Origin of the sequence: Shimia sp. NS0008-38b, from assembly GCF_040370365.1 — a bacterium.
Lineage (GTDB): Bacteria > Pseudomonadota > Alphaproteobacteria > Rhodobacterales > Rhodobacteraceae > Shimia.
The window spans coordinates 455,583-511,374 of sequence record NZ_BAABWQ010000002.1 but is presented as its reverse complement, the minus strand read 5'-3'; the positions used below and the strand labels follow the sequence as shown (position 1 = coordinate 511,374).

At 54.0% G+C, this 55,792-nt stretch carries 58 protein-coding genes and 1 pseudogene (2 of these 59 only partly in view); 26 read left to right on the top strand and 33 right to left on the bottom strand.

The features are described from left to right. Positions 1–1,167: the 5' portion of a MalY/PatB family protein gene (locus ABWV47_RS08585; RefSeq protein WP_353310750.1), read on the bottom strand. The gene continues 6 nt to the left of window position 1, outside the view; the window shows 1,167 of its 1,173 coding nt (coding positions 1–1,167); its start codon is at positions 1,165–1,167; its stop codon lies off the left edge, out of view. Positions 1,168–1,290: 123 nt separating this feature from the next. Between ABWV47_RS08585 and def (ABWV47_RS08580) the strand changes: the two genes are divergently transcribed. From def (ABWV47_RS08580) to ABWV47_RS08560, 5 genes are read left to right on the top strand one after another with little or no spacing between them, the layout of a single operon-like run. Then, positions 1,291–1,803, top strand: coding sequence for a peptide deformylase (gene def / locus ABWV47_RS08580; RefSeq protein WP_353310748.1), 513 nt, complete (start codon positions 1,291–1,293; stop codon positions 1,801–1,803). Next, positions 1,800–2,288 carry a peptide deformylase gene (def, locus tag ABWV47_RS08575; protein ID WP_353310746.1) on the top strand — a complete coding sequence of 163 codons (489 nt, stop codon included), beginning with the start codon at positions 1,800–1,802 and terminating at the stop codon, positions 2,286–2,288. Before def (ABWV47_RS08580) ends, def (ABWV47_RS08575) begins: the two co-directional genes overlap by 4 nt. Further along, positions 2,285–2,779, top strand: a complete 495-nt coding sequence (gene def, locus ABWV47_RS08570; protein WP_353310744.1) for a peptide deformylase — start codon at positions 2,285–2,287, stop codon at positions 2,777–2,779. The genes def (ABWV47_RS08575) and def (ABWV47_RS08570) overlap by 4 nt, the downstream gene beginning before the upstream one ends. A gap of 27 nt (positions 2,780–2,806) precedes the next feature. After that, positions 2,807–3,712: a methionyl-tRNA formyltransferase gene (fmt, locus tag ABWV47_RS08565; RefSeq protein ID WP_353310742.1), complete on the top strand. Its 906-nt coding sequence runs from the start codon at positions 2,807–2,809 to the stop codon at positions 3,710–3,712. 9 nt (positions 3,713–3,721) lie between these two features. After that, positions 3,722–3,958: a hypothetical protein gene (locus ABWV47_RS08560; RefSeq protein ID WP_353310740.1), complete on the top strand. Its 237-nt coding sequence runs from the start codon at positions 3,722–3,724 to the stop codon at positions 3,956–3,958. Positions 3,959–3,961: 3 nt separating this feature from the next. Here ABWV47_RS08560 and rnhA read toward each other — a convergent pair whose 3' ends face one another. The 5 genes from rnhA to ispH all read right to left on the bottom strand — a co-directional run bounded on the left by rnhA (position 3,962) and on the right by ispH (position 7,162). Next, on the bottom strand, positions 3,962–4,417 hold the full coding sequence (gene rnhA / locus ABWV47_RS08555) for a ribonuclease HI (RefSeq protein WP_353310738.1): 456 nt from the start codon (positions 4,415–4,417) through the stop codon (positions 3,962–3,964). Continuing rightward, complete coding sequence (locus tag ABWV47_RS08550) at positions 4,410–5,015, bottom strand: methyltransferase domain-containing protein (protein WP_353310736.1); 606 nt, start codon at positions 5,013–5,015, stop codon at positions 4,410–4,412. The genes rnhA and ABWV47_RS08550 overlap by 8 nt, the downstream gene beginning before the upstream one ends. Further along, positions 5,012–5,626 carry a LysE family translocator gene (locus tag ABWV47_RS08545; RefSeq protein ID WP_353310734.1) on the bottom strand — a complete coding sequence of 205 codons (615 nt, stop codon included), beginning with the start codon at positions 5,624–5,626 and terminating at the stop codon, positions 5,012–5,014. Before ABWV47_RS08545 ends, ABWV47_RS08550 begins: the two co-directional genes overlap by 4 nt. A gap of 24 nt (positions 5,627–5,650) precedes the next feature. Continuing rightward, the gene (locus ABWV47_RS08540) at positions 5,651–6,109 is read right to left on the bottom strand and encodes a DUF3429 domain-containing protein (protein ID WP_353310732.1); all 459 of its coding nucleotides are present in this window, start codon (positions 6,107–6,109) and stop codon (positions 5,651–5,653) included. A 93-nt stretch (positions 6,110–6,202) separates the two neighbouring features. Then, positions 6,203–7,162 (bottom strand): 4-hydroxy-3-methylbut-2-enyl diphosphate reductase, encoded by a 960-nt coding sequence (gene ispH / locus ABWV47_RS08535; RefSeq protein WP_353310730.1) that lies wholly within the window; start codon positions 7,160–7,162, stop codon positions 6,203–6,205. 116 nt (positions 7,163–7,278) lie between these two features. Here ispH and ABWV47_RS08530 point away from each other — a divergent pair, with 116 nt between their 5' ends. Beyond that, positions 7,279–7,755: a c-type cytochrome gene (locus tag ABWV47_RS08530; protein ID WP_353310728.1), complete on the top strand. Its 477-nt coding sequence runs from the start codon at positions 7,279–7,281 to the stop codon at positions 7,753–7,755. 87 nt (positions 7,756–7,842) lie between these two features. Here the strand turns inward: ABWV47_RS08530 and ABWV47_RS08525 are convergent, their stop codons facing one another. Then, complete coding sequence (locus ABWV47_RS08525) at positions 7,843–8,418, bottom strand: LabA-like NYN domain-containing protein (RefSeq protein ID WP_353310726.1); 576 nt, start codon at positions 8,416–8,418, stop codon at positions 7,843–7,845. Between the two features lie 152 nt (positions 8,419–8,570). On the opposite strand from ABWV47_RS08525, the gene folK reads away from it, so the two are divergent. The 9 genes from folK to rnc all read left to right on the top strand — a co-directional run bounded on the left by folK (position 8,571) and on the right by rnc (position 15,888). Continuing rightward, positions 8,571–9,131 (top strand): 2-amino-4-hydroxy-6-hydroxymethyldihydropteridine diphosphokinase, encoded by a 561-nt coding sequence (gene folK, locus ABWV47_RS08520; RefSeq protein ID WP_353310724.1) that lies wholly within the window; start codon positions 8,571–8,573, stop codon positions 9,129–9,131. Positions 9,132–9,206: 75 nt separating this feature from the next. Then, positions 9,207–9,560 (top strand): DNA-directed RNA polymerase subunit omega, encoded by a 354-nt coding sequence (gene rpoZ / locus ABWV47_RS08515; protein WP_353310722.1) that lies wholly within the window; start codon positions 9,207–9,209, stop codon positions 9,558–9,560. Positions 9,561–9,585: 25 nt separating this feature from the next. After that, positions 9,586–11,721: a RelA/SpoT family protein gene (locus tag ABWV47_RS08510; RefSeq protein ID WP_353310720.1), complete on the top strand. Its 2,136-nt coding sequence runs from the start codon at positions 9,586–9,588 to the stop codon at positions 11,719–11,721. A gap of 19 nt (positions 11,722–11,740) precedes the next feature. Next, entirely contained in the window at positions 11,741–12,397 is a 657-nt protein-coding gene (locus ABWV47_RS08505) for a DUF2062 domain-containing protein (RefSeq protein ID WP_353310718.1), read from the top strand. A gap of 102 nt (positions 12,398–12,499) precedes the next feature. Next, complete coding sequence (locus ABWV47_RS08500; RefSeq protein WP_353312060.1) at positions 12,500–13,234, top strand: pyridoxine 5'-phosphate synthase; 735 nt, start codon at positions 12,500–12,502, stop codon at positions 13,232–13,234. Further along, a complete protein-coding gene (locus ABWV47_RS08495) occupies positions 13,231–13,869 on the top strand; it encodes a LysE family translocator (RefSeq protein ID WP_353310716.1) in 639 nt (212 codons plus the stop codon). The genes ABWV47_RS08500 and ABWV47_RS08495 overlap by 4 nt, the downstream gene beginning before the upstream one ends. Further along, positions 13,866–14,288: a holo-ACP synthase gene (gene acpS, locus ABWV47_RS08490; RefSeq protein ID WP_353310714.1), complete on the top strand. Its 423-nt coding sequence runs from the start codon at positions 13,866–13,868 to the stop codon at positions 14,286–14,288. The genes ABWV47_RS08495 and acpS overlap by 4 nt, the downstream gene beginning before the upstream one ends. Positions 14,289–14,359: 71 nt before the next feature. Further along, on the top strand, positions 14,360–15,199 hold the full coding sequence (gene lepB / locus ABWV47_RS08485) for a signal peptidase I (protein ID WP_353310712.1): 840 nt from the start codon (positions 14,360–14,362) through the stop codon (positions 15,197–15,199). A gap of 8 nt (positions 15,200–15,207) precedes the next feature. After that, positions 15,208–15,888 carry a ribonuclease III gene (gene rnc / locus ABWV47_RS08480; protein WP_353310710.1) on the top strand — a complete coding sequence of 227 codons (681 nt, stop codon included), beginning with the start codon at positions 15,208–15,210 and terminating at the stop codon, positions 15,886–15,888. Between the two features lie 13 nt (positions 15,889–15,901). Here the strand turns inward: rnc and ABWV47_RS08475 are convergent, their stop codons facing one another. Then, complete coding sequence (locus tag ABWV47_RS08475) at positions 15,902–16,258, bottom strand: thermonuclease family protein (RefSeq protein WP_353310708.1); 357 nt, start codon at positions 16,256–16,258, stop codon at positions 15,902–15,904. A gap of 411 nt (positions 16,259–16,669) precedes the next feature. Between ABWV47_RS08475 and era the strand changes: the two genes are divergently transcribed. Next, positions 16,670–17,578: a GTPase Era gene (era, locus tag ABWV47_RS08470; RefSeq protein WP_353310706.1), complete on the top strand. Its 909-nt coding sequence runs from the start codon at positions 16,670–16,672 to the stop codon at positions 17,576–17,578. Here the strand turns inward: era and ABWV47_RS08465 are convergent. After that, positions 17,559–17,729, bottom strand: coding sequence for a hypothetical protein (locus ABWV47_RS08465; protein ID WP_353310704.1), 171 nt, complete (start codon positions 17,727–17,729; stop codon positions 17,559–17,561). The two genes, era and ABWV47_RS08465, sit on opposite strands and share 20 nt — an antisense overlap. Positions 17,730–17,815: 86 nt before the next feature. Between ABWV47_RS08465 and ABWV47_RS08460 the strand changes: the two genes are divergently transcribed. Then, positions 17,816–18,145, top strand: a complete 330-nt coding sequence (locus tag ABWV47_RS08460) for a DUF1491 family protein (RefSeq protein WP_353310702.1) — start codon at positions 17,816–17,818, stop codon at positions 18,143–18,145. 60 nt (positions 18,146–18,205) lie between these two features. Beyond that, positions 18,206–18,937 carry a DNA repair protein RecO gene (gene recO, locus ABWV47_RS08455; RefSeq protein ID WP_353310700.1) on the top strand — a complete coding sequence of 244 codons (732 nt, stop codon included), beginning with the start codon at positions 18,206–18,208 and terminating at the stop codon, positions 18,935–18,937. On the opposite strand, the gene ABWV47_RS08450 is transcribed toward recO, so the two are convergent. Together ABWV47_RS08450 and ABWV47_RS08445 are read right to left on the bottom strand one after the other, a co-directional pair. Further along, entirely contained in the window at positions 18,912–19,316 is a 405-nt protein-coding gene (locus tag ABWV47_RS08450; RefSeq protein ID WP_353310698.1) for an META domain-containing protein, read from the bottom strand. The genes recO and ABWV47_RS08450 overlap by 26 nt on opposite strands. Further along, complete coding sequence (locus ABWV47_RS08445; protein ID WP_353310696.1) at positions 19,316–19,873, bottom strand: TetR/AcrR family transcriptional regulator; 558 nt, start codon at positions 19,871–19,873, stop codon at positions 19,316–19,318. Before ABWV47_RS08445 ends, ABWV47_RS08450 begins: the two co-directional genes overlap by 1 nt. A 100-nt stretch (positions 19,874–19,973) precedes the next feature. On the opposite strand from ABWV47_RS08445, the gene ABWV47_RS08440 reads away from it, so the two are divergent. Continuing rightward, positions 19,974–20,336, top strand: coding sequence for a hypothetical protein (locus ABWV47_RS08440; RefSeq protein ID WP_353310694.1), 363 nt, complete (start codon positions 19,974–19,976; stop codon positions 20,334–20,336). Positions 20,337–20,340: 4 nt separating this feature from the next. On the opposite strand, the gene ABWV47_RS08435 is transcribed toward ABWV47_RS08440, so the two are convergent. Together ABWV47_RS08435 and ABWV47_RS08430 are read right to left on the bottom strand one after the other, a co-directional pair. Next, positions 20,341–20,643, bottom strand: coding sequence for a hypothetical protein (locus tag ABWV47_RS08435; RefSeq protein WP_353310692.1), 303 nt, complete (start codon positions 20,641–20,643; stop codon positions 20,341–20,343). Positions 20,644–20,894: 251 nt separating this feature from the next. Beyond that, entirely contained in the window at positions 20,895–22,583 is a 1,689-nt protein-coding gene (locus ABWV47_RS08430; protein WP_353310690.1) for an acyl-CoA dehydrogenase family protein, read from the bottom strand. 142 nt (positions 22,584–22,725) lie between these two features. Here ABWV47_RS08430 and ABWV47_RS08425 point away from each other — a divergent pair, with 142 nt between their 5' ends. Both ABWV47_RS08425 and ABWV47_RS08420 read left to right on the top strand, forming a co-directional pair. Further along, positions 22,726–23,493, top strand: a complete 768-nt coding sequence (locus ABWV47_RS08425) for a sulfite exporter TauE/SafE family protein (RefSeq protein ID WP_353310688.1) — start codon at positions 22,726–22,728, stop codon at positions 23,491–23,493. Between the two features lie 68 nt (positions 23,494–23,561). Beyond that, positions 23,562–24,674, top strand: a complete 1,113-nt coding sequence (locus tag ABWV47_RS08420) for an AI-2E family transporter (protein ID WP_353310686.1) — start codon at positions 23,562–23,564, stop codon at positions 24,672–24,674. Here ABWV47_RS08420 and ABWV47_RS08415 read toward each other — a convergent pair. From ABWV47_RS08415 to ABWV47_RS08400, 4 genes are all read right to left on the bottom strand, one after another. Then, positions 24,671–25,174, bottom strand: coding sequence for a DUF2478 domain-containing protein (locus ABWV47_RS08415; RefSeq protein WP_353310684.1), 504 nt, complete (start codon positions 25,172–25,174; stop codon positions 24,671–24,673). The two genes, ABWV47_RS08420 and ABWV47_RS08415, sit on opposite strands and share 4 nt — an antisense overlap. Before the next feature lie 62 nt (positions 25,175–25,236). Further along, the gene (locus ABWV47_RS08410) at positions 25,237–25,689 is read right to left on the bottom strand and encodes a potassium channel family protein (RefSeq protein ID WP_353310682.1); all 453 of its coding nucleotides are present in this window, start codon (positions 25,687–25,689) and stop codon (positions 25,237–25,239) included. A gap of 65 nt (positions 25,690–25,754) precedes the next feature. Further along, positions 25,755–26,132 (bottom strand): hypothetical protein, encoded by a 378-nt coding sequence (locus ABWV47_RS08405; protein ID WP_353310680.1) that lies wholly within the window; start codon positions 26,130–26,132, stop codon positions 25,755–25,757. Positions 26,133–26,155: 23 nt separating this feature from the next. After that, complete coding sequence (locus ABWV47_RS08400; protein WP_353310678.1) at positions 26,156–26,926, bottom strand: DUF6478 family protein; 771 nt, start codon at positions 26,924–26,926, stop codon at positions 26,156–26,158. A 295-nt stretch (positions 26,927–27,221) separates the two neighbouring features. On the opposite strand from ABWV47_RS08400, the gene accD reads away from it, so the two are divergent. The 3 genes from accD to ABWV47_RS08385 all read left to right on the top strand — a co-directional run bounded on the left by accD (position 27,222) and on the right by ABWV47_RS08385 (position 31,865). Then, positions 27,222–28,154, top strand: coding sequence for an acetyl-CoA carboxylase, carboxyltransferase subunit beta (accD, locus tag ABWV47_RS08395; protein WP_353310676.1), 933 nt, complete (start codon positions 27,222–27,224; stop codon positions 28,152–28,154). A gap of 93 nt (positions 28,155–28,247) precedes the next feature. Further along, positions 28,248–29,528: a bifunctional folylpolyglutamate synthase/dihydrofolate synthase gene (locus ABWV47_RS08390; RefSeq protein ID WP_353310674.1), complete on the top strand. Its 1,281-nt coding sequence runs from the start codon at positions 28,248–28,250 to the stop codon at positions 29,526–29,528. 351 nt (positions 29,529–29,879) lie between these two features. Next, on the top strand, positions 29,880–31,865 hold the full coding sequence (locus ABWV47_RS08385; RefSeq protein ID WP_353310672.1) for a CocE/NonD family hydrolase: 1,986 nt from the start codon (positions 29,880–29,882) through the stop codon (positions 31,863–31,865). Between the two features lie 68 nt (positions 31,866–31,933). On the opposite strand, the gene ABWV47_RS08380 is transcribed toward ABWV47_RS08385, so the two are convergent. From ABWV47_RS08380 to ABWV47_RS08365, 4 genes are all read right to left on the bottom strand, one after another. Then, entirely contained in the window at positions 31,934–32,359 is a 426-nt protein-coding gene (locus ABWV47_RS08380) for a universal stress protein (RefSeq protein WP_353310670.1), read from the bottom strand. A 12-nt stretch (positions 32,360–32,371) separates the two neighbouring features. Further along, positions 32,372–35,005, bottom strand: coding sequence for a TRAP transporter permease (locus ABWV47_RS08375; RefSeq protein ID WP_353310668.1), 2,634 nt, complete (start codon positions 35,003–35,005; stop codon positions 32,372–32,374). Between the two features lie 81 nt (positions 35,006–35,086). Further along, positions 35,087–36,049, bottom strand: a complete 963-nt coding sequence (locus ABWV47_RS08370) for a TAXI family TRAP transporter solute-binding subunit (RefSeq protein ID WP_353310666.1) — start codon at positions 36,047–36,049, stop codon at positions 35,087–35,089. A 43-nt stretch (positions 36,050–36,092) separates the two neighbouring features. Then, complete coding sequence (locus ABWV47_RS08365) at positions 36,093–36,959, bottom strand: MurR/RpiR family transcriptional regulator (RefSeq protein ID WP_353310664.1); 867 nt, start codon at positions 36,957–36,959, stop codon at positions 36,093–36,095. 112 nt (positions 36,960–37,071) lie between these two features. On the opposite strand from ABWV47_RS08365, the gene ABWV47_RS08360 reads away from it, so the two are divergent. Then, on the top strand, positions 37,072–37,890 hold the full coding sequence (locus tag ABWV47_RS08360; protein WP_353310662.1) for a beta-keto acid cleavage family enzyme: 819 nt from the start codon (positions 37,072–37,074) through the stop codon (positions 37,888–37,890). A gap of 7 nt (positions 37,891–37,897) precedes the next feature. Then, on the top strand, positions 37,898–39,223 hold the full coding sequence (locus tag ABWV47_RS08355) for an aspartate aminotransferase family protein (RefSeq protein WP_353310660.1): 1,326 nt from the start codon (positions 37,898–37,900) through the stop codon (positions 39,221–39,223). Positions 39,224–39,231: 8 nt separating this feature from the next. On the opposite strand, the gene ABWV47_RS08350 is transcribed toward ABWV47_RS08355, so the two are convergent. From ABWV47_RS08350 to ABWV47_RS08295, 12 genes and pseudogenes are all read right to left on the bottom strand, one after another. After that, positions 39,232–40,068, bottom strand: coding sequence for an alkaline phosphatase family protein (locus ABWV47_RS08350; protein ID WP_353310658.1), 837 nt, complete (start codon positions 40,066–40,068; stop codon positions 39,232–39,234). Between the two features lie 127 nt (positions 40,069–40,195). Further along, on the bottom strand, positions 40,196–41,833 hold the full coding sequence (locus ABWV47_RS08345) for an ABC transporter ATP-binding protein (protein WP_353310656.1): 1,638 nt from the start codon (positions 41,831–41,833) through the stop codon (positions 40,196–40,198). Continuing rightward, positions 41,830–42,651, bottom strand: a complete 822-nt coding sequence (locus ABWV47_RS08340) for an ABC transporter permease (protein WP_353310654.1) — start codon at positions 42,649–42,651, stop codon at positions 41,830–41,832. Before ABWV47_RS08340 ends, ABWV47_RS08345 begins: the two co-directional genes overlap by 4 nt. 11 nt (positions 42,652–42,662) lie before the next feature. Beyond that, positions 42,663–43,622, bottom strand: coding sequence for an ABC transporter permease (locus tag ABWV47_RS08335; RefSeq protein ID WP_353310652.1), 960 nt, complete (start codon positions 43,620–43,622; stop codon positions 42,663–42,665). Position 43,623: 1 nt separating this feature from the next. After that, positions 43,624–45,207, bottom strand: coding sequence for an ABC transporter substrate-binding protein (locus tag ABWV47_RS08330; protein WP_353310650.1), 1,584 nt, complete (start codon positions 45,205–45,207; stop codon positions 43,624–43,626). 379 nt (positions 45,208–45,586) lie between these two features. After that, positions 45,587–48,211 (bottom strand): molybdopterin-dependent oxidoreductase, encoded by a 2,625-nt coding sequence (locus ABWV47_RS08325; protein WP_353310648.1) that lies wholly within the window; start codon positions 48,209–48,211, stop codon positions 45,587–45,589. A 71-nt stretch (positions 48,212–48,282) separates the two neighbouring features. Further along, positions 48,283–49,560: pseudogene (locus ABWV47_RS08320) on the bottom strand (NAD(P)/FAD-dependent oxidoreductase); the annotation flags it as partial. 3 nt (positions 49,561–49,563) lie between these two features. After that, positions 49,564–51,243, bottom strand: coding sequence for an ABC transporter ATP-binding protein (locus ABWV47_RS08315; RefSeq protein WP_353310646.1), 1,680 nt, complete (start codon positions 51,241–51,243; stop codon positions 49,564–49,566). A 5-nt stretch (positions 51,244–51,248) separates the two neighbouring features. Further along, positions 51,249–52,331, bottom strand: coding sequence for an ABC transporter permease (locus ABWV47_RS08310; RefSeq protein WP_353310644.1), 1,083 nt, complete (start codon positions 52,329–52,331; stop codon positions 51,249–51,251). Positions 52,332–52,495: 164 nt separating this feature from the next. Further along, complete coding sequence (locus ABWV47_RS08305) at positions 52,496–53,860, bottom strand: CmpA/NrtA family ABC transporter substrate-binding protein (protein ID WP_353310642.1); 1,365 nt, start codon at positions 53,858–53,860, stop codon at positions 52,496–52,498. 262 nt (positions 53,861–54,122) lie between these two features. After that, positions 54,123–55,298, bottom strand: a complete 1,176-nt coding sequence (locus ABWV47_RS08300; RefSeq protein WP_353310640.1) for an ABC transporter substrate-binding protein — start codon at positions 55,296–55,298, stop codon at positions 54,123–54,125. Beyond that, positions 55,295–55,792 carry the 3' portion of an ANTAR domain-containing response regulator gene (locus ABWV47_RS08295; RefSeq protein ID WP_353310638.1) on the bottom strand. Its footprint extends 87 nt past the window's final position, so 498 of the gene's 585 nt are visible here — the last part of the coding sequence; the start codon falls outside the window, past its right edge; the stop codon is at positions 55,295–55,297. Before ABWV47_RS08295 ends, ABWV47_RS08300 begins: the two co-directional genes overlap by 4 nt.

Here is a 55,792-nt window from a genome sequence, read left to right as displayed (position 1 = left end):
TAGATCAGAGAAAGCTGCGCGCAGTCTCGCGGCGGCTTCTTCTACACGGGCACGCGGTGTGGCGATGTTAAACCGCAGAAATGTATCTCCGCCTTTGCCAAACGTGGTCCCATGGTTCACGCAGATCCGTGCGTCTTGTTCCACGCGCCGCGTGAAATCCTCACGCGGCATGCCAGTGTCCGCAAAGTTGACCCAGCTCAGATATGTCGCCTCCAACGCCATGGAGCCCACACCCGGGATATCGGCGATCGCCGCATCCAGTATCTTGCGGTTGCCATCGAGGTAGGTGATCAGCCCGTCGACCCATTCCGCCCCTGCGGGCGTATAGGCCGCTTCCGCCATATAGAGCCCAAAGCTGTTTGCTGAAATACCCAGTGCCGCCATGCGTCCGGCAAATTTGGCACGCAGAGCTTCATCTGGAACAATCACGTTGCCTGAATGGCTGCCTGCGATGTTAAACGTCTTGGTGGTGGCAGTCATCATGACAAGCCGGTCCAGAATGCTGGCGTCCACATTGGTCATGGGGATATGTGTGTGTCCCGGATAAACCAAATCATGGTGGATCTCATCACTGACCAAGATCAGATCATGACGTTTGCAGAAATCGGCAACCCCCTGCAGCTCTTCGCGTGTCCAAACACGGCCGCCGGGGTTGTGGGGCGAGCACAGAATGAACATGGTTTCATGTCCTTTCATCTGCGCGTCCCACGCTGCAAAATCCATTTCATAGCGGCCATCGTTGAGCGCCAATGGGCACTCCACCACGTCACGCCCCGCAGCTTTGATTACTCTGGCAAACGCGTGATAGACTGGCGTCGTGAGCACCACCCCGTCACCCGGCTTCGTATAAGCATCCACACACAGCGCGGTGCCGTTCACCAAACCATGGGTGGTGAATATCGCATCGGCCTCTACGTCCCATCCGTGGCGCTCTTTCATCCACCAACAGATCGCCTCGCGATAGGCGGTTTCATCACCGTAGTAGCCATACACACCCTGCGACTGCATCTTGCCAATGGCATCGCTCACACACTGCGGTGGGCGGAAATCCATATCGGCCACCCACATGGCGATTCCGTCTTCTGCCGGCACACCATAGATCTTTTCCATCATGTCCCATTTCACGGAATGGGTGCCAAAACGATCAATGATCTCGTCGAAACTCATGTGGAAGTCCTTTGCTTAACATCGCAAGTCACGCTACTGATTTGCGACCCATGTGCAACCCCATGCGCACGCCAAACGCTTCCCCCGTTGCGCGCGCGGCGTGACTGCCCTAGATGGAGGGCCATGATTAAGCCCATTCTCATCCACCCCGACCCGCGCCTCAAGAAACCCTGTGCGCCCGTTGCTGATCTGAGCGACGATTTGCGTGCTTTGGCCGACGACATGCTTGAAACCATGTACCATGCTCCCGGCATTGGTTTGGCGGCCCCACAGGTTGGTGTTTTGGATCGGCTGATTGTGATGGATTGTGTCAAAGAGGGTGAGCCAGAGCCAGTGGTGATGTTCAATCCCGAGGTGCTGAGCAGCTCCGACGATTTGAACGTCTATGAGGAGGGCTGCCTGTCCATTCCAGAGCAATATGCCGATGTGACCCGCCCAGCCGCGGTGCGTGTGGGATGGATCGATATGGATGGGAACCCGCAGGAGAAAGACTTCGATGGGCTCTGGGCCACGTGTGTACAGCATGAAATCGACCACCTGAATGGCAAATTGTTCATCGATTATCTCGGGCCGATGAAGCGGCAGATGATCACCCGCAAGTCACAGAAAATGAAACGCGAGATGGCGCGCGGATGAGCGTTCTGCCGCTTGTGATCTATCCTGATCCCCGGCTGGCACAACCCTGTGTGCCGGTTGGCGGCGAAGATTTGCGTGCGCTGATCGCGGATATGTTTGACACCATGTACGCGGCGCCCGGACGCGGCTTGGCTGGCCCGCAGGTGGGGGTGATGAAACGTGTCTTTGTGATGGATTGCACGTGGAAAGAGGGCACACGCACGCCAATGGCGTTCCTTGATCCAGAGATTACGGCAAGCGGTGAAATGCATGAGCATATGGACGAAGGATGTCTCTCTATTCCTGGTCTTATGGTGTCGGTTGAGCGCCCAGCTCAGATCACGGTGCGTTGGTCGGACGAACATGGTCACGTGCACGAAAGCAGCTTTGACGGCTTTGAAGCCCGCTGTATCCAGCACGAAATCGACCATCTGGAAGGGCGAGTGACTCTGGACCATTTGCCGGAGCTGGCTCGTGCTGAGATTTTAGAAGGATACGCCCCATGACCGTTCGACCATGTCTGCCGTGGCCCGACAAACGCCTGCGCACCGCAGCTGCGCCAGTGTCAGAAATCACGGATCAAGTGCGACAGGTCTGGGATGATCTGATTGACACAATGTATGCCATGCCCGGCGTTGGCATGGGCGCAAACCAAATTGGCGAAATGCTGCGTCTGATTGTTGTGGACGCAACTGAAGACGGCAAACAAGCGATCCGCATGGCCAATCCAGAAATCTTGCACGCTTCCGTTCAGTTGCGCGAGCATGAAGAGGCCAGCCCTAATCTTGTTGGTGTTTCTTCCAAAATTTCCCGCCCTCGTGCGGTGACAGTGCGCTACATGGACCACACCGGCGAGACGGTGGAAAAAGACTTCGTGGGGCTCTGGGCCACGTCAGTGCAACACCAGATCGACCACATCAACGGCAAGATGTATTTTGACCATCTCAGCAAAACCAAACGTGCCATGCTGATCAAAAAAGCGCAAAAACACCGCTAAAAGACAGCTGCAACAGGAGAGACCGCCATGCGCATCCTTTTTATGGGCACCCCTGACTTTTCCGTATCCGTGTTGAATGCATTGGTGGAGGCAGGCCACGAGATCGCTGCTGTCTTTTGCCAACCACCACGCCCGGCCGGGCGCGGCAAAAAGGACCGCCCTACACCTGTGCACGCCCGCGCGTTGGAATTAGGCCTCGCGGTTCATCACCCCAAAAGCTTGCGCAATGATGAGGTGCAACAAACAATAGCCGATTTGAAAGCCGACATTGGCGTGGTTGTTGCTTACGGTTTGATCCTGCCACAAGCGGTGCTTGATGCACCAAAACTTGGTTGCCTCAATATCCATGCGAGCCTCTTGCCACGTTGGCGCGGGGCTGCACCGATCCACCGCGCGATTATGGCAGGGGACGCAGAAACGGGTGTCTGCATCATGCAGATGGACGCAGGGCTGGATACGGGACCGGTGCTTTTGCGACGTGCCATTCCCATCGAAACAGAAGAAACCACCCTACAGTTGCACAACCGCCTGGCGGTGCTCGGCGCGTCTGCGATTGTGGAGGCTCTGGCCACACTCCCACAACTAACGCCTCAGCCTCAAACAGACGAGGGTGTCACCTATGCTGAAAAGATCGACAAAGCTGAATCGCGTGTTGATTTCTCAGTGCCTGCCGCAGAGGTGGATCGCAAAATTCGCGGTCTCTCTCCTTTTCCGGGCGCTTGGACGGACATTGACGGACAGCGCGTGAAGCTTCTCGCGTCTCGCCTTGCAGAAGGCACCGGCGCACCCGGCGAAATCCTAGATGACGTGATCACTGTGGCGTGCGGTGAGGGGGCTGTGCAACTCTTGCGCTTGCAACGTGCAGGCAAAGGCGCGCAGGATGCAGATATCTTCTTGCGGGGCTTTCCGCTTGTCAAAGGTCAGCACATCTAGGGGCGCGCTATGTTTTTTGCCTTTTTCGGCACAGTTATCATCGCCGGTATCATTGGGTATGCAGCGGAGCGCAGCCGCTTTACGCACAACGGATACCTGCCATCGATCATCATCTGTATTGGTGGCGCGTTTCTGTTCTTTATGGTCAGCCGTATGTTTGGCTTTGGCTTTGGCAGCCCCGGTATGAATGCGATTGTCGCCTCTATTGGCGCGCTGATCATCGTGCCGACGCATTACCGCAAATAGGTCTCACCCCTTTTTGAAAGGTGCCATACCCGCGCGCGCCAACTCATCCGCACGCTCGTTTCCCGGATGACCCGCGTGGCCTTTGACCCATTCCCAGGTCACCTGATGTCGCGCCTGTGCAGCATCCAAACGCTGCCATAGCTCAACGTTCTTTACGGGCTTCTTTGCCGCGGTTTTCCAGCCATTCTTCTTCCAGCCAAAAATCCACCCGGTCACGCCGTCCATCACGTATTTGCTGTCGGTCACCACGGTCAATTTGCTGGGGCGCTCAAGCGTTTCAAGCGCCATAATGGCCGCCATCAATTCCATCTTGTTGTTGGTTGTCAGCGCGTCCCCGCCAGACAAATCGCGGGTCTTCACAACAGCCGCACCCTCTTTGGCCTGCAGCAGCACACCCCAGCCTCCCGGACCCGGATTTCCAGAACATGCGCCATCGGTATATGCAATCAAATCAGCCATGTGCGGTCAGTATGACAAATGTGTCCCTGGTGCCAGCCAATCCTTTGGCGCTGCCGGTTCTTTTGCGCACCACCGTGAAGCCAGCGGCCGTCAACAGCGCGGCCAGCTCCACCTCGCTGTAGTAGCTGTAAAACCGCCCAAGGTGATCGCGTCCCTCCGCCTCGCCAAGCTTCATGCCAATGTGAAACGCGCCGCGGGGTTTCAGCGCGCGATAGATCCGCGCCAAGTGCGTGGGAAATTCGGAGCGGGGCGCATGCAATAGGCTGAAGTTGGCAAAGATGCCATCATACATATCCTCAGCTTGGAGGCTGTCAAAAGTCGCAACGGTCACGTCCAGATCATAGCGGTCTTTGGCCAACGCCGCCATTTCCGGCGATGCATCCATAGCTTCAATTCGATATCCGGCATCGCGAATCTTGGCGGCCCATTGCCCCGGGCCACAGCCCAAATCAAGCACCAACCCAGCGTCTGGCAGGAGCGCAAACAAAGCTTGTAAATCGCTGAACTGATCTATGTCTGCGTCTTCGACCCGTGCGAACCGCTTGGCATAGTCCCCTGCGGCCTTTGCATAAACCGCCATGGTCTCCTTGTCGCTCATGCGCGCTCTATCGCCAGCCGACCGGCGAGCGCGACAAAGAGCGCGGCGAAGCTGCGGTTGAGCCATGTCATCACCCGTTCACTGCTCAACATCACATCCCGCGCTTTGGCTGCAAACAGCCCGTAGATCACAAACACGGCAAAGGTCAGCGCCATGAAAACGCTCCCTAACATGGCCATTTCCAACGTCGCTGTTGCTGCATTCCCACTTAGGAAAGGCGGCAGCAACGCCAGAAAGAACACGGACAGTTTGGGGTTCAGAATATTGATCAACGCGCCGCGTCGCGCGACAGTATAGCCGTGTTGCGTTGTGCTCTCAGCCGTCACAGCAAGCGCGCCGCCGCTGCGCACCGCTTGCCACGCCAGATAGAGCAAATAGGCAACGCCTGCGAATTTCACGACGTTAAACAAGACCGCCGACGTGTGCAGCACCGCTGCAAGCCCAAGAGTCGCCGCGAGCAAATGTGGCACAATTCCAAACGTGCACCCCAAAGCCGCCCAAAGGGCTGCGCGAGGGCCTTGCCCCAGCCCCATCGCCAAGGTGTAAATCACCCCGGTGCCCGGCGCGATGACCACGACAAATGCGGTCACAAGAAACTGGATGGAAATCATAACGTATCCCTCTAAATCTGTGATCTAAAACATGACGCCAACGCTTAGGCTGGCAAGAACAATGATGGTAAGCAACAGGCGCAGGCGCATCCACCATCGCGGCGTTAGCCCCCAAGAGAAAAAGGTATAGTCCAGCAGCAGAAGGCCGGCGAAACCAAACATCAAATTGGTGCCCGCACTTACAGGCCCGCCACCCGTCATAAAAAACGCCCAAAGCGCCGGTATGGTTGAGAGAGCATAGCCAATCGCAGCCTGCTGACCGTTGGCTTTGGTGGCGAACCCCCAAAGAACACCTGACATGAAACTCAAAATGATCGCGCCGTAAAACAGCTGAATATAAGGACCCACAAACCGGGGGCCGAACACCTGCGTGCCCCAAAGTGCAAGATCAGGAATGAGAAAACTCAGCGCGCCCCATACAAAAGGGATCAATCCAGCCAGCCCCAAAGAGAGCGGTGCATTTGGGATCTGTCTTTCTTGCATGGGTTCCCCTCTGTGAAGGCTTCGGGCTGGTTCCATTTAGGTCTGGGGAGGCGCGCCTGGTCAGCGGCGGGGAAGGTCCCCGCTTTGCGCCGCTTAAGTTGCGGCTTCTACATCCCGCAGCACCCGCGGCACTTTGAAATTCACCCGCTCCACCGCAGTCTCAACAATTTCCACGCTGACATCAAATCGCTCGCGGAAGGCGTCAATCACCTCGTTCACCAACACTTCCGGCGCGCTCGCTCCTGCTGTGATGCCAAGCGCTGAAATCCCTTCGAGCGCCCGCCAGTCTATGTCGCCGGCGCGCTGCACCAATTGGCTGTAGGCACATCCGTTCTTTGCGCCCACCTCCACCAATCGTTTGGAATTTGAAGAGTTAGGCGCGCCCACCACCAGCATGGCATCCACCTTTGGGGCGACCTCTTTTACCGCCTCTTGTCGGTTGGTGGTGGCGTAACAAATGTCTTCTTTATGGGGACCCACAATCTTGGGGAACCGCCTGTTGAGTGCCGCCACAATCCCTTGGGTGTCATCCACAGACAGGGTGGTCTGGGTCACAAAGGCCAAATGATCTGGATCGCGGACCTCTACTGAGTCGACATCCGACTCTGTCTCAACCAAAAGAACCTCACCGTCTGGCAGTTGACCCATCGTGCCAATGGTCTCCGGGTGGCCCGCGTGGCCGATCATGATTATCTGCAATCCGTTTTCAGAGTGGCGCTCAGCTTCGATATGTACTTTGCTCACCAAAGGGCAGGTCGCATCCACATAGATCATATTGCGCCGCTCAGCTTCCGCTGGCACCACTTTGGCGACCCCATGCGCCGAGAAGATCACCGGGCGGTCATCCGGGCATTCGTCTAAGTCTTCCACAAACACCGCACCTTTGTCGCGCAGACCGTCGACCACAAATTTGTTGTGTACAATCTCATGCCGCACAAAGACAGGAGCCCCCCATTTTTGCAGTGCCATCTCCACAATCTTGATGGCGCGATCAACACCCGCACAGAAACCGCGTGGGGCGGCAAGGTGGATGGACAGGGGCGGTTTGCTCATCGGTTCAACTCCACAATGGTCTTGGCCAAGAGGTAGGGGTTTCTCGCGCTGTCGTCCAGTGCTTGACCTTCCAGCAGGGGAGACTGCTAGCGACAAAACAAATCACGGAGAAAACCATGTCACGTAATTTGCCACGCCTTGTCGCCCTCTGTGTCATCGCTGTCGGGGCCGCCGCATGGCTGCTTTTGGGGCGCGAGACTGGTGCCGACGCCGCCGAAATTTCACTGCCATACAGTCTTGCAGAGAACACCACGCGCGGTGCTTTGATTTATGCCGAAAATTGCGCGGACTGCCATGGCGCCAATCTGGAAGGCGAGGCCAATTGGCGTCAAATGGGCGCAGATGGCCGGATGCCCGCCCCGCCACATGACCAAAGTGGCCATACATGGCACCATCCGGATACGCTCTTGTTTGCCATAACCAAATACGGCAGCGAGACAGTTGTGGGTCAGGGCTATGAGAGCAACATGCCTGGGTTTGAGGGCAATCTGAGTGATCAGGATATTGTTGATGTCTTGGCCTTTATCAAAAGCACCTGGCCCGAAGACGTGATCCAACGACATGACCAGATCAATGCCCAGTCACGCCCGTGACTGTCCGCAATTCATCTCCAAACGCGCAACAAAAAACCGGGATGCATGGCACCCCGGTCTTTGTCACCCGATTGTCTCTGGCAGTGCTCAGTCGTCCGCCATTTCGGCTTCGCGGCTGTGCTCTGGCAGCGGATCACGTGGGGGGCGGCCAACCACGTCGCGCAGTCCATCCAACTCAATAAAGTTGTCGGCCTGACGGCGCAGTTCGTCGCTGATCATTGGCGGTTGGCTGCGGATTGTGGACACCACGGACACCCGTACGCCTTGCCGCTGCAGGCTTTCCACCAATGGTCTAAAATCTCCATCCCCGGAGAACAGAACAATGTGGTCAACATGCGGTGCCAATTCCATCGCATTCACGGCCAGTTCGATGTCCATGTTCCCCTTGACCTTACGGCGGCCTTGGGAGTCGGTGTACTCTTTGGCCGCTTTGGTCACCATGGTGAAGCCGTTGTAGTGGAGCCAATCAACCAATGGGCGGATCGGTGAGTATTCATCGTTTTCAAGCAGCGCTGTGTAATAGAAGGCCCGCAGCAGCTTACCACGGCGCATAAATTCCTGCCGCAGAAGCTTGTAGTCGATATCAAACCCAAGCGACTTCGCGGCCGCATATAGATTCGATCCGTCTATGAACAGCGCAAGCCGTTCGTCTTTGTAAAACATCAAAATGTCCTTTCTGGCTCTGCCGCGCTTGGAATGTCCCGTGAGTGAAATTTGAGTGGGCGCTGCAGCGTATCTAAAATAAACATATTTTTCGCGCTATCAAGCGTTAGCGGCAGGATGTATTCCACCCTTTGGTATTAAGTGGAGAAAATGTGGATAGTTTTGGACTATTAGCGCTTGGAAGCAATATGTCTTCTGAATTCGGTACCCCCAATGAAACCATTGCGAGGGCGATCATGCAATTGAATTCTAACGGTATTCAACTTCGCGCAGTGAGCCGGTTTTACAAAACCCCCTGTTTTCCTGCGGGAGCAGGGCCAGATTATATCAACGCCGCGTTGGCAATTCGTACAAATCTTATGCCGGAAACGTTATTGGATCGTTTGCATACTATTGAGTTGAGTTTTGGGCGGGAGCGCATCATCCGCTGGGGCGCGCGGCCCGTTGATATCGATCTGATTTCATTAGACAACATCGTTCTTCCGAACCTTGAGACACATGCCCTGTGGCGCAATTTACCCCTTGAGAAACAGAAAGAGGTGGCGCCGGATCAACTGATTCTTCCGCATCCGCGTTTGCAAGATCGCGCATTTGTGTTGGGCCCCTTAAGGGACATAGCGATGACGTCACGTCATCCTATTTTGGGCCTTACTGTGGGTGAAATGTTTGCGCAATTGCCTCAAACCGCCCAAGATGAGCCAAAACCTCTGTGAAACTTGCTTGTCAAGGGGGGCAATCCCGCTTACATACACGACTTCCGACCCGATCCATAACGAATGGAGTGCCTGATGGCCCGCGTGACCGTTGAAGACTGCGTAGACAAAGTACAGAACCGCTTTGAGCTGGTGATGCTTGCGTCACACCGTGCCCGTGAAATTTCCGCCGGCGCCGCGATCACTCTGGATCGCGACAACGACAAAAACCCTGTGGTATCGCTGCGCGAGATTGCAGAAGAAACGCAGACTGCGGATGAGCTGCGCGAGCGTCTGATCGAGGCCAACCAGAGCCAGATCGAGGTTGATGAACCAGAAGAAGACCGTATGGCGCTTCTGATGGGTGCCGAGGCGGATGCCCCCGCAGAGGACGATATGTCCGAAGAGAAATTGCTGCGCGCCCTGATGGAAGCGCAAGGACAGGGCTAAGCCCTAGGAACTATGGTGGGCGCAAATGATCCCTGCGGACGATCTCGTAAATCTCATTCGCGCCTACAACCCCAAATCAAACGATGACTTGATTCGCGCGGCCTATGACTTTGGCCGCGAGATGCACGATGGTCAATTTCGCCACTCCGGCGAACCTTATTTCACTCATCCCATCGATGTTGCTTGCATTTTGGCGGAACAACATCTGGATGACGCCTCCATCATCACAGCACTTCTTCATGATACGATTGAAGACACCAAAGCGTCCTACGATCTGGTTGCGGAGAAATTTGGCGGGGAAATTGCCGGTCTTGTGGATGGCGTAACCAAGCTGACCAACCTTCAGCTGTCGTCTTCGGAAACCAAACAAGCTGAGAACTTTCGCAAGCTGTTTATGGCGATGTCCAAGGACCTGCGGGTTATTTTGGTCAAGCTGGCTGATCGTCTGCACAACATGCGCACCATCAAGGCCATGCGGCCCGACAAACAGGCGCAAAAAGCACGTGAAACCATGGATATCTACGCGCCGCTTGCAGGGCGCATGGGTATGCAATGGATGCGTGACGAGTTGGAAGATCTCGCTTTTAAGGTGCTCAACCCTGATGGCCGTGCGTCGCTCTTGCGCCGTTTTGTGACGCTGCAAAAAGAAACCGGTGATGTCATTGAGAAGACCACGGCTGACATGCAGCAAGTGTTGTCTGACAACAATGTCGCCGGCGATGTCTATGGCCGTGCCAAAAAACCCTATTCGATCTGGCGTAAGATGCAGGAGAAAGATCAGGGGTTCTCACGTCTGTCAGACATCTATGGGTTCCGCATTATCACCGATTCAGAAGACAGCTGCTATCGGGCGCTTGGTGTGATTCACGGACGCTGGCGTGCGGTGCCCGGGCGGTTTAAGGACTATATCAGTCAGCCAAAATCCAACGGGTATCGGTCCATTCACACCACCGTATCTGGCCGCAACGGACGCCGGGTAGAGGTGCAAATTCGCACGCGCCAAATGCATGATGTGGCAGAATCCGGTGTGGCTGCACATTGGTCGTACAAAGACGGGGTGCGTGGTGAAAACCCCTTTGCTGTTGATCCTGTGAAGTGGATTTCTGGTCTGACAGAACAGTTTGATGCCGAAGAAGATCACGAAGATTTCCTCGAAGCTGTGAAGCTTGAGATGTATTCGGATCAGGTGTTCTGTTTCACACCCAAAGGCGAGGTGGTGAAGCTTCCACGTGGCGCGACACCAATTGATTTTGCCTATGCCATCCACACTCGCATTGGCCATGCCTGTGTGGGCGCAAAGGTGGACCACCGCCGCGTTCCGCTCTGGACCCGTATCAAGAACGGTCAATCGGTGGAGATCATCACCGCCGAAGGTCAGATGCCTCAGGCGACGTGGCTTGATATTGCCAAAACCGGGAAAGCCCGCACCGCCATCCGTCGGGCTCTGCGGGAAATGGACCGGGAGCGCTATGTGAAATTGGGGGCCGAGCTTGCGCGTTCAGCCTTTGAGCATGTCGGCAAAAAAGCAACCGACAAGGCGCTTGGGATGGCGGCCAAGCATCTGCGCCTGAAAGATCGCGATGAGGTTCTGGCGCGTCTGGGATCGGCTGAGCTGTCCGCACAAGAGGTGCTGCAGGCGGTCTATCCCGATTTGACACAGGTGGAGACCGAGGGCGTTGCGGCGGAACGTGCCGTGATTGGCCTGTCCGTTGATCAAAGCTTTCAGCGCGCGCCTTGCTGCCAGCCTTTGCCCGGCGAGCGGATCGTGGGGATCACCTACCGCGGCCAGGGTGTGGTGGTGCATGCCATCAATTGCGATTCTCTTTCCAACTATGAGGACCAGCCGGACAGATGGTTGGATCTGCATTGGCACGCGGGCAAACACAAACCAATCTACACCGTGCAATTGCTGGTCACGATCGGGAATGACGCTGGTGTTCTGGGACGACTTTGCACATTGATTGGCGAGAATAAGGCCAATATCTCTGATCTGGAGTTTGTGGATCGGAAACCTGATTTTTACCGCATTCTGATCAGTGTGGATCTCGGTGACGCGGAGCATCTCCATAAGCTGATGTTGGCCATGGAAGCCGAAACCGATGTGGCCGAAATCGAACGATATAGAAACCCGGAGTTGGCGCGCAACGCGCTGACAAGCTGACCAACGTAAGGAAGCCCACGTGGTATTTAAGCGCCGCGATAGAAGACCAATTCTCCGCATTGTTGGAGAGTTTTTCTATCCTCGCGGCGGTTGGGGGCGGGCTGCGCGCTATGTGCAGCACAGGCTGCATCGCCTGCCGGGATCACCTGAAACGATTGGGCGTGGCATTTGGGCTGGTGTGTTCACCACATTTTCCCCGTTTTACACCATGCATTTTTTGGTGGCAGCGATTCTGGCACGCATTCTGGGCGGCAATTTGTTGGCCGCATTGCTTGCGACCTTCTTTGGAAATCCGCTGACCTATCTTCCAATTGGAGTGATCTCTCTGAAAACCGGTCACTTCCTGCTGGGCACGGAATTCGAAGAGGGCGACAAAGGTACATTGGCAGGCAAATTTGCCAATGCGGGGGGCGATCTGTGGCACAATTTCTGGGCCATGTTCACCGAGGATGTGGCGGATTGGCACGGCCTGCGGGTGTTTTATGACGAGGTGTTCTTTCCCTATATGGTGGGCGGCATCATTCCCGGCATCGTCGCAGCCACGGTTATGTACTACCTCTCGGTGCCAGTGATCCGCGCCTACCAAAAACGTCGGTCTGCGAAATTTGTCGAACGCATCGCTTTGGCCCGCGCCCGTGCTGAGAAACATGCCGCCAACGTGCGACAAGAGCGGTGATGCCTGAACGGCAATTGTACCAGCACAAAAAACCGGTTTTCCTTGCGGCGCGCGCGTCCTAGTCTCCCAGAAATACGATCAAACTTGCCTGAAGGATTTGCGATGCTGCGCTTGGGTGTGAACATTGACCACGTGGCCACGGTGCGCAACGCGCGCGGTTCGGCCTATCCTGATCCGGTGCGGGCCGCCAAATTGGCGGAAGAGGCCGGCGCTGATGGCATCACCGCGCATCTGCGCGAAGACCGCCGCCATATCACCGATACGGACATCGATGGCCTGATGGAGGCCCTCACCGTACCGCTCAACTTTGAGATGGCTGCCACCGACGAGATGCAGGCCATCGCGTTGCGCCACAAACCCCATGCGGTCTGCATCGTGCCCGAAAAGCGCGAAGAGCGCACCACTGAGGGTGGTCTGGAAGTGGCGCGCGAGGAAAACAAACTGGCGCATTTTATTGCACCTCTGCGCGATGTCGGCTGCCGGGTGTCGATTTTCATTGCCGCCGATGCCGCGCAAATCGAGGCTGCCAACCGCATCGGTGCTCAAGTGATCGAACTGCACACCGGCGCCTATTGCGACTACCACGCCGAAGGCCGCTATGAGGAGCGCGATGCAGAGCTGGCACGGCTGACCGAAATGTCGACCTTCGCGCACTCTTTGGGGCTGGAAGTGCACGCGGGCCACGGTTTGACCTATGACACTGTCGCGCCAATCGCGTCTTTGCCCGAAGTCATGGAACTCAACATCGGCCACTTCCTGATTGGCGAGTCGATCTTCCTTGGTTTGGAGCCCGCCATACGCGAAATGCGCCGTCTGATGGATGACGCCCGCACATGATCACCGAGCTGATCACGCCGGAGTTTGTGGCCATTTGGATCGCTTGGCTCTTGGGAGGCGGCTCCCCCGGTCCGGCGACCATGGGCATCGCGGGCACGGCGATGGCAGAAGGGCGCCGCTCTGGGTTAGCCTTTGCTTTGGGCATTCTCGCAGGCTCTGCGGGCTGGGGCATTGCCGCCGCCCTTGGTTTGTCGGCGATCATGCTCGCCAACGTCTGGGTGTTTGAAACCATGCGCTACGTTGGCGCGGCCTACTTGAGCTGGCTTGCATTTAAAGCTTTGAAACGGGTTATGGCCAAAGGCACGTTGACCGCTGCAGGCACCCCGTTTCAAGGCAGCTTTGGCGTGCTGTTTGCCAAAGGCGCTGCTGTGCACGTCACCAACCCGAAGGCCATTCTGGGCTGGGGGTCAATTTATGCCATCGTCGCCCCCGCCACGGCCACACCGACTATTCTGTTTGGATATTTCGGGCTGCTTTATGCGGGCTCGGCGCTTGTGTTTCTGGGCTATGCGCTGTTGTTCTCCTCTGAGCGGGTGGTCCGAGGCTATCGCCGCGCAAGCCGTTTGTTTGATCTCGGCTTTGCCGGGTTTTTTGGATTTGCAGCCTTCAAAATCTTCACGGCGAGGCTGCAATGATCTTGGGCATCGGCACAGACTTGGCCAACATCGAGCGCATCACCGGCACCATTGAGCGCTTTGGGGACCGCTTCAAAAATCGCGTTTTCACCGAGGTGGAACAGGCGAAAGCGGAACGTCGTCGCGATGTTGCTGGCACCTATGCCAAACGTTGGGCTGCCAAAGAGGCCTGCTCAAAGGCATTGGGCACGGGCCTTGCCATGGGCATCAGCTGGAAAGACATGGCGGTGAAAAACCTGCGCACTGGGCAGCCGGTGATGGAGGTCACCGGATGGGCCAAAGAGCGGCTGGCGGAGATGACCCCGGCAGGCCATGAGGCGATCATTCACGTGACGTTGACGGATGATCACCCTTGGGCACAGGCCTTTGTTGTGATCGAAGCCCGCCCAATCACACAAGACTCCGCGCAGTCGGGTTGACACCTTGCCCCCGCACCCGCATGTAATCCCAGACCAAAAACGGTAGCCAATTCGAGCGGAGAGAGACCCAAATGGCCGAAAACGCCAAAAGTGAGAGCGGCATTGTCGAGACCATCAAAACGATTTTCTGGGCGCTGCTGATCGCAGGGGTGTTTCGCACCCTGTTTTTTCAGCCGTTCTGGATTCCGTCTGGATCGATGAAAGACACCCTTCTGATCGGGGACTTCCTCTTCGTCAATAAGATGACCTACGGCTACTCTTACGCCTCCTGCCCGTCGGTGCGTATTCCCGCCGTCGGCCTGAATGTGGACGCAGAAGACATCTGCGGTTGGCTTGGCAAAGGCAACAACGACCGCATTCTGGGGGGGGATCCCGAACGTGGCGATGTGGTGGTCTTCCGCCACCCTGTGACGGGCTTTGACTTTATCAAACGTTTGGTTGGTCTGCCCGGTGACAAAATTCAGGTCAAAAACGGTGCGCTTCTGATCAATGGCAAAGCCGTCAAGCGCGAAGACGGGGGCGTGTTCACCGAAGAATATGGCCCCCAAGGTCCGCAAGGTCACCGCCCGCGTTGTGAAAATGGCCCGGTTGGCGATGGCGGCGTGTGCGCAAAGTCTCGCATCGTTGAAACCATGCCAAATGGCGTCACATACAGCACGCTGAACATCACCGATCAGCAATCTGATCACACCGGCGTCTACACAGTGCCCGATGGCCACTTTTTCTTCATGGGTGACAATCGCGACAACTCCACCGACAGCCGTGTGCCGCAATCCGCACGTGGCGTTGGCTTTGTGCCTTATGAAAACCTGATTGGCCGCGCGGATCGCATTATGTTCTCCTCTGCTGGCCGCTCTATGTTTGCCTTCTGGACATGGCGTGGTGACCGCTTTTTCAAAGGGGTCGAGTGAGGGATCGCGTGAAGCTATCTGCTGAACTGAAGGCGCTCGAGTCGCGATTGGGGCACAAATTTTCCCGCCCCGAACTGCTGGTGCGCGCCGTGACCCACTCGTCCATGTCCTCTCCCACCCGTCAGGACAACCAACGGTTGGAGTTTTTGGGAGACCGTGTGCTTGGGCTCGTGATGTCCGAAGCGCTTCTGGAACATGACAAATCCGCTGCCGAGGGCACGCTTGCACCACGTTTCAACGCGTTGGTGCGCAAAGAAACCTGCGCTGATATCGCGCGCGAGATCAACTTGGGTGAGGCGCTGAAACTGGGCCGGTCTGAAATGATGTCCGGTGGACGCCGCAAGCAGGCCTTGTTGGGCGATGCTATGGAAGCTGTGCTGGCGGCTGTGTTTCGCGACGGAGGCTTTGACGTCGCCAAGGCGCTGATCCTGCGTCTTTGGGGTGACCGCGTGAAATCTGTGGAAGCAGACGCACGCGACCCGAAAACCAGTCTTCAGGAATGGGCTCAAGCGCGTAAATTGCCGCCTCCCAGCTACGAGCTGGTGAAGCGCTCCGGCCCGGATCATGCGCCGGTGTTCACAATTGCCGCTAAGCTTGAGAACGGCACCTCTGCAGAGGCCACCGACAACTCCAAACGCAAAGCAGAACAGGCGGCGGCTAAGGCACTGCTGGATCAGGTGAGCCAGTAGGCTAAGTCTGTGCTCAAACGCCGGGGCGCAGCTTGCCTTTGTGTTTGGCCGCGACGCGCCAGAGTTTTTTACGCGCTCCGTCGGTTTCCATGTCTCGGTATGCTCCGCCTGAAAATTTTGCCCAATCCAGCGCTAAACCCTGCTTCACCAACTCGGCGCTTATATCGGTGCCGTCATCAAGCACGCAATGGGCCACAACACGGTCATAGCTGCTATCGGGAAGCAAATTGGCTGTGACGGTTCTGCCCTTCGTCAGCGCAACCACCGCCCATTTTGCCTTTTTCCCATAGGGTTGATCTATCTCCGGTGCGTCTATTCCAAACAGGCGGATATGTACTTTGTTGATGACGATGGTGTCGCCATCAATCACATAGCATTTTCCGACGAGTTGTTTCTTTGCAGGTGTTGATGTTGGTTTTGTAGTCTCATCGGGGCGATGTCTGCCTTTAGAGCTACGGGAGCCTCGCACCACGGGCTTGGCCGGGGAAACTGGCCGCTTCGTTTGGTAGGAGGCCCGTCGAGGTGGAGACCTGAATAGGGCTTTCAAAAATTTAATTAACATCAATTTTCAATCAAAAGCAGAATTCCATCACTCTGCATCAGGAACAATCCCCGTTCAAGTGGCGAGATTTACGTCCAAGTTTCTGGGTTTGCCGCGCATCGAGGTGGCCACAGCGCTCCCGCATATCGCCCATGCACATCACGCCCCTAGCCCCTGCGCTCAATTTCCGCTACAGACGCCCCTTAACCAGTCATCGTTGACTCACAAAGGCCAAAACCCATGACCAAACGCGCCGGATTCGTCGCCCTGATCGGAGAGCCCAATGCGGGCAAATCCACACTCACCAACCAAATGGTGGGGGCGAAGGTCTCGATTGTGACGCATAAGGTGCAGACCACGCGCGCCCGTATCCGCGGTGTGGCCATCGAAGGGGACAGCCAACTGGTGTTTGTTGATACGCCCGGCCTGTTTGCCCCGCGCCGTCGTCTGGACCGCGCCATGGTGGCCGCCGCCTGGGGGGGCGCGGCGGATGCCGACGTGATTGTGATGATGGTTGAGGCCCACCGCGGCGTGACCAAAGGTGTCGAGGCCATTCTGGAGCGTCTGCAAGAATTTGGCGAAGGTCGCCGGGTTGCGCTGGCGATCAACAAAATTGACCGGGTGAAATCGGACGTGCTGCTGGCGCTGACCAAAGATCTCAACGACCGCTTCAAATTTGTCGACACCTTCATGATTTCCGCAGAAAAAGGTTTTGGCTGTGCTGACCTGAAGTCTTGGTTGGCCAAAGAGTTGCCCGAAGGACCGTGGCTCTACCCAGAGGATCAAATTGCAGATTTGCCGATGCGCATGATCGCGGCTGAAATCACGCGTGAAAAATTGACGCTGCGCCTGCATCAGGAACTGCCCTACCAGATGACCGTAGAAACGGAACACTGGGAGGAGCGCAAAGACGGCTCTGCCCGTGTGGACCAGATGATCTATGTGATGCGTGACGGCCACAAAGGCATCGTGCTGGGCAACAAAGGCGAAACCATCAAGGCGGTGTCAAAGGCGGCACGTGAAGAACTTGAAGAGTTTATGGGGCGCCGTATTCATCTGTTCTTGCAAGTGAAAGTACGCCCCAATTGGCTGGAAGAGAAAGAACGCTATTCCGAAATGGGGCTCAACTTCAGCGACGGGAACGCATGAGGGCCAACACGCCCCAAATTACGGCAGTCAGCGCCAAAACCGCAACGGCGATAGGGGCGGCTGGCAGCGTTTTGGGGTTGAGTACTCCGCTGGCGGACATCGCAATCAATACCACTGCCGCCAGAAAAAGAAGCCTTACAAGCCACGGCATGATCATATCCAATCTTAACAACTTAAATAAATTCATAGTTCGCGTAATGCGGGTGTTTTCTACTACCTTGGGTTTAAAAGCTTGTCATGCGTTTAACGGCTGATTTTTGGGTGCATGCCTATTTGTCGCGGCTCCGTCTGGCCGATATCCCGGCATTTGTGGTGGCGCATGGGGATGACACAGCCGGCGCTGTGCTCGTGAAGCTCAACACATTGGACGGCAAGGCCACCGTGTATCAGCGCAGTTTTGACCTGATGACCGGAGCCCGGCAATGGGTGGTGCTGGCAGAAGGAGACGAGGCTGAGGTGGACGCCACTCTTGCACGTCAGCGCGGCTTTGATCCCGACGCGTGGGTGATTGAAGTTGAAGACCGCCAAGGCCGTCATCTTTTGGATGAGCCTGGCCTGTCAGATTAAGCCAACAATCCGCTTTCCTTTCGCGGCCACAGCGGGTTTCCTAAGCCCAAGGAGTGGATGATGGATTGGCGCGATCAGGGCTTTGTGCTCAGCACACGCAAACATGGGGAAACCTCGGTGATCCTAGAGGTGTTCAGCGCGGCGCACGGGCGGCACGCGGGTATTGTACGCGGCGGTATCAGCCGCAAAATGACCCCGATTCTGCAGCCGGGCGGCCAGCTTGATCTTGCGTGGCGCGCACGCCTTTCCGATCACATCGGGGCCTTTACCGTTGAGCCGCTGCGTGCACGGTCAGCGGTGCTCGGCGACCGGCTTGCTCTTGCTGGCTTGAATGCGGTGACCGCGCTCTTGATCTTCTGCCTGCCAGATCGCGAGCCTCACCCAGCACTTTATACGCAAAGCGTACAGTTGCTTGATCTTTTGGGGCAGAATGACATCTGGCCGCTGGCCTATCTACAGTGGGAGATGGCCCTGTTGACAGATCTTGGCTATGGGCTCGATCTTACGGAATGTGCGGTCACCGGCAGCACTCAGGACTTGATTTATGTATCGCCAAAATCGGGCCGCGCTGTCTCAGCCGATGGTGCAGGGGAGTGGGCCAACCGACTGCTGCCCCTGCCTGAGGTGATGCGAGGGGAAGGTGCAGCCAGCGACGAGGATATCCTCTTGGCGCTGGCCACCACAGGCCATTTCCTGTCGGAAAAGCTGGCGCCTGATCTTGGAAACAGGCCGGTGCCTGATGCACGCGGCCACTTTATCGATCGTCTCAGCCGTCAGATGAAATCCCGCTGAACACCATCTCACGCCCTGCATCATTGCTCAAAACCATCGTTGCCCCAGAGACTTCGACCAAAGTCATCTCCAATAAGGCCGCGAGATAGAGCTCTTCGTCATCAATGTCGGAGCAATAGACCTCTTGAACAAAGTCGATCTGGATGGCGATCCATGGGTAGGGTTTGCTTTGTGAACCCGAAAATCCGTTACAAGGCCCTGCGCCGTCAACGTTACCACCGTCAGACAATTCCAGCGTCGCGTCGTAGTCCACTGATGTGCCGTCCAGCTCTGTTAGACGCCAGTTGTACGCATCACCGCCGTATTGGGTCACCGTTTCCGTGGGGCCGCAACTTGCCAAACCCAACGCCACCAAAGCTGTCGAAAATACCCGTCTCATCAATCCGCCTCATGTAATGCCAAAATCAAATCTACCAATGTTCCCAAAGCAGGAGCGTTGTCCACACCGTCTCGGGCCGCAAGGTCTTCCATACCCACAAAGGCGGCATAGAGCACGCGGGTCAACTCTGGATTGGTCAAGCCCATGGCTTCAAACAGCGCCTGCACATAAGCCATGCGTTTCTGGTCAACCTGTGTCACCGCTGCGGCCACCGCCTTGCTTTCGCGTGCCCATGCGCGGATCGCAGGTTCCAGCGCCATACCACCAAATTCCTCCGGTGCACCCGATCCGGCAATTTGGGCCAACGTGCGCAATTTGCGCACCGCGGTGTCCTCTCGGTCCACCATGGCCACGATTTCCGCATACGCGCGTGTTTCCCAAAGCGTCATAAGCGCAGAATGAAACGCCGGCACATCCTCAAAGTGCCAATAAAAAGACCCTTTTGTCGTGTTCAGACGCCGGGCCAACGGTTCCGCCTTGAGCGCCTTGGGGCCGGTTTCTGTCAACGCGACAAACCCTGCGCGCAGCCAGTCTTCCTTTGATAATCTCTTCGCCATAACCATCCATACGCATGCGTATTGACTCTGACAAGGGGCAGGTTGATAAACACAAACATACGCAGCCGTATGGAATGAAAAATTGAAACTAAACCCATGGATGACAGCCGCAGCCGCGCTCTTGTTTCTCACCACCGGAGTCCACGTGTTTATGGGCGGCCCGGAAATTCACCATGTTATTCAAGCAAGCGCGCTGCCAGAGGACGTGCGTGCAATAGGCGCTGTGCTGTGGCACGCGATCACGGCCATCTTGTTGGTGTTTGCCTTGGGCTGTCTATGGCTTGCTCACAATGCCAACACGGCGTTGGCGGTTACCATCGGTGCCGTTCAAGTCTTGTTTGCATTTTTGTTTATCTTCTATGGCGCAACGTTGTTGGGAACGCTCTGGGTCATGCCGCAGTGGATAATTTTCTTATTGATCCCTGTTGTCATGCTGCTGGGCTTGCTGCGCCAGCGCCGCTAGGCAGTCACCAATTTGCCGTGTGATCGCGGATATCCGCGCTGATCGTTGTGGGAGGGCCATCAGCAAACTGGCGCACTTTCTCCGCAAAGGTTGTGAAATACTCTTGCGCCTGAACGTGGCGGAGCGTGGCCTCGCTGTCCCACCGGCCCCAATGGACTCGGGTCAAGCCATTGTCCGCCACGGCAACCTGATAGGAAAACCCCTGTGCTTGCGGATCATTGCCAACCGCATTGATGAACGCTTCGCAGGCGCCGACCCAGGCCATGTCGTCGCCATCGTAGTCGTAGGTGATTGTTATGCTGCGCATGAATTCCTCCCGCTTGGCATGGTACTCTCGATGCAGCCGCGTTGCGCAAAAGCTGCGTTGCGTGCGCGCTCTGTTCACTGCTGCATGTGCAAAGCCTGCTGCGAATTTGCCACCAACGCAATACCGACGTGATACCGACGCGATACCAATGTCGTGATTTCGGGTGGGATTGCACCTTAACGATTGCCACAAAAAAAACGCGGCTCCGAGAGGAGCCGCGCCGTTGTTTGCTGGCCAACTGAGAGCGGATGTCAGCTTAGCAGACGACGTGCAATCACTTGCGCTTGGATTTCCGCCGCACCTTCAAAGATGTTGAGAATGCGCGCATCACACAGGATACGGCTCACGCTGTATTCCAGTGCAAATCCGTTACCCCCATGAATTTGTAGGGCATTGTCCGCTGCGGCCCACGCCACACGTGCGCCCAAGAGCTTGGCCATACCGGCTTCAAGATCACACCGATGACCGTTGTCTTTTTCCCAAGCAGAGAAATAGGTCAATTGGCGTGCAATCATGATCTCCACAGCCATCATCGCCAGTTTCCCTGCGACACGTGGGAAATTGATCAGCGATTTGCCAAATTGTTTGCGGTCGATGCCGTATTGCATCCCCACATCCAGCGCAGACTGGGCCACGCCAATGGCACGCGCCGCAGTTTGGATGCGTGCGGACTCAAACGTTTCCATCAACTGCTTGAAACCTTTGCCTTCTTCGCCGCCAAGAAGGTTTTCACCTTTGACTTTGAAACCGTCAAACGCCAGCTCATATTCCTTCATTCCGCGATAGCCCAGAACCTCAATTTCACCGCCGGTCATGCCGTCGGTTGGGAAGGGATTTTCGTCGGTACCGGGCGTCTTTTCCGCGAGGAACATCGACAGCCCACGGTGGTCTTCAGAGTCCGGGTTGGTGCGTGCCAAGAGTGTCATGACCTGGGTGCGCGCAGCGTGGGTGATCCATGTTTTGTTGCCCGTGACCTCCCAGTTGCCGTCCTCCCCCTTCACGGCACGTGCCCGCAGGCTCCCAAGATCAGAACCGGTGTTCGGCTCCGTAAATACCGCAGTCGGCAGGATCTCTGCGCTCGACAGTTTGGGCAACCAATTCTGTTTCTGCTCTTCGGTGCCGCCGCAAAGGATCAGCTCCGCCGCGATCTCGGACCGGGTACCTAGCGAGCCGACACCGATATAGCCACGTGACAGCTCTTCAGAGACAACAACCATGCTGGCTTTGGACAAGCCAAATCCGCCGTATTCTTCCGGGATGGTCAGGCCAAACACACCCATTTCTGCAAGCTCTTCAATGATTTCCATTGGAATGAGCTCATCTTTGAGGTGCCATTCATGTGCATGTGGTTCGACGCGATCCACCGCAAATCGGCGGAACTGTTCGCGGATCATCTCCAATTCTTCATCCAGCCCGGATGCACCCACAGTCAGGTTTGCCGCTTGCTCCTGCATCAGTTCGACCAACCGCATGCGTGCGTCTTGCGAGTTGCCTTTTTCGCAGAGCGTCATGACCTCAGGGATCATCAAACCGCGCATCTCATCTTGGGCAAGCCCGAGATCTTGCAGGCGCACAATCTCGCCTTGGCTCATCGGAATGCCGCCGTAGACCTGCCAAAGGTATTCGCCAAACGCGATTTGGTGGATGATCTGCTCAACCTCGCCAAACTTGCCTTCGTTTTGCAGTTTTTCCGCCCAGGCCTGCATTTGTTTCAACGACTGCGCATAGGTGGCGAGCCAGCTCAAGCCATGTGCCGCCGTCTGGTGATGTTCGATGAGTTTGCCGGAGACTCTGCCGTTTTCAGATACAGTCTCTTTCACCCGCGCAATCGCGGTCTCAAGAATGCTTTCCACCGGCGCAACAGCCGCGCCTGTCAGCTTCAAGAGGTCGGGTAGAATCACCGAAGTTGTCATCGCCAAATCCTGTCCATCATGCGCCATAGGTCCAAACCCTCTGTTTCTGCAGTGTGACATAATTCCTCTGCAGTTGCAGCGCAACAAAAATACCAATTGATGCGACATTTTAGTTGTTTATTTCGCGACTGAGATTTGCTGTCCTTGGGGGTAAGGTCTATATCGAGGAATGGATTTTCTTCTCCCAACGCTCCCCTTCGGGGTCATGATTTTGTCGACGCTCGTAGCGATTTTGGCGGGCTTTATCAAAGGTATCGTCGGTTTCGGCATGCCCATGATTCTCATATCCGGCTTGAGCTCATTCTTGTCACCTGAATTGGCTTTGGCCGGGTTGATGGCCCCAACGCTCGTGACCAATGTCATTCAGTCGCTTCGGCAAGGTTATGCTGCGGCGTGGCATTCGATTGTACGATTCCGTCGTTTCATGATCGCAGGTGGCATTTGTTTGGTCTTGAGTGCCCAGTTAGTGCGCGTTCTGCCCAGCGATGTGTTGCTGTTGATCATAGGCGTGCCTGTGGCTTTGTTCTCGTTGCTTCAACTTTTGGGGCGACCCATCAAAATTTCCAAACCATCACCTAGGGGGGAAATCTCAGTCGGTATTATCGCCGGGGCCATTGGTGGGGTGTCAGGGGTTTGGGGACCGCCTACGGTGACCTATCTGACAGCACTCGGTACTGAAAAGACCGAACAGATGCGCGTGCAGGGGGTGATTTACGGCCTCGGTGCAATCGTACTGGTTTTGTCGCATATTGGATCCGGTGTCGTGACCGTCAGTTCCGCCCCGTTTTCTCTGATGCTAGTTTTACCCGCAATCGCTGGAATGTGGCTCGGCGGGCAGTTGTCTGAACGCATCGATCAGAATCGGTTCCGACAGGCAACCCTGTTGGTCCTTCTTTTTGCGTCAGCCAATCTCATCCGCAGAGGGCTCATGGGGTAGGGCGACACACTTGCCCATGTTCGTCATTGCGTTAGGATGCCTTTGGTTGAGCCAAAAGGATGGAGCACGTGTCTGAAACCAATATGTCTTTGCGCGTTGCTTCTGTAAGCCTTTCCATTCTGGCAACGATAGCGGTTGGGTGGTTTCTAAACGCGGCGCAAGCGATTCTGGTTCCGATAGTGATAGGCGCGTTGCTGGCCTTTCTTATGGACGGTATCTCTCGGGGGATGTCCCGACTTCCGTTCTATGCCACCCTTGTCCCGCCGTGGATGCGTATGGGACTTACAACCGTCGTTCTATTCATTCTGCTGGCTGTTTTGATTAGCTTCTTTGCGCGCAATCTCGATCCAGTGGTCAGGGCGATGCCCGCATATTTGGCGAGTCTCTCGGCAACTGTGTCTGAGATTGCCGGCAGATTTGATGTCGAGTTCGAGCTGACATGGCAATCAGTGGATCGCCTGATCTTCGACAATATTGATGTACAGCAATTGATCAGATTGACCGTGAACTCCTTGAGTTATTCAGCAGGGTATCTGGCTCTAGTGTTCCTTTATGCAATCTTGTTCCTTATCGAACGCGACAGTATTGCAGTTAAGGTCGCTGCCATCGTCCCGGATGAAAGGGGACGCAAAAGTGTCTGGCACACAATTGACCTGATCACGGATCAAATAGGCACCTACTTCACCACAAAAACCCTGATCAACGCGATCTTAGGGTTGGTCTGTTGGGTGATATTCTTGCTATTTGGATTGGAGTTTGCTGCGTTCTTTGCTGTTGTAACTGCGATCTTCAACTACATCCCCTATGTCGGCTCGTGGGTCGCATTGGCTCTGCCGATGCTCTTTGCTGTTGGAGCCTGGGGCATCGAAATGAATGTGTTTTTGATGTTCGCGGCGCTTTGCGCGGCACAATTCGTTGTCGGATATTTCTGGGAACCACGCTTGATGGGGCGCTCCATGAACCTGAGCCCGGTCATTGTAATGGTATCATTGGCAGCCTGGGCTGCCATTTGGGGGCTGATCGGCGCGATTTTGTCGGTAATCTTAACCTCTGCAATCATGACGATAATGTCTTTCTTTAAGACCACACGCCCTATTGCGATTATGCTAACAAACAACGGAGAGGTGCCAGCGACGAGTGCGACACCCACTCCGAAGAACGGTCGCGACGGTAGGGTTTAGTTCACGTCATCATACCAGTCCAATAGAGCGTCAATGTTCGCGGGTACCTGAGTCGCTAGTCCTCCTGAAAACTCTTCAAAAACCTGAGCATTCAGTGGGTTTGTTCCGGCAATAACAGTCGCGCCGCTTGACAGAGCCTCTGCCAGCAGGTCGCGAAAACCGCGTCCCTCAGATTCTTGTTTTCCAAATTTATTTAGAACAAAAACATCGAAAGGCTCGGACAACGTACGCGAAACTTCATTGATTGCGGTGGCCATTGCATCTGGATCTAAGCGACATCCACGTGCCGCTTTGCCGAGATCTTGGGAAATGCGGATGACGGGACCATTTGGTAGGACGCGGACGTCCATATCGCACCGTCCTTCAATTTCGCAGCCAGTGTTGGTCTGCACGATCCCGCGCGCCTTAAGGCCGCGTGACTCCAAGCGCTCTGCGAAATCCGCAAGCAAAAGGTCCAATTCCCCGCGGCCATGGGCCATTGTGTATGCAATTTTCATCATGATCAGATTTTAAGGTGCCAAACGCCAAATTCAAGCAAAGCAAGTTCGTATCTTGATGTGATTCACTTTAGAGATCGAGGTAGCAATCGGCCAATCAACGATACGAGAAACGCAGTTGAAATGCCGAAGCACAGAATACCCGTGACACCTCCAAAAGCGCCAAAAACTCTGAAGCCAACGGGCAAGACCACATCGCCGTATCCTACAGTGGTATATGTAACGAGCGAAAAATATAGTGCATTGTAGAGGTGCTCAAATGCGCCCATGTAAATCAGGACGTAGGCCCACAGCCATACTTGCACTGTATGTGACCCCACGATCATTCCAAACGCTGAGCCGGTCAGGATCGCGGTGCGCATGAAGCGTCCTTTATGGGTGATCCATTGGCCGATCTTTTCTAACGCTTCGACCATAAACGCTAAGAGGCCGACATGAATGATAGCGCAAGCGCTCAAAACGATGGTACCCCAAAGCAATTGCTGCGGTTGGCTCATGGCAAATAAGTCCGGTGTCATGGCGCTCTTTCATTGTGGGGCAGGTTTGTATTGGTGCCCTAAATCTTGCAAGCAGAGTCGGACCGCTACATTGTTTCGACGCAGTGCCTGCGAAACGCCCGTTTGAGCATATCAAGTTCGGCGCGCAGCAGGTCAATTTCCGCCCGCAAATCATCCGCCAAGGCTTCGCCTGCAATAAAGCTTAGGGAATTCAGGCGTTCGCCAGTTGCCTTGTTTGTTACAATGATTGTCTGTACGCCATCAGAGAGGCTTTCTTTTGGAACAGGAAAACGCAAACGCCAGGTTCCAGGTGCGTCCGACAATGCGACTTCGCAGCCGTCCACATCATCTCCAAGGTATGTGACTTCCACCTGCGGATCGGGGCCTGTATCACCCTTATAGGTGAGTGCTCCTTCCCACATGCCTTCAAAAAGACGGGTCTTTGTCAGCGTTAGTTCGCTCATGAGAATGTCCTTTTTAGCTTGGTTTAGAATTCAGCGCGTGGGCGGCGTGAGAAGGTCACGTCTCGTAGCACCACTTGGTTCATCTCGGGACCTTCGAAAATTAAGTCGATCCACATTTTTTCAACCCGCTTTTCATTGAGGTTTGAGTAGGCAAGATCAAATTCTACGCGAATGTCCTCAGCTTTTAGCGGCAGTTCTCGCACGATTTGTTCGGTGTTGGGACCATGTCGAATATTCAAGCGTGCGAAGATTTCGAGAGGTTTTTCCATCTCTACGATTGTGTCCATCCGCACCACATGTTCGCGGCGCAGACCCGCCACGGCCTCTGGTGGCATGTCGATCACCAAAGAAAGGAATGAACCGTCAAATCTGAACACGTCCATGCGCAGCCCAAATGGGGCGAGGTCTTTTTCCCGCCGGTTTCGCAGTTGCCGGAGCGTAAGCTCGGAAATACGGCAATCGTGAAACAAGGTAACTTCATCACCAAGCATCTCTTTGTTTTCAACCGCAGCATGTCCTTTCGAGGGGATTGGTTCACGCCAAAGGTTTGGGCGCCATGACCAATCAGTACCATGTGGTTTGGGAAAGGCGTTTGATCCAATGATAGGGAGAGCCAAACGACTCTCCGCAACAGAAATCACGGTGTCCAAGTGTTGGCGCAAAGCGCGTGCTCTTCGACGCTGTCGACGCAACGTTGCCAAATCTTGTTGCGAGGCTTTTCGAGCATTGCGCGCCCAGTACCGCGACAAGCCGGATTGAAAGACCTGCTGAAGAAAGCGTGTGCTTCGTGCCATTGCGCCTATGAGATCCTGCCGATTGTTTCCATGTGCGAAACGATAACCGTCCCGATTTTCTATTATTTACCCAATTGGTTGCGATGAGACAAACGCCCTTTTTCGTGATTTCAACTTTGGAACGGATGCGTTGTTGGATATCTTTGATAGATGTCTTCGCCGCACCCGCAATTCAGATCGTTGCACGGTGTCGGCAACGGTTCAAAAACAGGGGTGGCTACGATTGTCCCTGATTGCATTTCTTGGCCCAGCATCCTATTTCATCGGGGATTAGAAGCCAAAGGACCGAGCTCACATGAACTGGATCACCAACTACGTTCGCCCGCGGATCAACTCGATCTTTTCCCGCCGAGAGGTGCCGGACAACCTTTGGACCAAATGTAATGAGTGCGGTACAATGTTGTTCCACCGAGAACTCAAGGGAAACCAGAACGTTTGCACACAGTGTGGGCACCATATGGCCATCACTGCGAGGGATCGTTTTGAAGCGTTGTTTGATGGTGGTGTGTTTTTAGAAGTTGATGTGCCAGAACCGGTTGCAGACCCGCTACAATTTCGGGATCAGAAAAAATACCCAGAACGCATGAAGGCCGCGCAAAAAAAGAACGGCGAGAAAGAGGCAATGCTGGTTGCAGAAGGAGAGATCGGTCGCACTCCAATCATCGCCGCATGCCAAGATTTCGCTTTCATGGGCGGCTCTATGGGCATGTACGTGGGCAATGCGATCATTGCCGCTGCTGAACGCGCTGTCGCGTTGAAGCGTCCATTGGTGCTCTTTTCCGCTGCTGGCGGAGCGCGCATGCAGGAGGGCATTCTGTCGCTGATGCAAATGCCGCGGACGACAGTTGCAGTTCAAATGCTGAAAGAGGCCGGGTTGCCATATATAGTCGTGCTTACCCACCCGACTACCGGAGGCGTGACTGCGTCATACGCGATGCTCGGTGATGTGCAAATTTCCGAACCCAATGCTTTGATTTGTTTTGCCGGGCCGCGCGTGATTCAGCAGACCATCGGTGAGCAGTTGCCAGAAGGTTTTCAGCGCGCAGAATATCTGTTGGATCATGGCATGTTGGATCGTGTGACCAAACGTACAGAACTTAAAGACGAGCTGGTGACGATTATTCGCATGCTTATGGACATGCCTCCTGCGGTTAAGGGGGATTTGCCCGCACCAGAGAAGGTTGAAAGTTCGCCAACACCTGAAATCAGCACCGATGCGGAAACTTAGTACGCCATAGTTTGGTGACGAATTTTGACTCTCGGTTGGTTATCGGGAGAACGTCTAGAATTGGACGCCTAACAATCGTTGCGGAGCATTCTTATGACCTACCCCCAAGGAACATCTGACGCGATTTTGGAGCGGATGCTGGCTCTTCATCCAAAGATCATTGACCTCACTTTGGATCGTATGTGGCGGCTTTTGAATGCACTGGACCAACCTCAAAAAAAGTTACCCTCCGTAATCCATCTGGCTGGTACAAATGGCAAGGGCAGCACGCAGGCAATGATCCGCGCTGGCCTTGAAGTCGCAGGAAAACGTGTGCACGCATATACAAGTCCGCATCTGGCGCGGTTCCACGAGCGAATTCGTTTGGCCGGAGAACTGATTGCTGAGGACGAACTTTCTGCAATTTTGGATGAGTGTTGGGATGCCAACAACCGAGAAAACATCACATACTTCGAAATCACCACCTGCGCTGCATTGTTGGCGTTCTCACGTGTGGCAGCCGATTACACCTTGCTGGAGGTCGGGCTTGGAGGAAGGCTGGATGCAACAAATGTGATTGAGGACCCGGAACTGACAATTATCACTCCGGTGTCGATTGATCACGAACAATTCCTTGGCGACACAGTTTCAAAGATTGCCGCAGAAAAAGCCGGGATTATCAAACGCGGGGTTCCTGTTGTGGTTGGACCGCAGTCTGATGCGGCATTGGAGGTTATCGAAGCCACAGCCGACCGATTGGGCGCTCCTGTACTTGCATACGGCCAACACTGGCACGTTCATAGGGAATTTGGCCGCTTGGTGTTCCAAGATGATAATGGTCTGTTAGATTTACCGTTGCCCGCACTGCCGGGGGCGCACCAGATCCAGAACGCGGGTGCAGCCATAGCTGCTTTGCGGTTCTTGGGGTGTTCAGCTGAGGATTGCGAAGGCGCGATGCGCACTGTGGAATGGCCCGCGCGAATGCAGCGACTGCGCCGTGGTCCTTTGTTGGACGCTGCTCCGGCCGCCGAGGTTTGGTTGGATGGCGGGCACAATGCAGCAGCTGGCGAGGCTTTGGCTGCCTTAGTTTCAGAAATGCCGCAGAAGCCCACGCACCTCATTTGTGGAATGCTTAACACGAAAGATACCTCAAGCTATCTGACACCGCTTTCTCAGGTTGCAGAAAGCCTTCACGCTGTTTCAATCCCTGGAGAAGCCAATACGCTACCCGCAGCCGAAACTGCGCAGCATGCACGCGCAGTGGGTCTCACTGCACATATTGCTCCGTCAGTTACCGACGCAATTTCGGAAATCTCAGGCTCCACACCGGACTCACGTGTCGTGATTTGCGGATCGCTATATTTGGCAGGTTCAATACTGAAAGATCATGCCTGAGTTTCAAGCTGGTCGAGACTTTATCTGATTTCTTTCTCAATTTTGCTTCGCGTATCCGAATCATCTGGTTGACTGATTCGAATCAGCAAACTTATACTTGAGGTGACTCTCGAGACGGATGGTTTCTAGCGCTGTCTGTAAGGGACTTTGTGACAGGCAGGCAGGCAGGAAAAATGGGGGGCTCGATGCCCCCCTTATAAATATCTTGAGGCCATCAGTTTCTAGCCCAAAACTTAACGGGATACGTTTCGAGAGCAATGTCTGACTGGAGAGTGGTTCGCCCTGAAGTGCGTGATAGGGGTTGCAATCAAAAAAGTGACCCGCACTGTCGTGATACAGATAGGAGACAGCATGCATACAGTAACTACGTTTCCGTTTGAAACGACCGAGACGCCACACATCTGGATTCCGATGCCTGACGGTGTCAGATTATCGGCCCGTATTTGGCGGCCCGTCACCGACAAGGCGGTCCCAGCAATTCTAGAGTTTCTACCATATCGCAAACGCGATTGCACCTCAGAGAGAGATGCACTGACGCATCCCTATCTGGCCGGACATGGGTATGTTTGCATTCGTGTTGATATGCGTGGCTGTGGTGACAGCGAAGGGTTGTTTGACGACGAGTACTCTCCGCAGGAAATGGCAGATTGTATCGCCGTCATAGAGTGGTTGGCGGCTCAGTCTTGGTGTTCAGGTGACGTGGGCATGATGGGTATTAGCTGGGGTGGTTTTAATGGGCTGCAAGTCGCAGCCCTTGCGCCAGAGCCTTTGAAAGCAGTGGTTAGCATATGTTCCACGGTCGACAGGTTTGCTGATGACATTCACTACAAAGGTGGTGCGATGTTAGGAGAAAACGTTGCTTGGGCGGCCACAGTTCTCGCATGGTTCGCATTGCCTCCGGACCCACAAGTTGTCGGAGAACGCTGGCGCGAAATGTGGTTTGCAAGGCTGGAGAACACTCCCTTTCTTGCGGAAAGATGGGTCAAGCACCAGAGCCGCAATGCGTATTGGCAACATGGGAGCGTTTGCGAGGATTTTAGCGCAATCAAAGCCGCGGTGCTGAGTGTAGGCGGTTGGCACGATGGCTACCGCAACACGGTCGGGCACTTGGTCGACAATTTAGAAGCTCCGGTGCATGGGCTGATCGGGCCGTGGAACCATAAATATCCTCATTTCGCAGTCCCTGCGCCTCGGATCGACTTTCTGGGTGAAATGCTCCGATGGTGGGACAGGTGGTTGAAAGGTGAGAAAAATGATGTCGAGAACTTACCGATCATGCGCCGCTGGCTTATGGACAGCGTGCCTCCGCAGCCCGACTATGAGGTGCGGCCCGGACAGTGGATTGGGGATGATAGGAGTGCAGTGCAGGCGCCCTTAGAAAAATGGCATTTGGTAGGGCGGGATCTGGTTTTGTCTGAAGGTGCAGCGGCGCGTACCATCCACCCGGCCCTGTTTTGTGGTCAGGCAGCAGGCGAATACTTCCCGCATGGCGGCGCTGCAGAGCTTCCTGATGACCAACGGGTCGATGATGCTCTTTCATGCTGTTTTGAATTGGGTCAACTGCACTCCGCAAAGGATATTGTCGGTGCCCCTAAGTTGCGCATTCAGGTCATCTCGGACACGCCAAAGGCTCAAATTGCTGTCCGTTTGTGTGATGTGCACCCCGACGGAAAGAGCACACTGATCACGCATGGCTTTTTGAATCTGAGGCATCGGGAGGGCTTTGAGCGTTTTAAAGATTTGCCGGCAGGGCAGGTCGTCCCAGCGACGATTCAATTTGATCATTGTGCCTATCGAGTCCCGGCTGGGCACTCTCTTAGAGTCGCTCTGTCGTCCAGCTATTGGCCCTACATTTGGCCAGAGGCGGAGCTTACAACGCTGCGCCTCGAAAGTGGCGTGTTGGAACTACCGGTGCGGAGTGAAAGCAGCCAGTATTCTGTTGCTTTTGATGAACCTCGCTCCGCCCCGCCTGTGAAAACCGAGCAGTTGAAAGCGGCCAGTCGCCATAGGAATTTGATCCGGAGCCAGGTCGGTGCAGGCTTGGTGTTAGATGTGGAAGACGACACGGGGGAAGTGAGAGACCCCAATACTGGCTTGACGATGAGATCGAGGTTGCGCGAGCGATTTTCGATTAATGAAAATGATCCCTGCTCTGCAGAAAGTCATTTCGTTTGGCTTAGAACGATGCAGCGAGATGGCTGGCGCATCAAAGTTGAGGCAGAAATAAAGATGCGTACCGACGGTGAGAACTTCCTAATTTCGTCAGGTCTCAAGACATTTGAAAATGATAAAGAGATTTTTGAGAAGACATGGGAAAGCTCAGTCGCGCGGCAATAATCCATATTCCCTGCAACAAAAAAAGCCCGCAACTGAATGCGGGCTTTTTCTTTCTCGGCTTGATGAATTTATCGAACGACAAACACTGATTGGGTTGCGTGCCGAGCAATACGTGCAGCGTTAGGGCCTATAAGATAGTCCTTCAGATGGGACTTGTGCGCGCCAACAAAGATGGCGTCTGCGCCGACTTTGCCAGCTTCTTGAAGCACCAAGTCATAGATTGTCCCTTGATCCACATGCAGCCGTACATTGGGCAGTTCTTTCAGGGTCTGATGCGCCCAACTTTCCAAAGCGTTTTTGGCTTCTTTAAGGATGGCCTTATTGTGATCTTGGCTAAAGAAAGATCCTACAATTGACATGCCGTAGTCCGGCACAACGTTCATCACGTGTAAGTCTGCACCATTTGCCACCGCCATTTGCTTGGCGGCAGCAGCCGGACGCTCTGAGCCCTTTAAGTCGTTCACATCCACTGTCAGCAAAAGAGTCTTAAACATGGTCTCTACTCCCTAAAACGCAGGTTGTGTCGCGCGACGGCTCTGAATGAACATTAGTCCGGCGAGCAAAAGCAGGGCTGGTATGAAAAAGAGCTCCTTTGGTAAACGCTCGTTTTCCACCTGTACCTGAGAGATCACCACGGGCTGGTCACCATAGTAGTCGTACTCAGTGCCCAATTGACCGAAGTAAGGCGTGCCGGGAAACGGTTCTTCCAGAAGCAGTTTACCTTCTTCTTCCAACACAGCCAGGCCATTATCTGACATGGCAGCACTTGGATCGCCGCCCGGGTACACCATCGTCACCGTTGTTCTTCGATTTTCGCCCGTATCGAAATCCGGACCTTCCACCATGAAGCGGATCAATGCGCCTTCGGGTTGGGTGCCGACGATTTGCACCGCTTCGGGGCCAGTGGCCGTTTTGTACTTTTCGGAAACTTGGTCCAAAAAGAAATCTGGCCTGAACAACATAAACGCGATGAAAAGCAACGCAGCACTTTCCCAACGTTTTGACTTCGCTATGAAGTAGCCTTGGGTTGCCGCTGCGAAAATCAACATGGCAATAAGCGCCACAAAGAATACCATGACTGCTTTTCCAAGGCTGACGTCTATCAGCAAGAGATCGGTATTGAAGATAAACATGAATGGGAGAAGCGCTGTTCGGATGTCATAGGCAAAGCCCTGAACGCCGGTTTTGATCGGATCTCCGCGTGAGATCGCTGCTGCGGCGTAGGCTGCTAAGCCCACCGGCGGAGTGTCGTCCGCGAGAATACCGAAGTAAAACACGAACATATGCACAGCGATCAAAGGAACGACTAGACCGGCCTGTGCACCCACACCAACTATTACTGGGGCCATTAGAGAGCTCACCACAATGTAGTTTGCTGTTGTTGGAAGCCCCATTCCTAGGATCAGGCTGAGAACGGCAACCAACAGTAGAAGGACAATCAGGTTGCCACCTGAGATCACTTCGATTACCTGCCCGATGACTTGGTGCGCGCCGGTGAGGCTGATGGTACCCACAATTATACCGGCAGCACCCGTCGCGACACCAATCCCGATCATGTTGCGCGCGCCCATGATCAAGCCTTGGACAAAGTCCTGCCAACCGACAGAAAACGCGGTATTGAGCGCAGTTTCGCCGCGGAAGAACGCTTTGATTGGTCTGTGTGTCACCGCAACGACAATCATGAAAATCGTTGCCCAGAATGCGGAAAGTGCGGGCGATAGCCTATCGAGGGACTCTGTTTTCACCATCAAATTCCATACGAGTATGAAAATCGGCAAAGCGTAGTATGCGCCGCCCAAAAGTGTTGGAGTCAGCCGAGGAGCTTCAAGTGGTGCGTTAGGATCGTCCATTGCCACATCTGGATACTTTGACGCCACAAACAGAAGGCCAATGTACATGGCCGCGACGAGGGCAACCGCAATATAGATGCTGTCACCCACAATAGGTTCCAGAACGCTGCGAATGCCGATCATCAGGAAGGTCAGTGCCCCCAGTGCGATAAATCCAGTTAGAAACAAAACCAAAATCATTATCGGGCCGATATGACGGCCCGCTTTCTTGAGGCCCTGCATTTGCATCTTCAATGCCTCAAGGTGCACAATATAGAGCAGTGCGATGTAGGAAATGACGGCAGGTAAGAAGGCATGCTTGACCACATCAATGTAAGGAATATTGACGTACTCAACCATTAAGAAGGCCGCTGCGCCCATGACTGGTGGTGTCAGCTGACCATTGGTTGAGGAGGCCACCTCTACTGCGCCAGCCTTTTCGGCAGGGAACCCAATGCGCTTCATCAGTGGGATGGTAAATGTCCCTGTGGTCACGGTGTTTGCGATAGAGCTGCCCGAGATCATGCCCGTCATCATAGAACTGAGTACGGAGGCTTTAGCTGGTCCACCGCGCAGAGCGCCCAATAAGGCAATCGCAACCTTGATAAACCAGTTGCCGCCACCTGCGCGGTCAAGCAGTGCACCAAACAACACGAACAGGAAGATCATGGATGTGGAAACGCCAAGAGCGACGCCAAACACACCCTCGGTTTGCATCCAGTAGTGACCAAGCGCCTTAGAAAGCGACGCACCACCGTAGTTGGTGATTTCGCGGACCCATTCGGAATAACCACCAAAAAAAGCAAAGGCGACAAACGCTCCAGCGATAATAACCAAAGGCAACCCAAGAGCCCGGTAAACGCAGATCATCAACACAACCATGCCAATCGCGGACATGATGATATCTGTGTTGGTCCATAGCCCGGGCCGATCTGCAATTTGGTAGCGGAAGAAAACGAGGTAGAGGCAAGCGCTGACCCCCAAAGCCAACAGTCCCCAATCATAAAGTGGGATGCGGTCTCGTGGGGAAGTACGGAACATTGGGAAGGCGAAAATTGCCAGTGACATTGCAAATGCAAGGTGGATATATCGCGCTTGACCCACCACGTTTGCAAAGTCGGAAATCCCTGTGAGCTGGGCCATCATGCCCGGCAATTTTGAAGCTATATAGAGCTGAAAAAGCGACCAGATAATACAAATCGCAATAATGAGCTTGCCTTGAAAACCGGTAGCATTACGCGCCCCGGTATCGACTTCTGCTACCATTGCGTCTGCGGCTACGGCGCCATCGTGCTGATGATCTTGAGCCATTTTTGTCCCCGTTGAACCAATGTTACAAATGCGCCCACCAAATGGGGGCGCATCCGAATGACGTATTGTGTGGCTTAGCGCTTACTTGAGGCCAAGTTCCATATAGGCTTTTTCGGCACCGGGATGCAGCGGCGCACTCAGGCCATCGTTTACCATTTCTGCAGGATCCAGATTTGCAAATGCCGGGTGAAGCTTGCGGAAGTCTTCGATGTTTTCCATCACGGATTTAGCGACGACGTAGACAACATCTTCTGAGATTTTTGCAGATGTTACAAAGGTCGCGCCAACGCCAAAAGTGGTGATGTCGCCATCGGTGCCTTTGTACATCCCGCCAGGAATAGTTGTGACACGGTAGAAGGAGTTATCGGCGACCAGCTTGTCGATTTCTGCACCAGTCACGTTCACCAAGTTGGCATCACAGGTGGTGGTTGCTTCTTTGATCGCCGCGGCAGGGTGACCGATAGTGTAAATCATCGCATCGATGTTGCCGTCACACAGCTGCTTTGCCATCTCGGAGCCCTTGAACTCGGTTGCGAGTGCAAAGTCGTCCATTGAGAAGCCATATGCGTCCATGACCACTTCCATTGTGGCTCGTTGACCAGAACCCGGGTTGCCAACGTTGACACGTTTGCCTTTCAGGTCAGCAAAGCTGTTCACGCCTGCATCAGACCTTGCGATTACAGTGAATGGTTCAGGGTGCACTGAGAACACCGCACGCACTTCTGGGAACGGATTGTCAGCGAATTTTGAAGTGCCATTGTAAGCGTGATACTGCCAGTCAGACTGCGCGACTCCGAATTCAAGTTCGCCAGCTTTGATGGTGTTGATGTTATACACCGAACCACCAGTAGACTCCACTGCGCAACGGATGCCGTGTTCTTTACGGCCTTTGTTGACCAAACGGCAAATCGCCCCGCCAGTTGGATAATATACGCCGGTAACGCCGCCGGTACCGATCGAGACAAACTCTTGCGCTGAAGCGCCAGCAGAAAAGCTCATAGAGGCAACAATGGCGGCCCCCGCCAGTTTCAGTTTCGAAATCATCTTAGGCTCCCTAGTTGATGATAGTGTGTAGTTTTGTTTTTACTTAGTCGGTCCAAAAATCGCCGAGGCATTTGTTTTGCGCCTCTACATCGCGGATACGCTCGCTGGCCAACTCGCCAGTTTGCGCTACCAGCATGGCTACCATTGTTTCCATCAAGGTCAAAGTTGCAGTGTAGGACGAAAAAAATTGTGGACTTTCTGATGGAACAATAAAGGGGAATTTTGCGTGTTTGATAGCAGGACAGGCATGACTGTCGCTGATGACGATGACAGAAGCTCCTCGTTTGCTTGCTGCCTCTGCAGCAAGCATTGCGCGCGACGCGTAAGGCGCTTTGGTCACAATTAGAAGGACGTCTTGCGGCTTCATAGATGCAAGAGATGCTCCGAGCGAGGCTCCCATCCGGCCAGCCAGTGTCCAATTGGTGCTAAAATAGTTTGCCAAATAAGCCATGTATTCGACGATTCCGGTGGATCCAAAGGCTCCAAAAAGAACCACTGATCGGGCATCAGCCATTGCGCCAACCGCACTCTGCAATCGGGAACGGTCGAGCTCTTCGCACATTTTTGAGATGTTGTGCATACAGGCTGCGGATTGCTGCTCCAGTATCGACGAAGTTGCGTTGGCATCTTTTTTTAGACGGTCAGCCCGTTCTGAAAAGGAGAGCCCGTGCCCGCTCACTGTAGTTCGGCATAGCTCACGCAAGTCTTCATAGCTTTCAAACCCCAAAACTCTGGCCAAGCGGGACAACGTGGCAGGGGAAACTCCACTTGAAGAAGAAACGGATCGCAAAGAGCGTGCTGCCACATCGATTTGATTGGCTACGACGAAATCTGCCGCTTCTCTCAACTTGGCGCTCAGGTCGGCATAGTTTTCTGCAACTCGCTCTTGAAGATGGCTAGCTGTGTTCACGAATCCCTCCACTTGACACAAATTATCCATTTGTTTTAGTTCGTGTCAATATGTGAAACGTTTGTTTCAGTGTCGCATTGATTCTTTGATGTTGCTGAAGAGGAAACTGACAATGATTGGTCAATCAACATCAGATGCACCGCCTGCATTTGGCGAAATCCCTATAAAGATCACTTCTGCTCCAAACGGCGCTCGTCGAGGGTCAAAGGACCATCCAGCTCTTCCAGTTACAATTGTCGAATTGGTGCAAACAGCAAAGGCTTGTTTCAACGCCGGCGCGGACGAAATTCATCTGCACGTCAGGGATGATCAAGGCGTTCATACATTGGATCCAGGGCGATACCGTGAAGCCATTTCCGCGATCCATGAAAGTGTTCCAGAGATGGCTATTCAAGTCACAACCGAAGCCGCTGGTCTTTTTGAAGTACCCGATCAACTGCATACCTTACGTGTCTTGGTTCCCAAAGCAGCAAGCATTTCGGTGCGCGAAATCGCAAGAGATACTCATTTGGCGCATGCCGTCTACGGGTTGACAAGAGAAGCAGGTATCCACGTGCAACATATTTTATACGACGCACAGGACGCTGCACAATTGAGCGTTTGGCAAAAGGCCGGTCTCATTGATCGAGATGGCTGTGACGTGCTTTTGGTGTTGGGCCAATACGCTCCGCCGAGAGTGGCGCAGGTTGAAGAGTTGCCCCCTTTTCTCAAAGCGGCATTGCCGCTGTGCGAGAGCTGGATGATCTGCGCTTTTGGCCATACGGAGCATGAGGTCGCCAAATCCGCAATGGCTCTAGGTGGGAACATCCGTATTGGCTTTGAAAACAATTTTTATCGCCCTGACGGCGAGTTGGCTTTGGACAACGCGGAGAACATCTTTCGCGCTGTAGAAGCTGCTAAAAGTTTAGCCCGTCCCCTTTTCAGAAGGTAGCCTCAAAGTGAGCAACATATTTCCGAGACATTGCAAGAAGACCCTTCCTGTTGTTGCCAGAGGGGAAGGTCCTTTCCTGTTTGATCAAAGCGGCAAGGCATACTTTGACGGTTCCGGTGGCGCGGCAGTTTCATGTCTCGGGCACTCTGACTCGGCAGTGATAAGTGCAATCAAAGATCAAGTGGACGCGGTAGCCTTTGCCCATACGGGATTTTTTTCCTCGGCGCCTGCGGAGGCACTGTCGCAAAAATTGGTGTCTCATGCTCCAAAGGGATTAGATCGCGTTTATCTGGTCTCTGGCGGGTCAGAGGCAATGGAGAGTGCATTGAAGCTTGCACGTCAATTTGCATTGGAGAAGGGAGAGGCAGACAGAAGACACGTAATCGCCCGACGGCAGAGTTACCATGGCAATACGTTGGGAGCCTTGGCGACCGGTGGCAACATGTGGCGGCGCGAGCCGTTCGCACCGATGTTGATGGACACGCACCACATTTCCCCGTGTTACGCCTATCGGGAAAAAACGGACCAGGAGAGTGCGTGGGAGTATGGACAGCGCGTGGCACTAGAGTTGGAACAGAAGATCGAGTCCCTTGGGGCTGAGAACGTTTTAGCATTTGTTGCGGAGCCAGTTGTTGGCGCAACTTTAGGGGCTGTTCCCGCGGTGGAAGGGTACTTCAAGACGATCAGGCATATATGTGATAAGTACGGTGTTCTTCTTATCCTTGATGAAGTTATGTGTGGTATGGGGCGCACCGGAACGCTGTTTGCATGTGAACAAGATGGCGTAGAGCCTGACATATGTGCCGTGGCCAAAGGGTTGGGAGCGGGATATCAGCCTGTGGGCGCAATGCTGTGTACATCAGAGATTTATGACGCCATTCGTGATGGCTCCGGTTTCTTCCAACATGGCCACACCTACAATGGTCATCCAACGGCAGCTGCAGCAGCGTTAGCCGTTCTGACACGTCTGACAGACGATGGCGTGGCAGAGCGCGTAGCACCTATGGGAGCCAAACTGAAGGCGGCTCTTACCGACCAATTTGGAGCACATCCTTTTGTGGGGGATATACGCGGCCGCGGTCTGTTTCTGGCACTGGAATTGGTCGCCGACAGGGCAACCAAAAAACCGTTTGACCCCGAACTTGGATTACCCGCAAAATTAAAGGCCGCAGCGTTTGACGCAGGGCTGATCTGCTACCCAATGGGTGGCACAATTGACGGAAAATCCGGCGCGCACCTCCTGCTCGCACCGCCTTTTATCATGGAAGATACCCATATCGATCTCATTTGTGATGCGGTCAAGTGCGCCTTTCAAGACGTATTGCCGACATAAAAACATCGCTACTTCAGGAAGGGCTTAGCCTGCATACTTGGAGGAATTTCAGCCCCTAACTGTGACAAAATGGTTGGCGCCAATTGCAATTGGTTCAGCTCAGTGTTCGCCGACAAACCCTCAGAGTCCCCGAAGTAGTAGAGTGCAAAGTCCTGTTGAATTGCACTATGGCCTCCATGGTGACCACGCGCGTCCTGACCATGGTCCGCAGTCACAATGACCTCAAATCCCATCGCGCGCCATTTCATGATGAAGCGGGCAAGCATCTCATCCATCACGAAGCAAGCATGATCCATTTCATGGCTCTCGTGCTGAAAACGGTGGCCCATGCTGTCAAGCGTGCATGTGTGGAGAAGCCCGTAGTTCAAATTATGTCTGACGCAGAGGCTTGTGAGCGTCGCAAACAAATCAATGTCTGATGGGGTCATCTGGTTCGCAGTGCCGTATCCCGTCATTGTGTGAAAGCGGCCATGGTTGATTGTGTCGCTTTCGGGCTCATCGTATTCGATGTCACGGACATACTCAAAAGGGTGGCGGTTGAAAAACTCGGACCAAAAAGAATGTGCCACAGCTCCGGTCACACCGCCCGCTTTGCACACCTGTGAAAATACATCCGGTTGTTTGAGACGGAAGACATTCCCGTTTCCGGTACAGCCGTGTTCCTGCGGCGTCACGCCTGTATGAATAGATGCGTAGCAACTTGCAGAGGTTGAAGGCAAGACCGAACGCATTTTCCATTTTTGTGCGGTGCCATCAGCAACCCATCCTTCAAGGTTGCCAAACAATCGTTCCCAATTGCGCCAAGGTACACCGTCCAAAATGATGAGCAGTAATTTCGGGGTCATTTTTCATTCCTTGTGACGCAGAAACGCCACCCAATGCTACGACGCTTCAAATTCATTGAATTAAAAAAGACGGCATCAATATGGCGCCGTCTTTTTGTTCAATTGGACGTGAGCAAGCGAGATGCTGTCAATTGCCAGCGCTTTCCATTTTGCGGCTGGCGATAACTTCTTCTAGCCAGCCCAGTTTCATTTCCGGAACAGAGCTAAGCAGGAGGTCGGTATAATCGTCGTACGGAGGGCTTAGCACATCGGTTTTGCCACCGTAACGAACCACTTCGCCCCGGTACATCACGGAAATAGAATCCGCTATGGCCCTTACGGTTGCCAAATCATGAGTGATAAATAGATAAGCCACGTCCTCAATCTTCTGTAAGTCCAGAAGCAATTTCAAAATGCCATCTGCCACAAGGGGGTCCAGAGCGCTCGTGACTTCGTCGCAGATGATCATCTTTGGCTTTGCAGCCAGTGCCCTGGCAATACAAACACGCTGTTTTTGACCACCAGACAGCTCTGCTGGGTAGCGATCAATGAAACCCTCTCCCATCTCGATTTCATTCAGAAGCTCCTCAATCCGTTTGCGCTTCTCTGCGCCACGAAGACCAAAGTAAAACTCCAGCGGCCGACCAATGATCGTACCAACGGTCTGGCGTGGGTTCATCGCAACATCTGCCATTTGATAGATCATTTGCAACTCGCGCAGATCTTCACGAGATCGACCATCTAGGCTTTTGGAGAGATCACGTCCGGCAAAATGGATGTTCCCTTTGCTTTGTGGAAGGAGACCTGTGATCACGCGTGCAAGGGTTGATTTCCCAGAACCACTTTCACCAACAACGGCAAGTGTCTGCCCAGCATGCAGCTCCACATTGATGTTCTTGAGAACGTCAAAATTTGTGCCTTTGTAGCGTGCAGTGATGTTTTCGACTTTCAGCACAGGCTCAGATGTTGGCGTTTTTTCCTCATGATCAATTGATCGAACCGACACCAAAGCTCTGGTGTACTCTTCTTGCGGCGAATTGATAATTTGATCTACAGAGCCATACTCTACCATGTCTCCCATCTTAAGTACCAAGATATCATCGCTCACTTGGGCCACTACAGCTAGGTCATGTGTGATGTATAAAGCTGCTACGCCAGTGTCCCGAATGGCTTCTTTGATAGCCATAAGGACGTCGATTTGGGTAGTCACGTCGAGTGCTGTGGTGGGCTCGTCAAAAACGACCAAATCAGGTTCAGGGCAAAGCGCCAAGGCGGTCATGCACCGTTGCAGTTGCCCACCGGACACTTGGTGCGGATAGCGGTTACCTATTGTCTCAGGATCAGGTAGGCCGAGCTTTCGAAAGAGCTCTATGGCACGAGCTTCGGCTGCGCGCTTAGAGAATTTACCTTGTAAGATCGCAGCTTCGACCACTTGATCCATGATTTTTTTGGCCGGGTTGAAAGATGCGGCGGCAGATTGGCTGACATATGTAACCTCTCCGCCTCGAAGTTTGCGGATATCTGAATGGCCCGTTTGGAGAATATCTCTACCATTCACCCAGACTTCGCCCCCGGTGATTTTTACGCCCCCACGACCATAAGCCATTGAAGCCAATCCGATAGTGGATTTGCCGGCGCCAGATTCCCCAATTAGTCCAAGAACCTGACCTTTCTGAAGGTCAAAGCTCACGCCGTGCACAATTTCAATATCGTGTGGTTTTTCGCCAGGCGGGTAAACAGTTGCGCCGATTTTTAGGTCGCGAACTTTGAGAAGTGCTTCGCTCATCCGCGGCCTCCTTTCAATGAGGTGGTGCGGTTCAAAACCCAATCAGCCACAAGGTTTACAGAAATGGCAAGTATGGCGATGGTGAGTGCTGGATATAGCGCTGCGCCAATGCCATAGGTCAAACCTTCGGAATTCTCACGGACCATGCCGCCAAGATCTGCCGCAGGTGGCTGGATGCCGAGTCCTAAGAATGACAAGGTTGAGATGAAGAGTACCATAAAGATGAAACGTAGTCCCATCTCAGCTACGAGTGGCGACAACGCGTTGGGTAGAATTTCACGGAAAATGATCCAAATACGTCCTTCGCCCCGTAGCTTGGCGGCTTCCACGTAGTCCATTACATTGATATCTACCGCCACAGCGCGGGCCAAACGGTAGACACGTGTGGCGTCCAAAAGGCCCATTATGAGAATAAGCACGCCTATTGTGACTGGCGTCACCGAAAGGATGACCAGTGCAAGGATCAGTGACGGAATCGACATCACAAGATCGACAAAGCGTGATAAGGCCTGATCGACCCAACCACCAACAACAGCGGCCAGGAAGCCCAAAACAGAGCCGGTTATGAAGCTCAGCAAGGTGGCCAAAGTGGCAATCCAAATTGTTGTTCGCAAGCCGAAGATCATTCGACTCAGTAGATCTCGGCCGATGCTGTCTGTGCCAAGCAGGTGTTCCGAGCTCGACGGGTCCCAGAAGCTATTTGAGACAACTTCATCATATCCATAGGGTGCGATTAGTGGTGCGAAAATTGCCAGCAGAAACAGTGTAGCTGTTGCTCCCAGCCCCAAAAACGCAGCAATGGGAATGTTCTTTAACATTGTTTTTTCCCTTACTTCGGATGTCTGATGCGTGGGTTTGCCAAGATCGAAACGATGTCAGCGATCATGTTGAGCCCGATGTAGATTGCAGCAAATATGACACCGCACGCTTGTACTACGGGGATATCGCGTTTGGTCACGTGATCCACCAAGTAGCCGCCCATGCCCGGGTAACTGAAGACAATTTCGACAACAACGACCCCAACCACCAGATAAGCAAGGTTGAGCATCACCACGTTTACCACCGGAGAAATTGCATTCGGGAACGCGTGTTTACGGATTACAGTAAAACTGCTTAGACCCTTCAATTCAGCGGTTTCGATATAGGCAGACTGCATCACATTCAAAATTGCGGCGCGGGTCATACGCATCATGTGAGCGAGGACCACAAGAGTCAGAACCATGATCGGAAGCGCGACCGAATTGAGCCGTGTCAACAAGTCTGCCTCAGGCCGATACCCCACAGCGGTTGGCGGAAACCATGCCAGTTTCACGCCGATGATAAACATCAGAATGTAACCGATAACGAATTCGGGCATCGAAATAGTTGTCAACGTTGTAGCAGAGATAAGCTTGTCAGGTAGCCGTTCGCGAAAACGTACAGCAAGCAAACCTAAAAAAATCGCAAAAGGCACAGCAATGACTGCGGCCCAAAAAGCGAGGAAAAGTGTGTTTTCTAACCGCTGTCCGATCGCTTGATTGATGTTTTGCCCAGATGTGAGTGCGGTGCCGAGATCGCCAGTCACCAAGCCCCCAAGCCAGTCTAGATATCGTTCTATCGGGGGGGTGTTGACACCGAGCTCTTCGCGTAAGTTCGCCAAAGCTTCAGGTGTCGCGGATTGCCCCAGGATCTGCTGGGCGACGTCTCCAGGTAAGATCATCGTGCCTGCGAAAATCAGGATCGAGACGAAGAACAGGAGAAGCAGACCCAGCGCGATGCGCTGGGTCAGTAGTTTTACAAGGAGCGACATATCAGCCTGTCACCCACATACGCGTAGCTGCGTAGCCGTTCATAACAGAGAAACCAGAGACGCCTTCGACCCATCCGCCAAGGCGATCACTATAAGCGTCCACCCAATCGTTGAACATAGGACAGATCAAACCCGATTGGTTGTGAACCAGTGTCGCCATATCGGCATACATCTGCGTGCGTTTCGCCAGATCCAGTTCACCCCTAGCGGCGATCAAAAGCTGATCGAACTGATCGTTCTTGAAGCGAGTGTCGTTCCAGTCGGCGCTTGACAGGTACGCGGTGCTGAACATCTGGTCTTGGGTGGAACGGCCACCCCAATAGCTGGTGCAGAATGGCTTGTTGTTCCAGACTTCAGACCAGTAACCATCGTTCGGTTCACGTTTGATTTCCAGTTCGATGCCTGCTGCTTTCAAAGATTGTTGCAGCAGCGCGGCTGCATCAGGTGCGCCCGGGAACGAGTTATCAGACGTGCGGAGAAGAATGGAACCGGAATGGCCAGACTTCTTAAAGTGTTCTGCGGCTTTTTCGGGGTCGTACTGACGCTGCTCCAACTGGCTGAACATCGGATATGCCGCGTTGATTGGAGAGTCGTTGCCAACCGAACCATAGCCGAAGAGGATCTTGTCGACCATTTCTTCACGGTCAATACCATATTTCAGAGCCATCATTAGATCTGGATTGTCAAAAGGCGCAGTGTCTGTGTGCCCAATAAATACATAGTGGCCAGGACCGGCGGTTGATGCCACTGTGATGCCGGGTGCGCGCGCTACGAGACCTGCTGTACGTGGTGGAACCCGGTCGATGATGTCGACTTGTCCTGATTGCAGCGCAGCGACGCGAGCTGTGTTGTCGTTGATAACCAAGAGTTCAATGGTTTCGGCGTTGCCTAGATCACCCCAGTAATTTGGGTTTTTCTCGGCGACAAACCGAACACCCATATCAATTGCTTTCATGACGTAGGGGCCGGTGCCGATTGCGGCATCAGGGGCGTCCTTGCCGCCATTCGGCTGAATCGCCAAGTGGTAGTCTGTCATCAAGTAAGGCAGATCAGCGTTCGCATTACCAAGTTCAATGACCACATTGCTGCCGTCGACACGTATATCTTTGATGTCTCGCAACAGGCCAAGAGCACCCGATTTGGTTTCTTCTCCGGAGTGGCGCTCCAGAGTGGCTGCAACGTCTGCGGCGGTCACGCTCTGGCCATTGGAGAATGTGATGCCACTACGGACGGTGAAGGTCCAGGTCTTGGCGTCAGCCGAAGCTTCGAAGCTCTCAGCGACTTTACCTTGCAGGCCACCATCGTCAGTGAGCTCTACGAGTGGCTCGCCCCAAAGTCGGATGACGTTTACTGCGACTGTGTTTGCCGCCAGCGCTGGATCCAGACTGTCAGTTGTCGAGCCACCTTGCAGACCAATCCGCAAAGTACCGCCCTTCTGCGCACCAGCAGCATGTACCGCGCTCGAAAGCATCGTGCTTGCGGCTGCTGCGGAGACACCCAATGCCCCAGCGCGACCAAGGAACTTACGGCGGGACAAGCTGCCCAAAGCGGTTTGTCGGCTCAAGTACTTCAGTTCGTCATTCATCAGGATACTCCCATGTTGGTTTTGTAGTTTTTTTCACATGCTGCGGTTCGTGAGCGTCACAAAGCAAGAAAAAATTTGAACGAGCGAACAAGTTTCTTTTTTCCTCAGTCGAACGCCACAACGTGTTGACCAATTTGTCCATAAAGCGTCGTGTCGCGCTTTGAAACCGACATTTTTGTCGCTTTTGTATGATCCGTAACCAGATTGGGTTTTTGCGATACGTAGTTTTGGACGCGCTTTTTTCTTAATTCGGAGCGACTGACGTAGCGGCAACTCTATGAGAATTTCGTCACCGACTCACGCAAAAAGAACGATTGTTGGCGTGAAGCCGACTTGGCGGCTTGTCTTCCTGCTTTGTAGAAAGACTGGCGAGGTTGATTTATTCAGCCGCAGCGCGACCTCGAGCACCATTTAGGAGCGCAGCCAATTCTGGCTTGCAGGAACCGCAATTGGTTCCTGCTGAGAGTGCTTTGCCGATTGCTTGGACAGACAATAAATCTTGCGTTCGAATAGCGTCCAAAATGGTGTTGGCGCCAATGTTAAAACATGCACATACCGTTGGGCCCGGATCTGGTTGGTCCACGCTGGGCCTTCCGTGCAATGCACCGGGTCTGTTTGTTCCGATCAACGAGGTTGTAAACTCGCGCGATACAGACACTGGTCGATCACTGGTATACAGTGCACCAATCAATTGACCTCCAGTATGCAGTGCGACACGTGCATGGTTTTTGGCCGCGTCCAAAACGCTCGACACGTCAGCGTCTGGTGCATCAAAGGCGTCACGCGCGAAAGTTTCCCAGCACTTTGGAACTGTGTCGTGAGCGATCTCGATTTGCCATCCGGTAGTTGTCTGGGACTTCGCCCAGTAGCTTGTGCTTGGCGATAACTCTTTATGAGACACCAGAAGACCATACCATTTTGGAGCGAACGGGCGTATCGCGACTTTTGCAGCTTTGCTGTCAGGTTGGCCAGAAACTGGATCGGTCGCAGGCGCAACCACATCTGAAATCCGTGCGTTCGACGCATGTTGTGCGGTCCAGTGAATCGGTGCAAAAACATCCCCTACCAATACGCGATCCGTAACGAGAACCCTTAAAACATTTCTGCCGAATGTATTTTCGACAACTGCCAGATCAGCGGGGCGGAGCCCCAACGACATCGCGTCCTCCGGATGAATCTCGAGGAACGGTTCGCCATAGTGCTGGTTTAAACGGGCCGATTTTGCAGTCCGAGACATCGTGTGCCATTGATCGCGCACACGTCCCGTATTCAATCTGAATGGGGTGTTCGTTTCGTGGATCGTTGTTTCCGGTTGCGAAACAGAAAGCATATTTGCGCGTCCGCTAGACGTGAAGAACTCACCGTCGGCAAAAAATCGATCTTTGGTTCTTCCGTTTGCAGATACTGGCCATCTCGTGGGCGTGAAACTCTCATAGTCTTCATCTGAAACGCCGGCGAGACCAGAGATATCGAAGTCTTTTCCTTGGTCAGATGCAAGGCCAGACAACGCGGCATGTTCGCGGAAAATTTGGGCTGGTGAGTCAAAGTCAAACCCGTTTTCAAACCCGAGCCTTTTGGCGACATCACAAATGATTTGCCAATCGTGACGCGCCTCGCCCGGAGGCGTAAGAAACGCCCGTTGGCGACTGATTGTCCGGTCTGAATTCGTGACGGTACCTGTCTTTTCACCCCAACCTGTAGCGGGTAGCACCACATCAGCCAATTTGGCAGTGTCCGTACTCGCGAACATGTCGGATACTACCACAAAATCGCAATTCGAAATCGCTTTACGCACAAAGGCCGCATCGGGCATGCTCACCGCAGGATTGGTGCACATCACCCACAGAGCCTTGATCTTTCCCTCATTTACCGCTTGGAACAGATCAACAGCCTTCAGGCCTGCGTTCTTTGGAATTGTTGGTGATTGCCAAAACCCCTGAACCAGATCTCGGTGCCCTTCATTTTCGATGTCCAAATGGCTTGCCAGCATGTTTGCTAGGCCCCCGACTTCACGACCTCCCATCGCGTTTGGCTGTCCGGTAACAGAAAATGGCCCCATCCCAGGTTTCCCTATGCGCCCGGTTGCCAAATGGCAGTTGATAATGCTGTTAACTTTGTCGGTGCCGTGATCGGATTGATTGACGCCTTGACTAAAAACCGTGACCACCTTCTCACTGGCGAGCCACAATGAAACGAAGGCGCGTGTTTCCTCGTCTGAAAGTCCTGTGACAGCAACATCTGTGGAACTGGCCGTGTCCAAAGCAGCGTCAAAGCCTGATACATGTTCCCTTACAAAGAGGCTGTCTACGGCTCCGTGTTCATGTGCCTGCGCCAAAAGGTGGTTGAATAGCGCGATATCTGTTCCTGGACGTAGGGGTAAATGTAGGTCTGCTATGTCGCACGTCGCTGTGCGTCTAGGATCCACTACCACAACTTTCATTGATGGTCGGGTGGCCTTTGCAGCGGCGATGCGTTGATATAAAACAGGATGGCACCAAGCGAGGTTTGATCCTGTTAAAACAACTAAATCGGCTTGTTCAAGATCGTCGTAGTTGCCTGGTACGGTGTCGGTTCCAAAGGCTCGCTTGTGCCCCGCAACGGTGGAGGCCATACAAAGGCGAGAGTTTGTGTCGATGTTAGCAGTTCCAAGGTACCCTTTGATCAATTTGTTGGCGACATAGTAGTCCTCTGTGAGCAGTTGTCCGGAGACATAGAACGCGACGGAATCTGTGCCATATTCTGCGACGGCAGCACGGAATTTTTCGGCAACTAAGTCCAACGCGTTGTCCCAAGTGGCTGGGATGTGCCCAATCTGGGGAGTCAGCAATCGCCCTTCAAGGTTCGTTGTCTCTCCTAATGCCGAGCCTTTGGAACACAATCGCCCGAAGTTGGCGGGGTGTTTTCTGTCGCCTTCGACTTTGACTTCACCATTGACTTGTGGCGTAACAAGAACACCGCAACCGGTTCCGCAGTAAGGGCAAGTTGTAGAGATGGTTTTACTCATGCGGCAGTCCGATCATGCAACGCATTGCTTTCGTTCACGTGTTTGGCGTTCATGTCCGGGCTTTCGGTTGGGCCGCTACAGCCGCAGATTTCTGCGTTAGCCGGTGAGGCTGTAACGGCCAACATGGGGTCCGGGGGTGCGTCCGCTTGATAGGCTGGTCCAAAAATCAGGGTTTCCCGCATGGCAGAGATGTCATCGCGACCTGTAATCAGACGGTGGAACCAGGTGCCGTCTTGGGTGTCTCCGTACATGACAGCGCCAACAATGCGTTTGTTCTCAATTACTAAGCGCTTGTAAACGCCGAGAGCTGGGTCGTGATAGATAATGTCTTCGCGGTCGTCGTTTGAGGAGAAGTCGCCAGCAGAGAACAAATCACAGCCGGTTACCTTCAATTTTGTCGCAACTTCGGTGTTTACAAAGCGTGCTTCTTGCCCAGCCAACGTTTTGGCTAGCACCTGAGCCTGTTCGAAAATCGGCGCTACGAGACCAAATACATCTCCATTGTGCTCAACGCATTCGCCAAGCGCCAGGATGCTTGCGTCGGATGTCACCATGTGGTCGTCAACGAGAATGCCGCGTCCGGTCGCCAATTCTGCCTCTACAGCCAAAGCTACCGACGGGCGTATGCCCACGGCCATGACTAACAAATCACAGGGAAGTTCAGTGCCATCGTCCAACAGAAGAGCTTTAACTCGGCCGTGCTTTCCAAGAATTTCTTTGGAATTCGCAGCGCATTTCACTGTTATGCCCTTGTTCGTCAGTTCCTTGCTTAGGAGAGACCCAGCAGCTTCATCAAGTTGTCGCTCCATAAGATGGCTCATGATGTGAACGACGGTCACAGAGACACCGCGCATCGCAAGACCGGCAGCGGCTTCCAAACCCAATAAACCACCACCGATAACGACAGCTTTGGCTTTGGTTTTTGAGCCAAGGGCTATCATAGTGTTGGTATCATCGAGATCGCGATAGGCGATCACACCTTCAAGATCGTGACCGGGCAGGGGAATAATGAACGGGTTTGATCCTGTTGCGATAATCAACTTATCATAATTGACAACGTCGCCGGTATCCGAGGTTACAGTCTTGGACGAACGGTCAATATTGATGATCTCTTCACCGAAGCGGCAGACGCCCCCCTTCTCTTCGTACCACTCGTCTGTGTGCGTGAGGATGTCATCAAATGACTTGTCTCCCGTTAAAACCAGAGACAGCATTATACGATTGTATGTGCCACGCGGCTCGGCGTTGAAGAGCGTGACTTGATAGGCTTCGGGTGCAATCTCAAACAGATGTTCGAGTGCACGCCCCGTAGCCATTCCGGCACCGATGATGATGAGTTTCTGAGGCATGGATTATTCCGCGGCAATGGCCTTTGAAGGCTTGGCTTTGGGTGTTGCGCCGTGCTCATACTCTTCAAGAAAATCCAGAACCTCTTGGCGATAGCTATAATAGTCGGGATGCTCAAGAAGTGCCTTGCGCGTGCGAGGGCGTGGGAGATCAACGTCTACGATTTTGCCAATGGTTGCTTGTGGACCGTTGGTCATCATCACCACACGATCGGCCAACAGGATCGCTTCGTCCACATCATGTGTCACGCAGATTGCCGTTACTTTGGTTCGGTCCCAGACCTCCATCAGAACTTCCTGCAATTCCCAGCGTGTGAGGCTGTCGAGCATTCCGAAAGGTTCATCCAATAGCAGGAGTTTCGGGCTGAGTGCAAAAGCGCGCGCAATCCCGACGCGTTGCTTCATGCCATTAGACATTGAGTGGGCTGGGCGGTCCATGGCGTCCGCCAAACCGACGCGCTCCAAATAGTATTCAACGACGTCCTGACGTTCGCCTTGGCTGGACTTTGGGTAGACTTTGTTCACGCCAATCGCCACGTTTTCCTTCGCGGAAAGCCAGGGGAAAAGGTTTGGAGACTGGAAAACCACAGCACGTTCTGGGTCGGCACCTTCGACATGACGACCATCCAGCCGAATGCCGCCTTTTGAGATCGGGTTCAGACCTGCTGCCATTGTCAAAACGGTTGACTTGCCACAGCCAGAGTGACCAATCAACGAGATGAATTCACCGCGCTGAACTTTGAGGTCAAAGTCTTCAACAACGGTCAAGGGGCCTTTGGGAGTAGGGTAGACTTTGTGAAGTTGTGAAAAATCTAGAAAGTTGTGGTCAATCATACCCTTTTGGGCATCTTTTACGGCCGAGGGCACGCCATGAATGGGCGTGATGTCGGGCAAGATCTTTGTCCCTTCCGACTTCGCGGCAATCCCTACATCCATCAGATATTTGGTGATTTGTGCCCGCAGGGTCTTGAACCCGTCATGGTGGTTCATCTCCATACGGTCTCGGCGGCGCGGTATGTCTACTTTGAACTCTTCGCCAAGAGTGCCGTCAGGATTTAGAGCGATTATGCGATCAGCCAGAATGATGGCTTCGTCTACGTCGTTGGTGATAAGCACACAGGTCTTTTTCTCTGTGCTCCAAATTGCTTCGATTTCATCAGCAAGATTGGCACGTGTCAAAGCGTCGAGCGCAGACAGGGGCTCATCGAGCAAGAGGACCTCGGGGTTCATGGCAAGGGCGCGCGCAACGTTCACCCTTTGCCGCATGCCGCCGGAGAGTTCTGCGGGCCGACGCGTTGCGGCGTGGGAGAGACCAACCATCTTGATATAGTGGTCAACCTTCTGTTCTTTCTCAGTTTTCGACATTTTCGGGAAAACGCTGTCCAGCGCGAGCCGGACATTTCCGTTCACGGTGAGCCAAGGCATCAGCGAGTAGCTTTGAAAAATCACACCACGTTCTGGGCCGGGGCCGGTGATGGGTTTGTCTTTGAATGTGACCTGACCAGAGGTTGGCTTTTCTAGGCCTGCCAGAAGGTTGATCAGAGTGGTTTTGCCGGAGCCAGAGAAGCCCAAGAGCACAAGGAATTCGCCCTCCTGAACGTCCAGGTTGATGTTTTTAAGAACGTCGGTCTTGGCAGTGCCTACGCCGAAGCTCTTGGAGACATTGTCAATTTTAAGAACACTCATGTCGATCACCGGTTAGAGGAAAAGGTGAAAAGTGACTGGATGGCGTACATCAGGCGATCAAGCAGGAAGCCGATGATGCCAATCGTGAAGACTGCAACCATGATTTTTGCGAGCGAGCTGGAGGAGCCGTTTTGAAATTCGTCCCAGACAAATTTTCCAAGTCCTGGGTTTTGCGCCAGCATTTCTGCAGCGATCAAAACCATCCAGCCGACACCAAGCGACAGGCGCAGACCGGTGAAGATCAGTGGTAGGGCTGAGGGCAGCACCAGCTTGGTGATCTTGGTGTAAGTGTTCATCTTCAGAACCTTGGAGACGTTCACCAAATCTTTGTCGATGGAGGCCACGCCAAGTGCGGTGTTGATCAAAGTTGGCCAAAGGGAACAAAGGGTTACGGTGATCGCGGAGGTTAAGAAAGACTTGGAGAACAGACCGTCATCCACTGTGTAGGTGGCGGAAACGACCATTGTGACAATGGGCAGCCAAGCAAGCGGTGAGACCGGTTTGAAGATTTGAATCAGTGGATTCACAGCTGCGTTTGCGTAGGGGCTGAGGCCTGCCATGATCCCGATCGGAACGGCGATAAATGTGCCTATTAGGAAGCCAAAGAACACCGTTTTGATCGAGGTCCAGATCTGATTGTAGTAGCTTGGACTGCCTGTGTACTTGATATCTTTGACTTTTTCTGGCTGACCATTGGCGATGAACTTGGCGTTTCGGGCTTCGACGCGCTCAAGAAACTTGGTCTCTTTTGCGGCTTTGGCTTGAGCATCTTTGTGCAGCAAGACGGCTTCGGACCATACTTGGCTGGGTCCAGGGACCGCGCCGAGCGACGTTTGCACTTTGGGCGCGAAGTTGGCCCAGAGCATCAGGAAAACTGCAATTGCGAGCAGAGGAACGCCCAAAAGACGCCAGATTTCAGCGGCTTGTGCCTTTGGGTTGTCGCCAGCAGCGGCTTTCAGAATGGGAGTGATAAAACTGAGACCGATGACCTGAAACCAGGCGTCGGCCTTGTTAATGCGGGTGAAGAGGCGCGCGCGGCGGGCTTCGCGGTCTTCATCAGCCAAGTTTTGCGGGTCGATTGTGGTCATGTCTGGGTCCTAGCTAAGTCGCTGATTTCTGACATCGGTATTGCGTCAGTATCGCGGCTGTTTTGCGGAGGTGTGATTTCGAACAAAAAGGTGCGGGACGGTGGGGACGCTTGGTGCCCTTCTGGCACCTCGCCCCACCCGCCGTCCCGCGGGGAGTGTTGGGGTTAACCCTGCACTTCGGTGCCGACGACGCGCTGGTCGCCTTTCAGGCCGATTGGCAGGCTATCTAGGTAGGCATTTGGTGCTCGGCCATCGTAAGCGATACCGTCAATCACATCTTCTGCCGGAGTAGGTGCTTTGTAGCCATCGCTGTCCCAAGGGAAATCAGCTGCATCTGCTAGACCTTCGTCAACCAACAGCTTGGCGGCTTCCAGATATATCGCAGGTTTGTAGACAGACTTTGCAACTTCGTCATACCAGCTGTCAGGCTTGGCTTCGGCAATCTGACCCCAGCGACGCATTTGTGTTAGGTACCAAATCGCATCGGAGTAGAATGGGTAAGTTGCGTTGTAGCGGAAGAATACGTTGAAATCGGGTACGTCGCGCTTGTCGCCTTTTTCATACTCAAACGTGCCGGTCATGGAATTGGCGATCACGTCGTAGTCCGCACCCACATATTCAGGCTGGCTGAGAATTTTTACAGCTTCCTCGCGGTTGGCGTTGTCGTTTTCATCCAACCACATGGCCGCGCGGATCAGCGCTTTGGTCACTGCCAGTGTGGTGTTTGGATATTTCTCGGCAAACTCGGCGTTAAGGCCAAAAACCTTCTCAGGGTTGTTCTTCCAAAGTTCATAGTCGGTGATGACTGGAACTCCGATACCTTTGAACACGGCCTGCTGGTTCCAAGGCTCACCCACGCAATAGCCGTAGATGGTGCCAGCTTCCATAGTGGCGGGCATCTGTGGCGGAGGTGTCACGGACAACAGCACGTCGGCGCCGATTTGGCCGGTGATATTTTCAGGAGAGTAGAAACCCGGCTCTAGGCCGCCAGCAGCGAGCCAGTAGCGCAGCTCGTAGTTGTGTGTGGAGACGGGGAACACCATGCCCATGTTAAAGGGCTTACCTTCGTCGGTGTATTTTTCGACAACTGGCTTCAGGGCTGATGCAGAAATCGGGTGCTGTGGACGACCATCGTCCATCAACGGTACGTGTGGTTTCATTTCTTCCCAAATCTGATTGGATACGGTTATGCCGTTGCCATTCAGATCCATTGAGAATGGTGTGATAATGTGGGCCTCTGTGCCGTAACCGATCGTGGCAGCCAATGGCTGACCAGCCAGCATGTGCGCGCCGTCCAGTTGACCGTCGATCACCCCGTCCAGTAGAACCTTCCAGTTCGCTTGTGCTTCGAGGGTTACAAACAGACCTTCGTCGTCGAAGTAGCCCTGTTCATATGCAACCGCCAATGGCGCCATGTCTGTGAGTTTGATGAAACCGAAGGTCAGCTCATCCTTTTCAAGTTCCAGTTCTGCCATTGCTGGCGTCACGAACAGAGTCGTGGCAGCCAGGATCGAAGCGATGCGTTGCATATTGCAGTCCCTATGTTGTGCCCTTCTTGGTGGAGGAGAGGGCTAAAAAACGAAAAAAACCGCGCGACCAATGCCGAGGGAGGAACTCCGGCAGGTCGAGCGGCTTTGCTCAGGAAGGTCCCCGGTCATTCGGGGCAGGATCAGCGAAACGACCTTGTTCCGCGTTGAGAACATTTGGCGGTACGTGCCGCTGAGTCTCAAGAAAGATTCGTTGATTTCTTCTGCGCCGCCGCGTCTGATGCTGCAAATGCACAAAATTTCATCAGTCAGGGAGGGCTGGGTCGAAAATCCGCCCATCAAAGAATCGATCTGGACCCAAGGTGAGTGTGCCACCGTCGGCTGCAGTCGAGGTTGGGGTTTGGAGCGCGCCTTCGCGTTTTTCAGATGCCGCAGGCATAATGGCGCCAACGCTTGCGAGGTGGCGGCGGTACAGATCCGTTCTGAACACGGTGGCGGCGGAAGCCGCAGAGTGCGCGCGATCAAGGCCAAATCGGGTGGCCATGCGGGTGCCGATCCAAGCGGCCTGACTTTTCCATGGGAAGGTGGCGGCGCCTTCAAAGAATTCGAGCATGCGTGGCACTGTGGTGTGTTGACCACGTGGTCGCGTGAGCATTTGCCCGCTAAGTGCACGTTCCAGAATTTCCGCAGAAACGTCGAGGTACTCCGGCCAAGCCAGAATGTCAGAGGCAGTCGAGCGTCTGGATGGGTCAGACAGCCACCGGCCTGCTTTCCACACGGCGCGCATCAGTCGTCCGGTCAGATCGTCCTCAGCTTGTGCCCACTCGCGGCGTACAGCGAGCACCTTTTCGGGGGTGAATTGCCAAATGGCGGCCCCGGCCAATAGCAATCGACCGCCTCCTTGTTCGACGGTGATGCTGCCCCAGGGCTCGCCCACACAAAAGGCGTCGATTTCGTCGTCGGCAATTGCCTGAGCCATCAGGGGCGGTGGAATGATGCGCATGTCTAGGGCTTCGGGCGCATTGAGGCCAGAGCTTGCAAGCCAATAGTGCAGCAGTTCTGCATGCATCGAGAAAGGAAAGGGTACCCCAACGCGCAGTGTGCGGCCGAGGTCGGCCAGAGCCTTGCCGGTGGCATCGGCATCCATAAAGTCGGGCAGCGCACCTTTGGCCGAAAGCTCGCTCGCCAAGGCGTTGGAGATGCCGATAGAGTTGCCGTTGACTGATAAAACGCAAAGGGCATCGAGTTGCGTTGGGACACCGCCAAGCCCAAGGGCCATGGCTACAGGCACCGGCGCAAGCATATGGGCGGCTTCGATTTGCCCGAGAACAAGGCGATCACGCAGAGTGGACCAGCTTGGGGCGCTTTGCAGGTTGAGGGCAAGGCCCTCTTCTTCTGCAAAGCCCAGTTCGTGGGCGATGATAAGCGGGGCGGCATCCACCAGCGGCATAAAGCCGACGGACAAGGGCAAAGTTCTCATGACAGAAGTTCCGAGGCGGTGACGAGTGCCTGGGCCACGTCTGCGATTTTCTTGCCTTGGCTCATCGCGGTCTTGCGGATCAAGGCGTAGGCTTCATCTTCGGTTAGGTTTCGCGCACGCATCAAGATGCCTTTGGCGCGGTCGATGATTTTACGTTCTTCAAGCGCGCGTTTGGTGGCGGCCAATTCGTTGCGCATGCGCGCGAACATGTGAAAGCGAGCGATGGCCGCATCCAGCACCGGTTTGATGCGGTCCGGGTGCATGCCGTCCACGACATAGGCGGAAACGCCAGCCTCGATAGCCGCTTTGGTCAATCCGTCATCGGAGCGGTCAACAAACATCGCCACGGGGCGTTCCAGCGGGGAAGACGCCAATGTGAGCGCGTCGATCGCGTCACGACTTGGATTGGCGACATCCACCAAAACAAGGTCTGGGTTCAGTTCCGCAACCGAGCGCGCAAGGCCGGTTGATTCTGACAGCACACGGATTTGGTG

What these genes read in the sequence shown, in the direction of transcription:
- def (WP_353310748.1), top strand. Translation starts at nt 1,291, where the DNA reads ATGATTAAGCCCATTCTCATCCACCCCGACCCGCGCCTCAAGAAACCC.
- def (WP_353310746.1), top strand. Translation starts at nt 1,800, where the DNA reads ATGAGCGTTCTGCCGCTTGTGATCTATCCTGATCCCCGGCTGGCACAA.
- def (WP_353310744.1), top strand. Translation starts at nt 2,285, where the DNA reads ATGACCGTTCGACCATGTCTGCCGTGGCCCGACAAACGCCTGCGCACC.
- fmt (WP_353310742.1), top strand. Translation starts at nt 2,807, where the DNA reads ATGCGCATCCTTTTTATGGGCACCCCTGACTTTTCCGTATCCGTGTTG.
- ABWV47_RS08560 (WP_353310740.1), top strand. Translation starts at nt 3,722, where the DNA reads ATGTTTTTTGCCTTTTTCGGCACAGTTATCATCGCCGGTATCATTGGG.
- rnhA (WP_353310738.1), bottom strand. Translation starts at nt 4,417, where the DNA reads ATGGCTGATTTGATTGCATATACCGATGGCGCATGTTCTGGAAATCCG.
- ABWV47_RS08550 (WP_353310736.1), bottom strand. Translation starts at nt 5,015, where the DNA reads ATGAGCGACAAGGAGACCATGGCGGTTTATGCAAAGGCCGCAGGGGAC.
- ABWV47_RS08545 (WP_353310734.1), bottom strand. Translation starts at nt 5,626, where the DNA reads ATGATTTCCATCCAGTTTCTTGTGACCGCATTTGTCGTGGTCATCGCG.
- ABWV47_RS08540 (WP_353310732.1), bottom strand. Translation starts at nt 6,109, where the DNA reads ATGCAAGAAAGACAGATCCCAAATGCACCGCTCTCTTTGGGGCTGGCT.
- ispH (WP_353310730.1), bottom strand. Translation starts at nt 7,162, where the DNA reads ATGAGCAAACCGCCCCTGTCCATCCACCTTGCCGCCCCACGCGGTTTC.
- ABWV47_RS08530 (WP_353310728.1), top strand. Translation starts at nt 7,279, where the DNA reads ATGTCACGTAATTTGCCACGCCTTGTCGCCCTCTGTGTCATCGCTGTC.
- ABWV47_RS08525 (WP_353310726.1), bottom strand. Translation starts at nt 8,418, where the DNA reads ATGTTTTACAAAGACGAACGGCTTGCGCTGTTCATAGACGGATCGAAT.
- rpoZ (WP_353310722.1), top strand. Translation starts at nt 9,207, where the DNA reads ATGGCCCGCGTGACCGTTGAAGACTGCGTAGACAAAGTACAGAACCGC.
- ABWV47_RS08510 (WP_353310720.1), top strand. Translation starts at nt 9,586, where the DNA reads ATGATCCCTGCGGACGATCTCGTAAATCTCATTCGCGCCTACAACCCC.
- ABWV47_RS08500 (WP_353312060.1), top strand. Translation starts at nt 12,500, where the DNA reads ATGCTGCGCTTGGGTGTGAACATTGACCACGTGGCCACGGTGCGCAAC.
- ABWV47_RS08495 (WP_353310716.1), top strand. Translation starts at nt 13,231, where the DNA reads ATGATCACCGAGCTGATCACGCCGGAGTTTGTGGCCATTTGGATCGCT.
- acpS (WP_353310714.1), top strand. Translation starts at nt 13,866, where the DNA reads ATGATCTTGGGCATCGGCACAGACTTGGCCAACATCGAGCGCATCACC.
- lepB (WP_353310712.1), top strand. Translation starts at nt 14,360, where the DNA reads ATGGCCGAAAACGCCAAAAGTGAGAGCGGCATTGTCGAGACCATCAAA.
- era (WP_353310706.1), top strand. Translation starts at nt 16,670, where the DNA reads ATGACCAAACGCGCCGGATTCGTCGCCCTGATCGGAGAGCCCAATGCG.
- ABWV47_RS08465 (WP_353310704.1), bottom strand. Translation starts at nt 17,729, where the DNA reads ATGCCGTGGCTTGTAAGGCTTCTTTTTCTGGCGGCAGTGGTATTGATT.
- ABWV47_RS08460 (WP_353310702.1), top strand. Translation starts at nt 17,816, where the DNA reads ATGCGTTTAACGGCTGATTTTTGGGTGCATGCCTATTTGTCGCGGCTC.
- recO (WP_353310700.1), top strand. Translation starts at nt 18,206, where the DNA reads ATGGATTGGCGCGATCAGGGCTTTGTGCTCAGCACACGCAAACATGGG.
- ABWV47_RS08450 (WP_353310698.1), bottom strand. Translation starts at nt 19,316, where the DNA reads ATGAGACGGGTATTTTCGACAGCTTTGGTGGCGTTGGGTTTGGCAAGT.
- ABWV47_RS08445 (WP_353310696.1), bottom strand. Translation starts at nt 19,873, where the DNA reads ATGGCGAAGAGATTATCAAAGGAAGACTGGCTGCGCGCAGGGTTTGTC.
- ABWV47_RS08440 (WP_353310694.1), top strand. Translation starts at nt 19,974, where the DNA reads ATGACAGCCGCAGCCGCGCTCTTGTTTCTCACCACCGGAGTCCACGTG.
- ABWV47_RS08435 (WP_353310692.1), bottom strand. Translation starts at nt 20,643, where the DNA reads ATGCGCAGCATAACAATCACCTACGACTACGATGGCGACGACATGGCC.
- ABWV47_RS08430 (WP_353310690.1), bottom strand. Translation starts at nt 22,583, where the DNA reads ATGGCGCATGATGGACAGGATTTGGCGATGACAACTTCGGTGATTCTA.
- ABWV47_RS08425 (WP_353310688.1), top strand. Translation starts at nt 22,726, where the DNA reads ATGGATTTTCTTCTCCCAACGCTCCCCTTCGGGGTCATGATTTTGTCG.
- ABWV47_RS08415 (WP_353310684.1), bottom strand. Translation starts at nt 25,174, where the DNA reads ATGATGAAAATTGCATACACAATGGCCCATGGCCGCGGGGAATTGGAC.
- ABWV47_RS08410 (WP_353310682.1), bottom strand. Translation starts at nt 25,689, where the DNA reads ATGACACCGGACTTATTTGCCATGAGCCAACCGCAGCAATTGCTTTGG.
- ABWV47_RS08405 (WP_353310680.1), bottom strand. Translation starts at nt 26,132, where the DNA reads ATGAGCGAACTAACGCTGACAAAGACCCGTCTTTTTGAAGGCATGTGG.
- ABWV47_RS08400 (WP_353310678.1), bottom strand. Translation starts at nt 26,926, where the DNA reads ATGGCACGAAGCACACGCTTTCTTCAGCAGGTCTTTCAATCCGGCTTG.
- accD (WP_353310676.1), top strand. Translation starts at nt 27,222, where the DNA reads ATGAACTGGATCACCAACTACGTTCGCCCGCGGATCAACTCGATCTTT.
- ABWV47_RS08390 (WP_353310674.1), top strand. Translation starts at nt 28,248, where the DNA reads ATGACCTACCCCCAAGGAACATCTGACGCGATTTTGGAGCGGATGCTG.
- ABWV47_RS08385 (WP_353310672.1), top strand. Translation starts at nt 29,880, where the DNA reads ATGCATACAGTAACTACGTTTCCGTTTGAAACGACCGAGACGCCACAC.
- ABWV47_RS08380 (WP_353310670.1), bottom strand. Translation starts at nt 32,359, where the DNA reads ATGTTTAAGACTCTTTTGCTGACAGTGGATGTGAACGACTTAAAGGGC.
- ABWV47_RS08375 (WP_353310668.1), bottom strand. Translation starts at nt 35,005, where the DNA reads ATGGCTCAAGATCATCAGCACGATGGCGCCGTAGCCGCAGACGCAATG.
- ABWV47_RS08370 (WP_353310666.1), bottom strand. Translation starts at nt 36,049, where the DNA reads ATGATTTCGAAACTGAAACTGGCGGGGGCCGCCATTGTTGCCTCTATG.
- ABWV47_RS08360 (WP_353310662.1), top strand. Translation starts at nt 37,072, where the DNA reads ATGATTGGTCAATCAACATCAGATGCACCGCCTGCATTTGGCGAAATC.
- ABWV47_RS08350 (WP_353310658.1), bottom strand. Translation starts at nt 40,068, where the DNA reads ATGACCCCGAAATTACTGCTCATCATTTTGGACGGTGTACCTTGGCGC.
- ABWV47_RS08345 (WP_353310656.1), bottom strand. Translation starts at nt 41,833, where the DNA reads ATGAGCGAAGCACTTCTCAAAGTTCGCGACCTAAAAATCGGCGCAACT.
- ABWV47_RS08340 (WP_353310654.1), bottom strand. Translation starts at nt 42,651, where the DNA reads ATGTTAAAGAACATTCCCATTGCTGCGTTTTTGGGGCTGGGAGCAACA.
- ABWV47_RS08335 (WP_353310652.1), bottom strand. Translation starts at nt 43,622, where the DNA reads ATGTCGCTCCTTGTAAAACTACTGACCCAGCGCATCGCGCTGGGTCTG.
- ABWV47_RS08330 (WP_353310650.1), bottom strand. Translation starts at nt 45,207, where the DNA reads ATGAATGACGAACTGAAGTACTTGAGCCGACAAACCGCTTTGGGCAGC.
- ABWV47_RS08325 (WP_353310648.1), bottom strand. Translation starts at nt 48,211, where the DNA reads ATGAGTAAAACCATCTCTACAACTTGCCCTTACTGCGGAACCGGTTGC.
- ABWV47_RS08315 (WP_353310646.1), bottom strand. Translation starts at nt 51,243, where the DNA reads ATGAGTGTTCTTAAAATTGACAATGTCTCCAAGAGCTTCGGCGTAGGC.
- ABWV47_RS08310 (WP_353310644.1), bottom strand. Translation starts at nt 52,331, where the DNA reads ATGACCACAATCGACCCGCAAAACTTGGCTGATGAAGACCGCGAAGCC.
- ABWV47_RS08305 (WP_353310642.1), bottom strand. Translation starts at nt 53,860, where the DNA reads ATGCAACGCATCGCTTCGATCCTGGCTGCCACGACTCTGTTCGTGACG.
- ABWV47_RS08300 (WP_353310640.1), bottom strand. Translation starts at nt 55,298, where the DNA reads ATGAGAACTTTGCCCTTGTCCGTCGGCTTTATGCCGCTGGTGGATGCC.